44 protein-coding genes and 1 pseudogene (1 of these 45 cut by a window edge) are annotated in these 57451 nt (G+C 66.1%); 16 read left to right on the top strand and 29 right to left on the bottom strand.

Going from position 1 to position 57451, the window contains the following annotated elements; translation table 11 throughout:
• Positions 1-347, top strand: partial view of a heme-binding protein gene (locus ACYCAX_RS20745; protein ID WP_294981503.1) — the 3' portion only. It extends 52 nt beyond the left edge of the window; the window shows 347 of its 399 coding nt (coding positions 53-399); its start codon lies beyond the left edge, outside the window; it ends in the stop codon at positions 345-347.
• A 229-nt stretch (positions 348-576) separates the two neighbouring features.
• Positions 577-2265, top strand: a complete 1689-nt coding sequence (locus tag ACYCAX_RS20740) for a lactate permease LctP family transporter (RefSeq protein ID WP_294981507.1) — start codon at positions 577-579, stop codon at positions 2263-2265.
• Between the two features lie 113 nt (positions 2266-2378).
• Here the strand turns inward: ACYCAX_RS20740 and arfB are convergent, their stop codons facing one another.
• Positions 2379-2792 (bottom strand): alternative ribosome rescue aminoacyl-tRNA hydrolase ArfB, encoded by a 414-nt coding sequence (gene arfB / locus ACYCAX_RS20735; protein ID WP_015476420.1) that lies wholly within the window; start codon positions 2790-2792, stop codon positions 2379-2381.
• Between the two features lie 370 nt (positions 2793-3162).
• Here arfB and ACYCAX_RS20730 point away from each other — a divergent pair, with 370 nt between their 5' ends.
• On the top strand, positions 3163-3957 hold the full coding sequence (locus tag ACYCAX_RS20730) for a nucleoside-binding protein (RefSeq protein WP_294981012.1): 795 nt from the start codon (positions 3163-3165) through the stop codon (positions 3955-3957).
• Positions 3958-4125: 168 nt separating this feature from the next.
• On the opposite strand, the gene ACYCAX_RS20725 is transcribed toward ACYCAX_RS20730, so the two are convergent.
• The 4 genes from ACYCAX_RS20725 to hppD all read right to left on the bottom strand — a co-directional run bounded on the left by ACYCAX_RS20725 (position 4126) and on the right by hppD (position 7888).
• Positions 4126-4503, bottom strand: a complete 378-nt coding sequence (locus tag ACYCAX_RS20725; protein WP_460248737.1) for an MliC family protein — start codon at positions 4501-4503, stop codon at positions 4126-4128.
• Positions 4504-4595: 92 nt separating this feature from the next.
• Complete coding sequence (locus tag ACYCAX_RS20720) at positions 4596-6011, bottom strand: amino acid permease (protein ID WP_460248736.1); 1416 nt, start codon at positions 6009-6011, stop codon at positions 4596-4598.
• A gap of 100 nt (positions 6012-6111) precedes the next feature.
• The gene (gene maiA / locus ACYCAX_RS20715) at positions 6112-6753 is read right to left on the bottom strand and encodes a maleylacetoacetate isomerase (RefSeq protein WP_460248735.1); all 642 of its coding nucleotides are present in this window, start codon (positions 6751-6753) and stop codon (positions 6112-6114) included.
• 52 nt (positions 6754-6805) lie between these two features.
• Positions 6806-7888, bottom strand: a complete 1083-nt coding sequence (gene hppD, locus ACYCAX_RS20710) for a 4-hydroxyphenylpyruvate dioxygenase (protein WP_294980999.1) — start codon at positions 7886-7888, stop codon at positions 6806-6808.
• Positions 7889-8189: 301 nt separating this feature from the next.
• Between hppD and ACYCAX_RS20705 the strand changes: the two genes are divergently transcribed.
• From ACYCAX_RS20705 to ACYCAX_RS20695, 3 genes are all read left to right on the top strand, one after another.
• Positions 8190-8957: an AraC family transcriptional regulator gene (locus ACYCAX_RS20705; RefSeq protein WP_294980997.1), complete on the top strand. Its 768-nt coding sequence runs from the start codon at positions 8190-8192 to the stop codon at positions 8955-8957.
• Positions 8958-9827: 870 nt separating this feature from the next.
• A complete protein-coding gene (locus tag ACYCAX_RS20700; protein ID WP_015476413.1) occupies positions 9828-9989 on the top strand; it encodes a DUF1427 family protein in 162 nt (53 codons plus the stop codon).
• Between the two features lie 34 nt (positions 9990-10023).
• Positions 10024-10980, top strand: coding sequence for a quinone oxidoreductase family protein (locus tag ACYCAX_RS20695; protein WP_460248734.1), 957 nt, complete (start codon positions 10024-10026; stop codon positions 10978-10980).
• Positions 10981-11008: 28 nt separating this feature from the next.
• On the opposite strand, the gene ACYCAX_RS20690 is transcribed toward ACYCAX_RS20695, so the two are convergent.
• Together ACYCAX_RS20690 and ACYCAX_RS20685 are read right to left on the bottom strand one after the other, a co-directional pair.
• On the bottom strand, positions 11009-11800 hold the full coding sequence (locus ACYCAX_RS20690; protein WP_294978663.1) for a TenA family transcriptional regulator: 792 nt from the start codon (positions 11798-11800) through the stop codon (positions 11009-11011).
• A 76-nt stretch (positions 11801-11876) separates the two neighbouring features.
• Complete coding sequence (locus ACYCAX_RS20685; protein ID WP_015476410.1) at positions 11877-14270, bottom strand: EAL domain-containing protein; 2394 nt, start codon at positions 14268-14270, stop codon at positions 11877-11879.
• A 394-nt stretch (positions 14271-14664) separates the two neighbouring features.
• Here ACYCAX_RS20685 and ACYCAX_RS20680 point away from each other — a divergent pair, with 394 nt between their 5' ends.
• Together ACYCAX_RS20680 and ACYCAX_RS20675 are read left to right on the top strand one after the other, a co-directional pair.
• Complete coding sequence (locus tag ACYCAX_RS20680; RefSeq protein WP_294978659.1) at positions 14665-15768, top strand: helix-turn-helix transcriptional regulator; 1104 nt, start codon at positions 14665-14667, stop codon at positions 15766-15768.
• A gap of 119 nt (positions 15769-15887) precedes the next feature.
• Positions 15888-16766: a class I SAM-dependent methyltransferase gene (locus tag ACYCAX_RS20675; protein ID WP_460248733.1), complete on the top strand. Its 879-nt coding sequence runs from the start codon at positions 15888-15890 to the stop codon at positions 16764-16766.
• Here the strand turns inward: ACYCAX_RS20675 and ACYCAX_RS20670 are convergent, their stop codons facing one another.
• The 5 genes and pseudogenes from ACYCAX_RS20670 to ACYCAX_RS20650 all read right to left on the bottom strand — a co-directional run bounded on the left by ACYCAX_RS20670 (position 16767) and on the right by ACYCAX_RS20650 (position 21199).
• Positions 16767-18560: an ABC transporter ATP-binding protein gene (locus ACYCAX_RS20670; RefSeq protein WP_460248732.1), complete on the bottom strand. Its 1794-nt coding sequence runs from the start codon at positions 18558-18560 to the stop codon at positions 16767-16769.
• Entirely contained in the window at positions 18553-19188 is a 636-nt protein-coding gene (locus ACYCAX_RS20665) for a DsbA family protein (protein ID WP_460248731.1), read from the bottom strand. The genes ACYCAX_RS20670 and ACYCAX_RS20665 overlap by 8 nt, the downstream gene beginning before the upstream one ends.
• A gap of 3 nt (positions 19189-19191) precedes the next feature.
• Positions 19192-20127 (bottom strand): oxygen-dependent tRNA uridine(34) hydroxylase TrhO, encoded by a 936-nt coding sequence (trhO, locus tag ACYCAX_RS20660; RefSeq protein WP_460248730.1) that lies wholly within the window; start codon positions 20125-20127, stop codon positions 19192-19194.
• A 161-nt stretch (positions 20128-20288) separates the two neighbouring features.
• Positions 20289-20597, bottom strand: coding sequence for a BolA family protein (locus ACYCAX_RS20655; protein ID WP_294978650.1), 309 nt, complete (start codon positions 20595-20597; stop codon positions 20289-20291).
• A gap of 46 nt (positions 20598-20643) precedes the next feature.
• Positions 20644-21199, bottom strand: a pseudogene (locus tag ACYCAX_RS20650) (DUF2059 domain-containing protein).
• A gap of 121 nt (positions 21200-21320) precedes the next feature.
• Here ACYCAX_RS20650 and ACYCAX_RS20645 point away from each other — a divergent pair.
• From ACYCAX_RS20645 to ACYCAX_RS20635, 3 genes are all read left to right on the top strand, one after another.
• Complete coding sequence (locus ACYCAX_RS20645) at positions 21321-22334, top strand: DUF2804 domain-containing protein (protein WP_460248729.1); 1014 nt, start codon at positions 21321-21323, stop codon at positions 22332-22334.
• 90 nt (positions 22335-22424) lie between these two features.
• Positions 22425-23819: a class II fumarate hydratase gene (locus ACYCAX_RS20640; RefSeq protein ID WP_294978644.1), complete on the top strand. Its 1395-nt coding sequence runs from the start codon at positions 22425-22427 to the stop codon at positions 23817-23819.
• Entirely contained in the window at positions 23812-24435 is a 624-nt protein-coding gene (locus ACYCAX_RS20635) for an NAD(P)H-dependent oxidoreductase (protein ID WP_015476400.1), read from the top strand. The genes ACYCAX_RS20640 and ACYCAX_RS20635 overlap by 8 nt, the downstream gene beginning before the upstream one ends.
• 226 nt (positions 24436-24661) lie before the next feature.
• Here the strand turns inward: ACYCAX_RS20635 and ACYCAX_RS20630 are convergent, their stop codons facing one another.
• The 12 genes from ACYCAX_RS20630 to ACYCAX_RS20575 form a co-directional block, all read right to left on the bottom strand.
• Positions 24662-27220: a TonB-dependent receptor gene (locus ACYCAX_RS20630; protein ID WP_460248728.1), complete on the bottom strand. Its 2559-nt coding sequence runs from the start codon at positions 27218-27220 to the stop codon at positions 24662-24664.
• A 237-nt stretch (positions 27221-27457) separates the two neighbouring features.
• On the bottom strand, positions 27458-28408 hold the full coding sequence (locus ACYCAX_RS20625; RefSeq protein WP_460248727.1) for a FecR family protein: 951 nt from the start codon (positions 28406-28408) through the stop codon (positions 27458-27460).
• Positions 28405-28932, bottom strand: a complete 528-nt coding sequence (locus tag ACYCAX_RS20620) for an RNA polymerase sigma factor (protein WP_015476397.1) — start codon at positions 28930-28932, stop codon at positions 28405-28407. The genes ACYCAX_RS20625 and ACYCAX_RS20620 overlap by 4 nt, the downstream gene beginning before the upstream one ends.
• Before the next feature lie 187 nt (positions 28933-29119).
• On the bottom strand, positions 29120-30079 hold the full coding sequence (locus tag ACYCAX_RS20615; RefSeq protein WP_015476396.1) for a DMT family transporter: 960 nt from the start codon (positions 30077-30079) through the stop codon (positions 29120-29122).
• A gap of 113 nt (positions 30080-30192) precedes the next feature.
• A complete protein-coding gene (locus tag ACYCAX_RS20610) occupies positions 30193-30612 on the bottom strand; it encodes an MAPEG family protein (protein WP_460248726.1) in 420 nt (139 codons plus the stop codon).
• A 330-nt stretch (positions 30613-30942) separates the two neighbouring features.
• On the bottom strand, positions 30943-31158 hold the full coding sequence (locus ACYCAX_RS20605; RefSeq protein ID WP_015476394.1) for a TOBE domain-containing protein: 216 nt from the start codon (positions 31156-31158) through the stop codon (positions 30943-30945).
• Between the two features lie 39 nt (positions 31159-31197).
• Positions 31198-32010, bottom strand: a complete 813-nt coding sequence (gene ssuB, locus ACYCAX_RS20600; protein WP_015476393.1) for an aliphatic sulfonates ABC transporter ATP-binding protein — start codon at positions 32008-32010, stop codon at positions 31198-31200.
• Positions 32007-32801 carry an aliphatic sulfonate ABC transporter permease SsuC gene (gene ssuC / locus ACYCAX_RS20595; protein WP_460248725.1) on the bottom strand — a complete coding sequence of 265 codons (795 nt, stop codon included), beginning with the start codon at positions 32799-32801 and terminating at the stop codon, positions 32007-32009. The genes ssuB and ssuC overlap by 4 nt, the downstream gene beginning before the upstream one ends.
• A gap of 129 nt (positions 32802-32930) precedes the next feature.
• Positions 32931-34076 carry an FMNH2-dependent alkanesulfonate monooxygenase gene (gene ssuD, locus ACYCAX_RS20590; protein ID WP_294980814.1) on the bottom strand — a complete coding sequence of 382 codons (1146 nt, stop codon included), beginning with the start codon at positions 34074-34076 and terminating at the stop codon, positions 32931-32933.
• A 155-nt stretch (positions 34077-34231) separates the two neighbouring features.
• On the bottom strand, positions 34232-35188 hold the full coding sequence (locus ACYCAX_RS20585; RefSeq protein ID WP_015476390.1) for a sulfonate ABC transporter substrate-binding protein: 957 nt from the start codon (positions 35186-35188) through the stop codon (positions 34232-34234).
• A 135-nt stretch (positions 35189-35323) separates the two neighbouring features.
• A complete protein-coding gene (gene ssuE, locus ACYCAX_RS20580) occupies positions 35324-35917 on the bottom strand; it encodes an NADPH-dependent FMN reductase (RefSeq protein WP_460248724.1) in 594 nt (197 codons plus the stop codon).
• Positions 35918-36404: 487 nt separating this feature from the next.
• Positions 36405-37043 (bottom strand): peroxiredoxin, encoded by a 639-nt coding sequence (locus ACYCAX_RS20575; protein WP_015476388.1) that lies wholly within the window; start codon positions 37041-37043, stop codon positions 36405-36407.
• A gap of 280 nt (positions 37044-37323) precedes the next feature.
• Here ACYCAX_RS20575 and ACYCAX_RS20570 point away from each other — a divergent pair, with 280 nt between their 5' ends.
• Positions 37324-37533: a DUF6316 family protein gene (locus tag ACYCAX_RS20570; protein ID WP_015476387.1), complete on the top strand. Its 210-nt coding sequence runs from the start codon at positions 37324-37326 to the stop codon at positions 37531-37533.
• 244 nt (positions 37534-37777) lie between these two features.
• Here the strand turns inward: ACYCAX_RS20570 and ACYCAX_RS20565 are convergent, their stop codons facing one another.
• Positions 37778-38962 carry a thiolase family protein gene (locus ACYCAX_RS20565; protein WP_460248723.1) on the bottom strand — a complete coding sequence of 395 codons (1185 nt, stop codon included), beginning with the start codon at positions 38960-38962 and terminating at the stop codon, positions 37778-37780.
• Positions 38963-39142: 180 nt separating this feature from the next.
• Positions 39143-48283, bottom strand: a complete 9141-nt coding sequence (locus tag ACYCAX_RS20560) for a retention module-containing protein (protein ID WP_460248722.1) — start codon at positions 48281-48283, stop codon at positions 39143-39145.
• 548 nt (positions 48284-48831) lie between these two features.
• On the opposite strand from ACYCAX_RS20560, the gene ACYCAX_RS20555 reads away from it, so the two are divergent.
• The 3 genes from ACYCAX_RS20555 to ACYCAX_RS20545 all read left to right on the top strand — a co-directional run bounded on the left by ACYCAX_RS20555 (position 48832) and on the right by ACYCAX_RS20545 (position 53821).
• Positions 48832-50121 (top strand): TolC family outer membrane protein, encoded by a 1290-nt coding sequence (locus ACYCAX_RS20555; RefSeq protein WP_442961253.1) that lies wholly within the window; start codon positions 48832-48834, stop codon positions 50119-50121.
• Between the two features lie 179 nt (positions 50122-50300).
• Positions 50301-52463 carry a type I secretion system permease/ATPase gene (locus ACYCAX_RS20550; protein ID WP_460248761.1) on the top strand — a complete coding sequence of 721 codons (2163 nt, stop codon included), beginning with the start codon at positions 50301-50303 and terminating at the stop codon, positions 52461-52463.
• A 5-nt stretch (positions 52464-52468) separates the two neighbouring features.
• Positions 52469-53821: an HlyD family type I secretion periplasmic adaptor subunit gene (locus ACYCAX_RS20545; protein WP_015476382.1), complete on the top strand. Its 1353-nt coding sequence runs from the start codon at positions 52469-52471 to the stop codon at positions 53819-53821.
• 104 nt (positions 53822-53925) lie between these two features.
• On the opposite strand, the gene soxR is transcribed toward ACYCAX_RS20545, so the two are convergent.
• Positions 53926-54387 carry a redox-sensitive transcriptional activator SoxR gene (gene soxR / locus ACYCAX_RS20540; RefSeq protein WP_460248721.1) on the bottom strand — a complete coding sequence of 154 codons (462 nt, stop codon included), beginning with the start codon at positions 54385-54387 and terminating at the stop codon, positions 53926-53928.
• A gap of 73 nt (positions 54388-54460) precedes the next feature.
• On the opposite strand from soxR, the gene ACYCAX_RS20535 reads away from it, so the two are divergent.
• Positions 54461-54817, top strand: coding sequence for an antibiotic biosynthesis monooxygenase (locus ACYCAX_RS20535; RefSeq protein WP_294971649.1), 357 nt, complete (start codon positions 54461-54463; stop codon positions 54815-54817).
• 110 nt (positions 54818-54927) lie between these two features.
• Here ACYCAX_RS20535 and ACYCAX_RS20530 read toward each other — a convergent pair whose 3' ends face one another.
• Together ACYCAX_RS20530 and ACYCAX_RS20525 are read right to left on the bottom strand one after the other, a co-directional pair.
• Positions 54928-55371: an acetyltransferase gene (locus tag ACYCAX_RS20530; protein ID WP_460248720.1), complete on the bottom strand. Its 444-nt coding sequence runs from the start codon at positions 55369-55371 to the stop codon at positions 54928-54930.
• A 178-nt stretch (positions 55372-55549) separates the two neighbouring features.
• Positions 55550-57160, bottom strand: a complete 1611-nt coding sequence (locus tag ACYCAX_RS20525) for an ABC-F family ATP-binding cassette domain-containing protein (protein WP_460248719.1) — start codon at positions 57158-57160, stop codon at positions 55550-55552.
• Positions 57161-57451: the final 291 nt, after the last annotated feature.

The following is a 57451-nucleotide window of genomic DNA, read 5'->3' as shown; positions in this document are numbered from 1 at the left end:
CCGCCCGCGCCGAAGCGCAGCGCAACCACTGGGCGGTGTCCATCGTGGTGGTCGACGACGGCGGCCACCCGCTGGCCCTGGAGCGCCTCGACGGCTGTGCCCCGGCCAGCGCCTACATCGCCACGGAGAAGGCCCGTAGCGCGGCACTGGGACGGCGCGAAACCAAGGGCTACGAGGACATGGTCAATGGCGGCCGTACCGCCTTCGTCACCGCGCCACTGATCACCTCGCTCGAAGGCGGTGTGCCGGTGGTGCTGGACGGCCAGGTGATCGGCGCGGTGGGCGTTTCCGGAGTGAAGGCCGGCGAGGATGCGCAGGTCGCCAACGCCGGAGTGGCCGCGCTTTGAAAGCGCTCACGCGGCCCTGGCGACAGACAGCCACCGGCCGGGTGGAGGTCGCCGCCGGTCACAAGCGAGCCGGCGACGACACCCCGAAATGCTTGCCAGAATCAGCTTTCAAAAGCCCCGCTACGCGCCGCGTTGCGGGGCTTTTTCAATACCTGCCGGCGCGTGCGCCACCTGAAAGAGTTATCCACCGCTGACGCTTTGCCACCGACAACAACAAGGGACAAACCCCATGCAAACCTGGCAGCAGCTCTATACCCCGCTCGGCAGCCTCGGCCTCTCGGCCCTGGCGGCCCTCGTGCCGATCATCTTCTTCTTCCTCGCCCTGGCAGTGTTCCGCCTCAAGGGCCACGTCGCCGGCGCCATCACCCTGGTGCTATCGCTGCTGATCGCCATCACCGTCTACCACATGCCGGTGGACAAGGCGCTGGCCTCGGCGGTCTACGGCTTCTTCTACGGGCTCTGGCCGATCGCCTGGATCATCGTGGCGGCGGTGTTCCTCTACAAGCTGACGGTCAAAAGCGGGCAGTTCGAGATCATCCGCAGCTCGGTGCTGTCGATCACCGTCGACCAGCGCCTGCAGGTGGTGCTGATCGGCTTCTCCTTCGGCGCCTTCCTCGAGGGCGCGGCGGGCTTCGGTGCGCCGGTGGCGATCACCGCGGCGCTGCTGGTCGGGCTGGGCTTCAACCCGTTGTACGCGGCCGGCCTGTGCCTGATCGCCAACACGGCGCCGGTGGCCTTCGGCGCGCTGGGCATCCCGATCATCGTCGCCGGGCAGGTGTCGGGCGTGGATGCCTTCAAGATCGGCGCCATGGCCGGGCGGCAACTACCGATCCTGTCGGTGATCGTGCCCTTCTGGCTGGTGGCGATGATGGACGGCTGGCGCGGCATCCGCGAGACCTGGCCGGCGCTGCTGGTGGCCGGCGGCACCTTCGCCATCAGCCAGTTCCTCACTTCCAACTTCATCGGCCCGGAACTGCCGGACATCACTTCGGCGCTGCTGAGCATGGTCTGCCTGACCCTGTTCCTGCGCGTATGGCAGCCGGCGAACGTGCGTGAGACGGAGTTCTCCAGCATCAACGCCGACGGCACGGCGACGCTGGGCGGCCTCGGTAGCGGCGGCCAGCGCCAGGAGTCGCAGTACAGCTTCGGACAGATATTCAAGGCCTGGTCGCCCTTCCTGATTCTCACCGTACTGGTGACCATCTGGACCATGAAGCCGTTCAAGGCGATGTTCCTGCCCGGCGGCGCGCTGGAGAGCTGGGTGGCGGTGATCGCCGTGCCCTACCTCGACCAGTTGGTGCTCAAGGCCGCGCCCATCGTCGCCAACCCGACGCCCATTCCGGCGATCTACAAGTTCGACCTGGTGTCGGCCAGCGGCACGGCGATCTTCCTCGCGGCGCTGATCTCCATGACCATCCTGCGCATCGGCGCAAAGAGCGGCGCAGCGACTTTCGGCGAGACGCTGAAGGAGCTCAAGTGGCCGGTGCTGACCATCGGCATGGTGCTGGCCTTCGCCTTCGTCACCAACTACTCGGGGATGTCCACCACCCTGGCGCTGGTGCTGGCGGGAACCGGCGCGGCCTTCCCGTTCTTCTCGCCCTTCCTCGGTTGGCTGGGGGTTTTCCTGACGGGGTCGGACACCTCGTCCAACGCCCTGTTCGGCTCACTGCAGGCGACCACCGCGCACCAGCTCGGGGTCAGCGACACCTTGCTGGTGGCGGCCAACACCACCGGCGGGGTGACCGGCAAGATGATCTCGCCGCAGTCCATCGCCGTGGCTTGCGCGGCCACCGGAATGGTCGGGCGCGAGTCGGACCTGTTCCGCTTCACGGTCAAGCACAGCCTGATCTTCGCCGCCTTCATCGGGTTGATCACGCTGGCGCAGGCCTATGTGTTCACGGGGATGCTGGTGCACTGACGTCATTCGTACCTGGCGTCAGGATTCACTGTAGGAGTGAGCTTGCTCGCGAACCGACTCCGCTGCGGGTGCTGGTTCGCGAGCAAGCTCGCTCCTACAAAAACAGCAGCCCCTCAGTAATCGACCTTCCCCCGCCCCGCCTTGATCGCCCCGCGCTTGCTCTTGCCCTCCAGCCGGCGCGTCTTCGAACCCAGCGTCGGCTTGGTCGGGCGGCGCTTCTTCTCCACCTTCGCCACACTGCGGATCAGCTCCGCCAGGCGGTTCAACGCGTCCTCGCGGTTCTGCTCCTGGGTGCGGAACTGCTGGGCCTTGATCACCACCACGCCGTCGCCGGTGATGCGCTGGTCGCTCAGCGTGAGCAGGCGCTCCTTGTAGAACGCCGGCAACGACGAGGCCTGGATGTCGAAGCGCAGGTGCACGGCGCTGGACACCTTGTTGACGTTCTGTCCGCCGGCACCCTGGGCGCGGATGGCGTTCAGCTCGATCTCGGCATCGGGGATCTGCACGGTGTTGGAAATCTGCAGCATGGGAAGGATTCAACGAAGAAATAATGGGCAGGATACCGCGCACCGCCGCACCTGTCCCGAAGCCATCTAGTTCGCCACGCAGCCCCCGTTTCTGACTTTCGCGTCAATTTTTGTATACGAACTTGTGTACAAATTTTTCTTGCAATGTCAGCAATTCACCATTAGAACCCAGCCTGTCACCGACCGCAGTTCACCCTGCGGGACGCCGGCCCCGAAGCCACAAAAAATAAGAACAACACAGAGGTGCAGCATGGTTTCTTCCGCGATGACGGCCCTTGGCGCCGCCCGCCCCCAACCCCGTTCCAGTCGCCGCCTGAGCACCGGCCGCCGGATCGCCCTCGGCACCGCGCTGGTGCTCGCCCCGCTGGGCATGGCGCAGGCCGACGATGACCGTTTCTTCGAGTGGACCAGCAACACCCTCGGGTTCCGCTACGGCAAGGGCTTCACCAACCCGAACAACCCGCACGACATCAGCAAGCGCATCTTCAGCTTCAGCCACGCGGACGGTTACCGCTACGGCAGCAACTTCTTCCACCTCGACGTGCTGCAGTCCGACAGCGACGACCCGCGCAAGGGCACCGACCACGGCAGCAGCGAGGTCTACGGGGTATTCCGCAGCCAGCTGTACGCCTCGCGGGTGTTCGACCTGCCGCAGGGCAAGGGCCTGGTGAAGGACCACGCCTTCACCTTCGGCTTCGACGCCAGCCGCAACAACAACCTCGGCTCGGCGAAGAAACGCGCGCTGGTGTTCGGCCCCACGGTGAAGTTCAACAGCCCCGGCGTACTCGATCTCTCGCTGTTCTACTACCGCGAGAAGAACCACTCCGGCATCCCCAACGCGAAGCACCCGGACCACACCTTCGACGCCACCTACATGCTCAACCTGACCTGGCTGCGGCCGTTCCAGCTGGGCGACCACGGGGCGAAGTTCCAGGGCTTCCTGAACTACACCGGGGAGAAGGGCGAGGACTACAACGACAACGACACCGCGCCGGAGACCCTGATCCGCACCTCGCTGATGTTCGCCACCCTGCCGGGCACCAAGCGCCAGCCGAACCTGTGGCTGGGCGTGGGCTACGAGTACTGGCACAACAAGTTCGGCGTGGATGGCGGACGCGGCACCCGCACCTCGACACCGACGGTGAACCTGGAGTTCACCTTCTAGCATCGCGGTTCGCGAGCAAGCTCGCTCCTACAGGCCGCCGTCCGCGCGGGTTTGCTCTTCGTAGGAGCGAGCTTGCTCGCGAACCTGCCCGGCACCGATCCCACCGACCGAACGCCCATGAAAAAGCCCGACATCTGCCGGGCTTTCTTTCGTGTGCCGCGCAGAGAATCAGCGCTCCTTGCAGGCCACACCATCAGCGGGTTCACCGCCTTTCCAGTCCTTGTACAGGGTGGCGTCTTCACCCTTGGTCCACCAGATGTACTGGCCGGCGGCGTACTTGGCGCCGGAGGCGGAGATGACGTTGGCGAAGACCAGGCTGGAAGCGTCGGTCACCGGCACCACGGCCAGGCTGTTGTCGCCCTTGTTCAGGTACTGCACGCTGATCTTGCGGCCGTCCTCGCACTTGTACGAGACGCTGCGCGAATCCAGCTTGGCATCGCCGGGCAGGGCCAGCGCGTCGACCTGGGGCGCTTTCTTCTCTTCGCCGCCGCAGGCGACGAGAATGACCGGCACGACCGCCACGAGCAGCCAAAGTGCTTTTTTCATGAGTTTCCCTCTGACGAAAAATGGCCCGGTCACTCTAGGAAAGGTCGGGCCGCACGGTCAATCGCGGGCGGCCCGTCTCAAAGTCGGGTCGCTCAGTCCGCCAACGCCGTCCGCACCTCGCCACGCACCGCGCCCTGGCGCTTGAGGCGATAGCAGCCGTACATCACCAGCAGCCACACCGGAATCGCATAGACCGACACCTGGATGCCCGGGGTGAGCAGCATGACGCCGAGGATGAACACCACGAAGCCCAGGCACAGCCAGTTGGCCGCCGGATACGCCACGGCGCGGAAGGCGGTGCGCTTGCCCTCGGCATCCATGCGCGCGCGGAACTTCAGGTGCGCCAGGCTGATCATCGCCCAGTTGATCACCAGCGCGGCGACCACCAGGGACATCAGCAGCTCCAGCGCGCGTGCCGGGACCAGGTAGTTCACCAGCACGGCAAGGAAGGTCACCGCCGCCGAGACCATCAGCGAACGCACCGGCACGCCACGGCTGTCCACCCTGGCCAGCGCGCGCGGGGCATCGCCCTGCTCCGCCAGGCCCACCAGCATGCGGCCGTTGCAGTAGGTGCCGCTGTTGTAGACCGAGAGCGCGGCGGTGAGCACCACGAAGTTGAGGACATGGGCCGCGGTGCCGCTGCCGATCATCGAGAAGATCTGCACGAAGGGACTGCCGCTGTAGGAGTCGCCGGAGGCATTAAGCGTCTGCAGCAGGCTGTCCCACGGCGTCAGCGAGAGCAGCACGGCCAGCGCGCCGATGTAGAAGATCAGGATGCGGTAGATCACCTGGTTGATCGCCTTGGGAATCACCTGCTTCGGCTGGTCGGCCTCGGCGGCGGTGAAGCCGAGCATTTCCAGGCCGCCGAAGGAGAACATGATGATCGCCATGGCCATCACCAGCCCGCTGATGCCATTGGGGAAGAAGCCGCCGTGGGCCCACAGGTTGCTCACCGCCGCCTGTTCGCCGCCGGTGCCGCTGGCCAGCAGGTAGCAACCCAGGGCGATCATGCCGACGATGGCGGCGACCTTGATGATGGCGAACCAGAACTCCGCCTCGCCGAAGGCCTTCACGTTGAACAGGTTGATGGCGTTGACCACCACGAAGAACAGCGCGGCGGTGGCCCAGGTCGGCACCTCCGGCCACCAGTAGTGGATGTACTTGCCCACCGCGGTGAGTTCCGACATGCCCACCAGGATGTACAGCACCCAGCAGTTCCAACCCGAGAGGAAGCCGGCGAAACCGCCCCAGTACTTGTGCGCGAAGTGGCTGAAGGAGCCGGCGACGGGCTCCTCGACGATCATCTCGCCGAGCTGGCGCATGATCAGGAAGGCGATGAAACCGGCGATGGCGTAGCCGAGGATCATCGACGGGCCGGCGGACTTGAGCACCCCGGCCGAGCCGAGGAACAGCCCGGTACCGATGGCGCCGCCGAGGGCGATCAGCTGGATATGGCGATTCTTCAGGCCGCGCTGGAGCTGGCCTGCGTGTTGAGTTTCACGCGTCATGCGTCACCTGTTGTTTTTATCTGTGACGGGAATCGGCCGCCCGGCTCGTGGCCAGACGGTGCGGGCAAGGCAAGGCTAAAGAGCGGTAGAACGGTGGGACTTACTGGGCGTCTGGCTGCACCTCCGGAGCGGCCTGCTGGAAGGCGTCGAGTGATTCGCAGCGCGCAGCGATGGCGAGCAGGCGCGGGCAGGCGGAGAGGTCGCAGTCAAAGCGGCGGGCGTTGTACAACTGGGGAATCAGGCAGGCTTCGAAATAGCCGGGGCGCTCGTCCAGGGACAGCGGGCCGCTCCAGTGGGCGACGCCCTCTTCCACCGCGTGCAGGCCGGTTTCGACCCAATGGCGGATCCAGGCGTTCTTCGCCTCGTCCGCCACAGCCAGCGGGCCGCTGAGGTACTGCAGCACGCGCAGGTTGTTCAGCGGATGGATGTCGCAGGCGATGTGCAGGGACAGCGCGCGGACCTGCGCACGTTGCAGCGCGTCGCGCGGCAGCAGGCCGGATTGCGGATGGGTTTCGTCGAGGTATTCGAGGATGGCCAGGGACTGGGCGATGCGCGCGTCGCCGTCCACCAGCAGCGGCACCAGCTCCTGCGGGTTGAGCGACTTGTAGTCGGCGGCGTGCTGCTGGCCGCCGTCCTTCACCAGGTGCACCGGGACCTGGCGGTAGGCCAGGCCCTTGAGCCCGAGGGCGATGCGCACGCGGTAGGCAGCGCTGGAGCGCCAGTAGGAATACAGGGTGAGCATGGCGGTTCTCCGCGGGCGGCCACGCTACCCGCGCGGCCGCCCGGCAAGCGCGTTACTGGTCGGAGATCACGCCACGGCGAATCTGGTCTTCCTCGATGGATTCGAACAGGGCCTTGAAGTTGCCCTCGCCGAAGCCCTGATTGCCCTTGCGCTGGATGATCTCGAAGAAGATCGGGCCGATCACCGTGTTGGTGAAGATCTGCAGCAGGATGCCGTCATCGCCCGGCGCGCCGTCGATGAGGATGTTCAGCTCGCGCAGTTGCTCCAGCGGCTCACCGTGACCGGCGACGCGGGTGTCGACCTTGGCGTAGTAGGTGTCCGGGGTGCTCATGAAATCCACGCCGTTGGCGCGCAGCTGGCGCACGGTAGCGTAGATGTCCTCGGTGGTCAGGGCGATGTGCTGGATGCCTTCGCCGTGGTACTCGCGGATGAATTCCTCGATCTGCGACTTGTCGTCCGCCGACTCGTTGATCGGGATGCGGATCTTGCCGCAGGGCGCGGTCATCGCGCGGGACAGCAGGCCGGTGAGCTTGCCTTCGATGTCGAAGTAGCGGATCTCGCGGAAGTTGGCGATGCGCTCGTAGAAGCCGGACCAGACGTCCATCTGGCCACGCTTGACGTTGTGGGTCAGGTGGTCGATGCACAGCAGGCCGACGGCGTTGTCGCGGGCGGTGCGTCCTTCGATGAACTCGAAGTCGACGTCATAGATGCTCTTGTCGCCATAACGGTCGACGAGATACAGCAGCGAACCGCCGATGCCTTCGACGCAGGGGATGTTCAGCTCGCCGAAGTTGGCGTGACTGCCCACCAGTTTCGCGCCCTGGGATTCGACATACGCGGCGGCCTGCGCTGCGTTCTTCACCCGGAAGGCCATGGCGCAGGCGCTCGGGCCGTGTTTTTTGGCGAACTCGTGGACATGGCCGGTGGGGCTGCCGTTGAGCACGATGTTGATGTCGTTCTGCTGGAACAGGAAGACTTCCTTGGAACGGTGCTTGGCGGTCTCGGTGAAACCCATACCGGTGAACAACTGGCGCAGTTGCTCGATGCCCCGGGCGTCGGGGGCGGTGAATTCGACGAACTCGAAGCCGTCGGTGCCGATGGGGTTGTGTTGTTCGATCTTGGTCACGGCGTTCATCCGGCCTCCTCGTTGTCGTTATCGGCTGGATCGGCGCGGGGCCGTCCAGGCGTCTGGAATACCTTCATCTCAACCGTCCGCGCCGCCGTGGACAAGCCACTCCGACACGCCGCCACCCGGCCTCGCGGGGGCGGCATGGCAAGAAAACCTTACGCCCGCCAAAGCCCCCTGCGGCGAGCCGTCGCACCGTAAAGATTTCATTACAAGGTGGTGCGCCAGCGTGCCACCGCGAGCAGCCCGGCTCGCCAGCGGGCGCGGTCAGCGGCTACCATTCGGTGCATCTCCACCGCCGAATCCGTTCATGGCCCACGCCGCTCCTCCCGACTTCGACGCCACCACCGCGTCGCTCCGCGCCCTGGCCCGCAGCTACCCGCGCGGCCTGCACATCGAGTCGCACTCCCATGACTGGGGGCAGGTGCTCTATGCGATGTCCGGGGTGATGTGGGTGGAGACCCCGCAGGAAGCCCTGCTGGTGCCCCCCAACCGCGCCGTCTGGCTGCCGCCGCAGGTGCCCCACGGCATCCGCGTGGTCAGCGAGTTGCAGATGCGCAATATCTACCTGCGCCCCGGCACCGCCGACTCGCTGGGCGAGCGGGTACAGGCCTTCGAGGTCGGCGGCCTGCTGCGCGAGCTGATCGTGCATCTGGTCGAGCATGAGCGCGCACCGGACACCGACTATTACCAGGCGCTGTCGCACCTGGCCGTGCTGGAGCTGCAGCGTGCCCGCAGCCTGCTGCTGCGCGTGCCGCTGCCGGACGAGTCGGACCGCCGCCTGCTGAATCTCTGCCATGCGGTGATGGCCGAGCCCTCCCAGGAAATCCCCTTCGAGCAGCACGCCGCCGACGCCGGCGCCAGTGTGCGCACGCTCGCCCGCCTGTTCCAGCGCAGCCTGGGCATGGGCTTCGCCCAGTGGCGCCGGCAGGTGCAGTTGGCCACTGCCGTGGCGCAGCTCAACGAGGGCGTGCCGGTGGGCCAGATCGCCCACGCCCTGGGCTACCAGCCGGGCGGTTTCAGCGAGATGTTCAGGCGGGAGTTGGGGATGGCGCCGTCGGAGTATTGCGGGAAGTAATCGCCTCACAGGATCGCAGCAGGTTGCTGCTGCCTATGCGTTATCCGCCGTCTCGTTGGGCCCCAAAAGGAACCAAAAGGGCTCGTCCCGACATCCGGCCCCGGCTTCGCCGGGGTTCCCTCCTTCCGGTATCGCTCCGAGGGTCGGCGTACAAGGGCCGTCCCTGGCCCTTTACGCCTCTCGCGGCATCCATGCCGCTCGCCCCTCTGCGCAATACCTCCACTCGGCCTCCTGACGGGACTCTGTGCGCGCCTGCAACTTTGGCTGTTTCATGCTGGATGGTTCTTCGTAGGAGCGCGCTTGCTCGCGAACCGCCCAGCGCTGATGCAGCCGGGACATTTGTTCGCGAGCAAGCTCGCTCCTACAAAAATCGGTTTCCAGAGAAACCTCCGCACACGCCGGAGCGCCCCTTCAGGAGGCCGAGTGGAATCGGAGTTTAAGGGGTTGAGCGGCATGGATGCCGCGAGAGCCGCGATGGGCCAGGGATGGCCCTTCGCGGCGTGCCCCTGAAACTTCGATGGAGCGAGGGAAGTCCCGCGAAGCGGGACCCGGATGATGGGGCAAAGACCTTTGGTTACTTTCTGTCGTTTGAGAAAGTAACTCGCCCGAGGGGGCGAAACAGAAGACATCCGAGCACGCCGAAGCAGCGCAGGAACACCGGGCAAGACGGCGGATAATGCTACGCGTTATTCGCCCTACAAGAGCATCGCGGACGGAGTCCGCTCCTACGGGAGCCAGTGAGCCAACCCCGTCCAATCCCCCACCACACATCTGTCCGATATTCCGAAGCCGATGACCGGCGCCAGCCGGTCCCCCGCCCTAGACTTCACTCATCCCCCTTCAACCGCCGAGCCTCGCGCGGAGGACACCATGAGCTACCTGATCTCCCTGGCCATCGGCCTCGCCGTCGGCCTGGCCTACCACTTCCTCGATTTCCGTTCGCCGGCCCCACCGCTGGTGGCGCTGGTCGGCCTGCTGGGCATGCAGATCGGCGAGAACGCCCTGCCGCTGCTCAACCGCTGGCTGCACTGATTCGACCTTCCACTCACTGCCACGGACCCGTGCCATGAAAGCCCTGCAATTCGACCGTACCGGCGACCTCGCCGCCCTGAGTTTCACCGAACTGCCCGACCCGGTGCCCGCCGCCGGCGAGGTCCTGGTGGAAATCCATGCCGCCGGCCTGAACCCCAGTGACGTGAAGAACGTCCTCGGCCGCTTCCCCTACACCACCCTGCCGCGCGTGCCGGGCCGCGATTTCGCCGGGACCGTGGTGAAAGGCCCGGCCGAGCTGCTCGGCAAGTCCGTCTGGGGCACCGGCAAGGGGCTGGGCTTCACCCGCAACGGCAGCCATGCGCAACTGATGAGCGTGCCGGCCGGCGGCGTGGCGCCGATGCCCGAGTGCATGAGCTTCGCCCAGGCCGCCAGTTGCGGCGTGCCCTACACCACCGCCTGGGACGCGCTGGAGCGCAGCCAGGTGTGTGCAGGCACCCGTCTGCTGGTGATCGGTTCGGGCGCCGTCGGCGCCGCCGCCATCGCCCTGGCCAAGGCCCGTGGCGCCGAGGTGCTGGTCGCGGTGCGCCGCACCGGGTCGCAGGCGGAACTGCAGGCGCAAGGTGTCCGGAGCATCCTGCTGGGTTCCGCCGAAACGCTGCCCGCGCAGGTGGAAGAGCACTTCCCCGGCGGCGCCGAGGTGATCTTCGACACCACCGGCTTCTGGCTGCCGGCAGCCATCACCGCCTTGGCCACCTTCGGCCGCATCGCCATCATCGCCGCGCCGGTGGACGGCCATGTGCACCTGCCGGCCCTGGCGCTGTACCGACGCGGCGGCTCGGTGGTGGGGGTGAATTCACTGCTGTACGACACAGTCGCCTGCGCCGCGATGCTGCGCGAGTTCGGCCAATGGTTCGACGATGGCAGGCTGCCGCTGCCGACCGGTCTGCGCGAAGTGCCGCTGAGCGAGGGGGTGCAGCGTTATCACGAGGTCAATGAGGGGAGCAGCGAGAAGATCATTCTCGTGCCCTGAGGCTGGGCGGGGCCAGGAGGTTCGCCTCTCAGCCCGCCGCCTGCTGCATCGGCCGTCGCTGCGAGCCGCCTTGCGCCTGCTCCAGCGCCATGCAGTGGTCGAGGAACATGCGCATGTAGCCATAGCTCTTGCAGATCGCCTCGCGCAGCGCCAGGCAGCGCGACACCGCGAGTTGCGGGCCGCAGAGGGTGCAGATGATCTCCAGCGCCTCCCACGGATGATCGTCGTCGTAGCGGGCGTGCATCTTCAGCCAGCGCATGCCGTCCTTGCGGCTGCCCGCCGGCAGAGTGCGTTCGTAGGCGTCGGTGGAGCAGACCAGCGCCGACCACTCGCCGGTGGCGCCCTCGATGGCGTAGTTGGTGGCCGCCATCGCCAGCGCCAGCTCGTCGCTGGCGCTGGTGTGCCAGCACCAGTGGCTGAGGGCATGCAGCTCGGCCGGCACCAGTTGGACCTTGAGTTCGCCCAGGGTCACGCCGTAGGTTTCGGCCCAGCGCAGCCAGTAATCGGCGTGGTTGAGCTCGACGCGGATGTTGCGCATCAGCCAGCGCCGCGCCATGTCCTCGCCGGGGCTGCGGCCGAAGCGGGTCTTGAGCAGGTTCTGCGACATGTACAGGGGGAACTGTTCCACCACCGGCCAGCCGCCGATGAGGAAGGCGCGCAGGGTCTGGCGGCTGAGCTGGCCGTCACGCATGCGCGCGTAGAGCGGATGGCCGACCACCGCCAGGCGGCTGCTCTCGCAGTCCTGCACCAGGCGCTGGGCCCAGAGGGGGTAACTGGAAAGCTCCTTGAGCGGCCCACTGCGAACAAAGGTTTCGTTCATCCAAGGCTCCGTTGCCGATCGATCCATGCAAGCACCGGTAAGACTGGCCTCAGGTTAGTCCTCTGCGCGCCTGGCGTCACCGTCCGGAGGTTGTGTTCGACCCAACGGTCGCCATTTCCGTCTCGCGCAGGAAGCTCCGGTTGAAAGGTTGCGGCCGAGCCAGGCCATATCCCTGAGCGTAATCGACGCCAATTTCCCGCAACACTTCGAGGATTTCCAGCGACTCGACGAACTCGGCCACCGTGCGCTTGCCCATGACGTGGCCGATCTGGTTGATCACCTGGACCATCGCCCGGTCGATGGGGTCGTCGAGCATGTCCTTGATGAAGCTGCCGTCGATCTTCAGGTAGTCCACCGGCAGGTGCTTGAGGTAGACGAAGGAGGACATGCCGGCGCAGAAGTCATCGAGGGAGAAGCGGTAGCCCAGGGCCTTGAGCTCCTGGATGAAGCGCGTGGCGTTGACCAGGTTGGCGATCGCGCTGGTTTCGGTGACCTCGAAGCAGATGCTCGCCGGGGCGATGCCGTAGCGCGGCTGCAGGTCGCGCAGGAAGTCGAGGAAGGTGTCGTCGCCGACGGTTGCCCCGGACAGGTTGATCGCGCAGGTCTGGATCGGCTCGTAGTCCCCCTCCGCCGCACGGGCGGCCAGGGTCTTGAAGGCGCTCTCGACCACCCAGCGGTCGATGTCCGGCATCAGGCCATAGCGCTCCGCGGCGGGGATGAAGTTGATCGGTGCCACCAGCCGGCCGCACTCGTCGTTCAGGCGCAGCAGCAGCTCGACGTGGGCGCCCTCCTGCGCGCGCGGATCGACCGGGAAGATCGGTTGCGCGTAGAGGCAGAAGCGCTCCTCGTCCAGCGCCAGGCGTATGCGCTGGACCCACGCCATCTCGCCGACGCGGGTCGACAGCTCGGTATCGTCGGGACGGAACACCTGGGCCCGGTTGCGGCCCTTTTCCTTGGCCATGTAGCAGGCCATGTCGGCGCAGCGCAGCGCCTCTTCCACCGACACCAGCAGCGACGACACGTGCACCACGCCGATGCTGACGGTGATGTTGAACGGCCGGGCTTCCCAGATGAAGTGCAGGCCCTGGACGGTCAGGCGGATACGCTCGCCGATCTGCTCCGCCATTTCCGGCGGACAGTTCTCCAGCAGGATGCCGAACTCGTCGCCCCCCAGCCGCGCCAGGGTGTCGCCGTCGCGCAGGCACTGCTGCAGCACCGAGCAGACCTGGCGCAACAGCTCGTCGCCGGCGGCATGGCCGCAGGTGTCGTTGACCAGCTTGAACTGGTCCAGGTCCAGGTACATCAGCGCATGGCGGTCATCCATGTGCGCGGAGCGTTCCAGCGCCTGCTTGAGGCGAAACTCGAACTCGCGGCGGTTGGTCAGGCCGGTCAGGGCATCGTGGGTCGCCTGCCACGACAGACTCGCCATGTACTGGCGCTCGCGGGTCATGTCATGCATCACCAGCACCACGCCAACCACGCGACCGTCGGCATGGATCGGCGTGCCCACCAGCGTCACCGCCACGCTGGTGCCGTCCAGCCGCTGGATCAGCTTGCTCGACTCGCTGCCGCCATCCACCTCGCCCCGCAGGATCTGCCCCACCAGCGGCAAGCCCTCTTCCTGGTCGCTCTCGTCGAACACCCGCAGCAGCGAGCGCAGCGGCAGGCCGACGGCCATCGCGCTGTCCCAGCCGATCAGGCGTTCGGCGGCGGGGTTGAAATAGGCGATGCACTCCTGGGAATCGAGGGTGACCACGCCGTCGCCGATCGCCGCCAGGGTGGTCTGCGCACGCTCCTTCTCGGTGTCCAGGGCACTTTCGAAGGCTCGTTGCTGGCGCACCAGCTTGCGGGTCCGCCAGACCGCCAGGATGATCAAGGCCAGCCCCACCAGGCAATTGACCACCAGCAGCATCCACATCAGCATCCGCGAGCCCTTGCCCAGGGCGGCGGAGAAGGCCATAGCGGCGGGCGTCACACCGTCGTTGATGCCCTGGATACGGCTGCTCCAGTAGCTCAGGTCGCCCGGGCTGACGGTGCCGGCCTGGATCCGTGCATGCATTTCGTCGGCCACTTGCAGGAGCTGGTCGAGGTAGGCGTCCCCGACGATCCAGCGCTTCACCGCCTCATCGAAGAAGCTGTATTCGTGGAAGTAGCGGTACAGCCAGATCAGGCTTCCGACGTCGTCCGGGTGGTTGCCACCGTCCAGCGCGCCACGCCGCGCCCGCTCGATATCGGGCGGCACCTGATCGAGGGCCGTGCGGAAGGTACGGTCGCCCAGCGGAATGGCGATGGCCGCCTGGTAGCGGCGGTAATCTTCCGTATCGCGGGTCTGGCCGTAGCGCTGCAGGTAATGGATGGCGTCCTTCTGCCCCTTCGACCAGAGACTTTCGCCGCCCACGTAGGCCCGTACGCCGGAAAGAATGTACAGACTGCCCGCGCCGATCAGCGCCTGCAGCAGTACCACCGCCATGAACGGCCATACCAACCGCAGCAGCCGGGTTCTTCGACGGATTGGCAAAAGTCCCAAGGCATCCATAACGCGCTTCGACTTCCTTTCTTCTTATCCCTGGCAAGCCACACCGGGCGGCTCGGGTTCGCGCCGCCGTAGGGACTTTCTGTCTGACTACCTTTTACTCATAGCCGATCACGGAAAATCCTCAAACCGCATGGCCGGGCGCCTGGTCGCCTGACGAAGCGTCGACCCGGCCAAACACTGGTAGCACGGTGCCTTTATCCACCATTCGTCGGAAGCCCCGCATCCGACCGACGGGCAGTGGTGGCGCGCCTTTGCGCTGCCTTGCGCGACACAAGGCCATGTGCCATACCTCAGCCAATCGTGCAATCTGCAAGGCCGGAGAAATCCCATGCCGTCTCGGGACATGGAAGCGCTGTACGACCAACTGGTGGGGCTTTCCTATGAATGCGTACTCGACGAGGGCGCCTGGCTGCCCTTGCTCTCCGGCCTGATCGATGCCACCGGCCGCCAGCAGGGCGCCCTGCTGTTCTGGGACCAGACCCGGGACGACGCCCTGGCCAGCGAGATCAACCTGTGCGACCCCAGCGCCATTGATCTCTATAACCGCGACTACTGCAATATCGATCCGTCCAAGGGCTTCATGCTCCACCGCCCCGTGGGCAACTGGTACCACGACCTGGCGGAGTACGGCCCGGAGCGGATCTGCCGCGATCCCTATTACCAGGAGTTCCAGCGCCCCAACGGGATGCAGAACATCTCCTGCCTGAAGATCAACGAGCAGACCAGCGCCGGCATCTACCTGTCGGTGCTGACCAGCGTCGGCGCGCGCGACCCCACCCCCGCCGAACAGGCCCTGCTGAGCCGCCTGAGCCAGCATCTGGTCCGCGCGGCGCAGATGTTCGAACGGGTCGGCGACATGCGCCAGGAGCTGGCCAAGCGCGACCTGCTGCTCGACCTGCACCCCACGCCGCTCTGGCTGCTGGATGGCGATACCCGGGTGCTCTACGCCAACCAGGCCGCCCAGCAGCGGCTCAGGCAGCACAAGCCGACGTTTCATGAAATCTTCGGCCGCCTGCAATGCCGCCAGCACAACGCCCGCCTGCAATCGCTGGTGCGCCACGCCGCACCACGCCAGGGCAAGGGACAGGCGGGCTGGCTGCCACTGAGCGACGGCAGCGGACTGGAGCTGCTGGTCACCCCCGTGCCGGCCGAGGCCGGCTTCAACCAGAGCTTCCAACGCCCGCTGGCCCTGCTCGCCCTGCTCGATCCGCAACGCCAGGGCAGCCTGCTCGGCGAACTCTTCGGCCTCACCCCGGCCGAGCGGCGCCTGGGCGACCTGCTGGTCCGTGGCCTGACGCCGGAACAGTGCGCCGAACACCTGGGTACCTCGATCAATACCATCCGCAGCCAACTGCGCGCACTGTTCCGCAAGACCCAGACCAGCCGCCAGGCCGAACTGGTCAGCCTGCTGGTGCGCCTAGGGCAACGCTGATCCGGCGAGCGGCGTCATTCATTCAGATGATGGCCAAGGGCTTCGCCCGCCCTACCGTGGTAACTGGACTACCGGCCCGAAGGGGTCGGCCACGCAATCGGACCCCCGGGTGGACAGCAATGGACAATCTGACCCAGCAGAATCCGGAATCGCTCAGGCAAGCCATCGAAGAACTCGAACAGCAACTGCACCGCATCAAGGACAGCAACTCCGAGCTGCTGGCATTGGCCACCGGCCACGCAAGCCTCGAGGAACGCCCCCGTGTGCTGCCCTTCCCCCGCCGGCGAGAGCGGCCAATGGGCGAAGGCGCCGGCAATGCCGTGCTGATGGATTACCTCTACGGCATCGACAGCACCCTGCTGCCCGACGGCCCCACCGACGAGCTGTTCCGCTACGCCTGCTCCGCGCCCGCCTCGCGCGCCCTGCGCTCGCGCCGCCAGTTGCTGGCCCGGGAGATCGACCGCACCTGCGAACAGCTCGGCGGCCAGGCACGCATCCTCTGCGTGGGCTGCGGCCACCTGCGCGAGGCGGATCTTTCGCGGGCCCTGCGCGACGGGTACTTCCGCGAGTTCATCGCCCTCGACGCGCAACTCCAGCCGCTGCAGACCGTGGAGTCCTGCTACGCCTTGCAGGGCATACGGGCCGTGCAGTGCAGCCTCGACGAACTGTTCTATGGGCGAACCGACCTGTGCTATTTCGACTTGATCTACTGCGCCGGGCTCTATGAAGTCCTCGGCGACCAGGACGCCCGCGATCTCACCCGCAACCTGTTCGCCCGCCTGTTGCCGGGCGGACGCCTGTTGCTGAGCAATTTCCTGCCGGGAATACCGGACATCGCCTACCTGGAAGGGCTCCTGGACTGGAAACCGAACTACCGCAGCGACGCCGAACTGCTCGACCTGCTGCTGGGCATTGCCTACAACGACATCGGCCAGGCGCGGATCTTCCATGACCTGGGCAATTGCGTGACCTTCCTCGACGTCACGCGCTACGGCTGATCAGCTCTGCTGCAGATGCCCGTACAGGCGGGCATAGAGCCCGCCTTCGGCGATCAACTGCTGGTGGTCGCCGTCCTCGGCGATGCGCCCGCCATCGAACACCAGCACCCGGTCGGCCTGCTTAACCGCCGACAGGCGGTGGGCAATGATCAGCGTGGTGCGCCCTTCGAGGAAGCGGCCCAGAGCCTGGTGCAAGGCATACTCGGTGGCAGCGTCCAGCGCCGAGGTCGCCTCGTCGAGGATCACCACCTTGGGTTCGGCCAGCACCATCCGGGCAATCGCCAGACGCTGCCGCTGGCCGCCGGAGAGGCGTACGCCGGAGCGGCCGACCACGCTGTCCAGCCCCTGCGGCAGCGCGAGAATGGTGTCCGCCAGTTGCGCCACTTCCAGCGCGCGCCAGCAGGCCTCGTCACTGCGCTCGCGGCCCAGGGTCAGGTTGGCGCGCACGCTGTCGTTGAACAGCGCCGGATGCTGCAACACCACTGCCACATGCTCGCGCACGCACTCCAGGCCGATCTCCTCCAGCGCCACACCGCCGTAGCGGATGCTGCCGGATTGCGGCTGGTAGAGGCCGAGCAGCAACTGTACCAGGGTGCTCTTGCCGCCGCCGCTGGCGCCGACGATGGCGACCTTCTCGCCGGGGGCGATGTCCAGGTCCATGCCATCGAGCACGCGTTCGTCGCGGTAGGCGAAACTCAGGTCGCGCACCTGGATACCAACCGTGCCGTGACCGACGAAGGGATCGCGGCGCGGCGGATACTGCGGCTCGTCGGCACGGGCCAGCAGCTCGTTGATCCGGGCCAGCGCGCCACCGGCGGCGTAGAAGGAGTATTGCAGGCTGAGCAGTTGTTCGACCGGGCCGATCATGAACCAGAGGTAGCTGAACACGGCGAGCATCTGGCCGATGGACAGGTCGGAGAACAGCACGGTAAGCATGGCCGCGGCGCGGAACAGGTCGATGCCGAACTGGAACAGCAGGCCGCTGGCGCGCCCGGCGGCGTCGCTCTTCCACTGCGAGGCGACGGCGTAGTCGCGCACTTCGCGAGCGCGCACGCCGAGACGTCCGAGGAAGAAGCCCTGGCGATTGCCGGCGCGCACTTCCTGGATGGCCTCCAGGGTTTCGGTCAGCGCCTGGGTGAAGCGCGAGGTGCTGTCGTTCTCCAGCTTCTTCAGGTGCTTCACGCGCTTGCCCAGTTGCACCGTGGCGAAGATCACCAGCGGGTTGAACAGCAGGATCAGCAGCGCCAGCTTCCAGTGCATCCAGATCAGGATGCCAGCGGTACCGCAAAGGGTCAGCAGCGCCACCAGGAAGCGGCTCAAGGTGTCGCCGACGAACTTGTCGAGGGTATCGAGATCGGTCACCAGATGCGCGCTGACCGACCCGCCGCCGAGGGTTTCGTATTCGCCCAGGGAGATGCGCTTTAGCCGTTCGATCAGGCGCAGGCGAATGCGGTACACCACGTCCTTGGACAACCGCGCGAACAGCTTGGCCTGGAGGACGTTGAACACCAGCGCGCAACTGCGCAGCACCAGGGTCACCAGCAGCATCAGGCCGATGTAGCCGACCGGCTTGTGCCAGCCGTCGGGCAGCCAGTGGTTCATCACCTGCAGGGCAGCGTCGCCCTTGCCCAGCAGCACTTCATCGACCAGCAGCGGCAGCAGCAGCGGGATCGGCACACTGCAGGCGGTGGCCAGCACGGCGACCAGGTTGGCGAGGATCAGGGCCTTGCGGTGACGGAAAGCGAGCCGGCGAATCTCCGCCCAGCTCAGGCGGTCAGCGGACAGCTCAGGCATGCCGCCCGCGCTCCAGCCAGCGCTCCAGCAGCGGGGCGAGTTCGCCCAGCGACTGGTAGCCGTTGGTCAGCAGGGCCAACTGGCCGTCGCGCTCGGCCAGCAGTGTGGGAAAGCCGGCGATGCCCAGGTCGCGGGCCCAGGAAAAGTCGGCCAGGGTCGCCAGATGGTTGTCCTGGCTGTCGAAGGCTTCGGCGAACTCGATGCGCGGCAGGCCGACCTGTTCGGCCAGATCGGTGAGCACCGCGGCCTGGGTGACGTCGCGGCCTTTGGCGTAGAACGCCCGCTGGATTTCGCCGACCAGCGCCCAGGCGCAGTCCTCGTCCAGGCGGCGCGCGGTGACCACCGCGCGGCAGGCCGGCTCGGTGTCGTAGACGAAGCCGTCGGGCAAGGCGTTTTCGAAGCGGAACGGCTGGCCGGTGGCTTCATGCACCGCGTGCCAGTGTTCGAGGATGTAGCGCCTGGTGGTCGGCTCCAGCGCGGCGCCCTGCCCCGTGCGCAGTCCGCCCATCACCAGCGCCAGCGGCACGCCCGCGGCGCGCGCCTGCTCCACCAACTGCCTGGCCACCGGGGCGAAACCCCAGCACCAGGAGCACATCGGGTCCATCACGTAGAGCAGGCGGCTGGTCATGGATCAGTTCTCCGCGCGGGGGTCACGGCCAATGGGGTGCGGCAGGTTGCGCTGGCGCGCCAGCTCGATCTGCTTCTGCCGCTCGCGGGCGCTGGCTCGGGTCTTCTCCGACAGCGAGTCCCAGCAGTGCGGGCAACTGATGCCCAGCGCGTAGTGCTCCGAGGCGCGATCGAGGACCGAGATCGGGTTGCGGCAGGCATGGCACTGATCGTAGTCGCCTTCGGTCAGGTCATGGCGCACGGTCACGCGGTTGTCGAACACGAAGCAGTCGCCGCGCCAGAGGGTCTGCGCCTCGGGTACTTCCTCCAGGTACTTGAGGATGCCGCCCTTGAGGTGGAAGACCTCTTCGAAACCTTCGCTGAGCATGTAGCTCGACGCCTTCTCGCAGCGGATGCCGCCGGTGCAGAACATCGCGACCTTCTTGTGTTTCGCCGGGTCGTAATGCTCGCGGATGTAGTCGGGGAACTCGCGGAACGACTTGGTCTTCGGGTCGATGGCGCCCTCGAAGGTACCGATGGCCACTTCGTAGTCGTTGCGGGTGTCGATCAGCAGCACCTCCGGGTCGGAGATCAGCGCGTTCCAGTCCCGGGGTTCGACGTAGGTGCCAACCTTGGCGTTCGGGTCCACGCCCGGCACGCCGAGGGTGACGATTTCCTTCTTCAGCTTGACCTTGGTGCGGTAGAAGGGTTGCTCCTCGCAGTAGGACTCCTTGTGGTCGACATCGGCCAGGCGCGGGTCGTTGCGCAGCCAGGCCAGCAGGCCGTCGATGCCGGCGCGGGTGCCGGAAACGGTGCCGTTGATGCCTTCCTCGGCGAGTAGCAGGGTGCCCTTCACGCCGTTGTCCAGCAGGGTCTGCAGCAAGGGCTCGCGCAGGGCGACGTAGTCGGGCAGGGAGACGAACTTGTACAACGCCGCGACGACGATTCTTTCGGTGGTCATGCATCACTCCAGTGGTCGCCCGCGTAAAGGGCGGACCGGGTTCTTTGGCTCGACAGCTGAATCAGAAGCTGAAAATGACAGCGCCGGCCAAAGGCCGGCGCTGGGTGTCCCATTCTACACGGAGCGGGGCCAGGCCCGCACGCGCTTGGTCAGCTCGCCGATCAATGCTGATCGTGCTTGCTGCCGCCACGGCAGGTCGGCGAATCCGGTGCTTGTCCCTGCTGCGCCCACTCCTCGGGGGTGTAGGTGTGCATCGCCAGGGCGTGGAACTGGCTCATCAGATCGCCGAGCGCGCCGTAGACCTTCTGATGCCGCTTCACCGCGTTCAGCCCGGCGAACGCCGGGCTGACGATCACGGCCTTGTAGTGCGTTTCCTGCCCGCGGCTGTGCATGTGGCTCTCGTCGAACACCTCCAGGTGCTGCGGTTCGAGGGCGCCCAGGGCGGTCTGGATACGGTCACGCATGCTCATGTCGGGTCTCGCTGTAAATCAGGCGGTTCATGAAAAGCCGTAAAAGTCAGGGCTTCTTGGCCGGAGCCGGGGCTTTCACACCCAGTTCCTTGTCCATGTCGGCCATCAGCTTGTTCACCGGCTCGACTGCGGTCTGCAGCTTGGCCTGGGTCAGTTGGGCGGATTCGGCGGTCAGGCGCGGCATCTTGTCCAGCATCTTGCGGCCCACCGGCGAGGCATAGAAATCGTTGATCTGCTTGAGCTCGGACTCGCTGAAGTTGCTGGTGTAGAGCTTGACCAGTTCAGGCTTGAGCTTGTCCCAGCCGACCGCGCGATCGAGTTCGGCATTGGCCTTGGCCTGATAGCGCTCCAGTACGGCCTTCTTGCTGTCGGGCGCCTTGGCCTCGGCGAAACGCTGGGCGAGCATCTGCTGGACCTGTGCATAGACCGGCACGGTGAGCTTGTCGGCGTGAACCTGCTTGAGGAACTTCTCCGCCTCGGTGTTGGCGTCGGCCAGGGCAAGAGAGCTGAAACCCACCAGTAGAGCTGCGGTGCAGAGGGTACGAAGAACGGTCATGGGGCGGTCCTTGAGTCTGAAGGTGTGTCCGGGTGGGACCCGCCATTCTGCGCCTAAGTTCGGAAAGTGCTCAAGAGACCGCCGAACAGCAGGGAGGTAACCCATTTCTCTTGTCGACGTATCGGCAAACCGGCATGCTGCGTCGCGTTGCCACATGGATGTGTCCAATGAACACCTTCACTCACATGCCGCCCTACGCGAACTCACCGCCCTTGTGCGACCCCCAGGGCCGCCTGAACGCCAGCGCCGTCGGCTGGTCCAGCCGGCCGCAGGTCCTCTGCCACCTGCCGGGCAATCCGGGCCGCCGCAAACGCTGGAACCACTGGTGCATCAACGCGCCGGGGTGGATGCTCTCGCTGACCGTCGCCGACCTCGACTACCTGGGCTACGGCGCCCTCTACTTCCTCGACCTGGAATCCGGCCGCTCGGTGCACCGCACCCGGATCACCGCGCTGGGCCGGGGCTGCGAACTGCCCGAGGTGCCCAACCAGAGCCACAGCTTCCAGCATGGCGACCTGAGCCTGAACTTCGTCGAACAGCCCGGCCAATTGCGCATCACCGCCTGCGCCCCCGACCTCGGCGGCCAGCCGCTGGACCTGGCGCTGGAAGTCCAGCGTCCCGCGCACCTGGAGTCGGTCAACCTGGTCGTGCCCATGAGCGGCCACTGCTTCCACGCCTGCAGCCGGCAGATGGGCCTGCCGGTGCGCGGCAGCCTGCAGCTCGGCCGCAGTGTCTACCAGTGCAGCGCCGGCGAAAGCTTCGCCGCCCTGGACTTCGGCCGGGGCGTGTGGCCCTTCCGCACCCACTGGACGCGCGCCGCCTTCGCCGCGCCCGGCGGCATCGCCGGCAACTTCGGCAGCGGCTGGACGGACCACACCCCGCTCAAGGAAAACGCCCTGTGGTTCGGCGGCGAACTGCAACGCCTGGAACACGACGTCGAGATCCACCAGACGCCCCACGATCCCCTGGCACCGTGGCGCCTGCTCAGCCCCTGCAAGCGGGTCGACCTGACCTTCACGCCGCGCAAGCTGCACCGCGCCTGCCCTCGCCTGGGGCCGCTGTTCGCCGAGACCAGCCAGTGGTTCGGCCACTTCGACGGCTCCCTGCGCAGCCTCGACGGCGAGCACGTCCCGGTACGCGAAGCATTGGGCTGGGTCGGCGCCACCCGGGCGCGCTGGTGAACGGGCTCTATCAGGGCAATTGATCCGACGCGGAACCCGGAGCGCTGACAACGGCCTAAACTGCCCGAGTCATTCCAGGAGGAACGCATCATGAGCCGCACCGAAACCGACAGCCTTGGCCCCATCGAAGTCCCCGACGATGCCTATTGGGGGGCGCAGACCCAGCGTTCGCTGGAAAACTTCGCCATTGGCGGGCAGCGCATGCCGCTGGCCGTGGTGCATGCCCTGGCGCTGGTCAAGAAGGCCGCGGCCCGCGTGAATGCCCAATTGGGCGAACTGCCGGAAAACATCACCAGCCTGATCGAAGAAGCCGCCGACGAAGTCCTCGCCGGCGAGCACGATGATCAGTTCCCGCTGGTGGTCTGGCAGACCGGCAGCGGCACCCAGAGCAACATGAACGTCAACGAGGTGATCGCCGGTCGCGCCAACGAGATCGCCGGCAAAGGTCGCGGCGGCAAGTCGCCGGTGCACCCCAACGACCACGTCAACCGCGCACAGAGCTCCAACGACAGCTTCCCCACCGCCATGCACCTCGCCGCCGCGCGCGCCGTGCATGACGACCTGCTGCCGGCCATCGCCGAGCTCAGCGGCGGCCTTGCCCAGCAGGCCGCCCGCCACGCCAGCCTGGTGAAGACCGGCCGCACCCACCTGATGGACGCCACGCCGGTCACCTTCGGCCAGGAGCTTTCCGCCTTCGTCGCCCAGCTGGACTATGCCGAGCGCGCCATTCGCGCCGCGCTGCCGGCGGTCTACGAGCTGGCCCAGGGCGGTACCGCCGTCGGTACCGGGCTGAACGCGCCGAAGGAGTTCGCCGACGCCATCGCCGCCGAACTGGCCGACCTTTCCGGTCTGCCCTTCGTCTCCGCGCCGAACAAGTTCGCCGCATTGGCCGGGCACGAGCCGCTGGTGATTCTCTCCGGCGCCACGAAGGCCCTGGCCACCGCCCTGATGAAGATCGCCAACGACCTGCGCCTGCTCGGCTCCGGCCCGCGCGCAGGCTTCGCCGAAGTGAAGCTGCCGGCCAACGAGCCCGGCTCCTCGATCATGCCCGGCAAGGTCAACCCGACCCAGTGCGAGGCCCTGTCGATGCTCGCCTGCCAGGTATTCGGCAACGACGCGACCATCACCTTCGCCGCCAGCCAGGGTCACCTGCAGTTGAACGTGTTCAAGCCGGTGCTCATCCACAACCTGCTCGAATCGGTGCGCCTGCTCGCCGACGGCTGCCGCAACTTCAACAGCCACTGCGTGGCCGGCATGGAGCCGGATGCGGCAAAGATGCGCGAGCACCTGGAGCGCGGCCTGATGCTGGTCACCGCGCTGAACCCGCACATCGGCTACGACAAGGCCGCCGAGATCGCCAAGAAGGCCTACGCCGAGGGCAAGACCCTGCGCGAAGCGGCGCTGGAGCTGGGCTACCTGAGCGACGCCGAGTTCGATCAGTGGGTGCGCCCGGAAACCATGCTGGAGGCGGGACAGAATGGTTGATGCGGCCAAGCATGGCGCCACCCCCATCGAAGGCGACGGCAAGCGCGTGCTGCTGGTGCTCGGCTCGCCCAAGCCCGGCGGCTTCTGCCACGCGCTGGCGGAGGCCTACGCCCAGGGCGCGCGCAACAAGGGCCACGTGGTGCACAGCCTGAAGCTCGGCGAGCTGAACTTCGACCCCGTGCTGCGTGGCGGTTACGAACAGAGCCAGAGCCTCGAGGCGGACGTGCTGGAGGCGCAGCGGCAGATTCACTGGGCGCAGCACCTGGCGTTCATCTACCCGGTCTGGTGGGGCGGCTTGCCGGCGCTGCTGCAGGGTTTCTTCGACCGCGTGCTGCAACCGGGCTTCGCCTTCCGCTACCGCTCGGCCGAATCCCGCGAGTTCGAGCCGCTGCTCAGCGGGCGCAGCGCCGACCTGCTGGTCAGCCACGACCAGACCCACTGGCACTACCGCCTGCGCCAGGGCGCTCCGGCGCACCGCCAGATGACCCGCTGCATCCTCGCGCCCTGCGGTATCGAGTTCCATCACCTGGAGGAGTTCAGCCCGATCCGCGGCTCCAGCGAGGAACAGCGCCAGACCTGGCTGCGCCGCGCGGAGCAGTTGGGTACGCAAGCCTGATGCGCTGGCCTTCGGCCTGGCGCTGGCGCTGATCCCCTGATCAGCATCCCGCTCGACAATACCTCGCTGAACCCGGCGCGCAACCTGGGCGAGGCGATCTTCGCCGACCCGCTGTTCATGAAGCAGTTGTGGCTGTTGCGGGTCGCCCCGCCGGTGAGCAGGGTGATCGGCGCGCTGACGGCCTTGCGCAAACGGGCGCGCCGGGGCGCCCGTTTGCGCTCATCGTTCAGAAGTACTGGGTGATGCTGAGCTTGGCGTTGCGGCCCTGGCTGTAGACACTGTCGCCGGACAGCGCTGGCTGGTAGCTGCGGTTGAACAGGTTGTCGACGGTGAAGTTCAGCTCGGTGTCTTCCAGCCCGAGACGGCGCGGCTTCCAACTGGCGAACAGGCGCTGGGTATCGTAGCTGTCGTTGGCCTGCTGGTCCCAGTAGCGGTCGCCGAGCAGGGTGCCCATGCCGCCGGAATACTTGTCGCTGGGCAGGCGGTCGGTCTTGCGCACGAACTCGCCCTGCCAGCCGATCTGGGCGTCCCACGCCGGGATCTTGCTGCCCAGGGTCGCGACCCACTTGGCCGGCGGCACGTCGCGCGCCCACACGTTCGGGCCCCACGGGTTGCTGTAGGCGCCATCGTGCTTGCCGCTCACCCAGGAGTAGGACAGCCCGCCGAACAGCCAGGGGCTGTCGTAGAAGCTCTCGATCTCGAAGCCCTGGTAGGTGACGCCCGGCAGGTTGCGGTAGTTGCCCAGCGGCATGTACTGGCGGCAACTACCGGAGACCGTGCCGTTGCTGGCCGACTGTTCCGCGCAGGCCACGCTGCGGGTGCGGAAGATTTCGTCCTTGACCTTGTTCTGGAACAGCGTGGTGCGAACCTGCAGGTTGTCGCCATTGATGAACAGGTCCGGCAGGTTGACCACGCTGCCGAAGCGCAGTGCGTGGATGCGCTCCGGATCGAGGTCGCGACTGGTGCCGGTGATGCTGCCCAGGCCCTGCACTTCGTACTGCTCGTCCAGCACCGGTGCGCGCCAGGTTCGGGTGTAGTCGGCGAACAGGGCCAGACGCTCGGTGGCGGTCCAGAACAGCGACAGGCGCGGCGACCAGCCGGTGTAGGTCTGCGCCCGGTAGTCATGGCCAAGCACCTGGTTGTCGTAGATCGGCGCGAGGTTGTGGTCGCCGTTGTTGCGTACTCGGTCGAAGCGCAGCGACGGGGTCACGGTCAGCCTGCCCCAGGTCAGCGCGTCCTGCACGTAGGCGCTCCGGGTATCCTGGCGGCCACTGGGCATGAAGGCCGGCTGGAAGGTGCCGTAGTTGTATTTCGGCTTGTCGTAGGTCTTGCCGGGGATGTACATCAGGCTGTCGCGGTCGTGCCGGTGCAACTGGGTGCCGACGGTGACGGCGTGCTGCAGCGGACCGGTATCGAACAGGCTGGTGTTGCGCAGCTCGAAGACCTTGTCCTGGTATTCGGTGCGGGTCCTCTGGCCGCCAGTGGCGATCTGCACGAAGGCGCCCTTCTCACGCTCGTCGGTCTGATCCACGTCGGATTCCGAGTAGCTCACTATCAGGTCGACCAGCGGGTTGTCGACGGGGTGGAAGTTGTACTTGGCGGACCAGGTCGTGTCGGTGGTGTCGCGCTGGGCGAGGAAGCGCTTGAGCGCGCCTTCGTAGCCGTACTTGTCGATGTTGGTCTGGCTCGGCGGCGTCGGGTAGCTGGCCGAGGAGAACGGCGTCCAGCGGCTGGTCTCGGAGCGGCTGTAGGACAGGCCGAGGTCGTGGTTCTCATTGGGGTGCAGGTTGAGCTTGAACAGCCCGGCGTCGAGGTCCTGGGCGCTATTGGGCAGGCGCTTGGGGTTGACCGGGTACTGGCCGTTCGGATCGGGGATATGCCCGGCGAGCTTGATGTCGCGGCCGTCGCGGGCGTTGAGGTAGACCAGTGCGTCGACCTTGTGGTCGTCGCTGCGGCCGTAGAGCGCGCCGCTGTAGATCTTCTGCTGGTCGTTGGAGTGGTAGCCGTACTTGAGCATAGCGCCGACGTTCTGGTCATCCCGCAGCAGGTCCGGCGCATCCTTGGTCTCCATGTGCACGGTGCCGCCGAAACCACCGTTGCCGTTGAACACCGAATGCGGGCCCTTCTCCACCTCGATGCGCTTGATCAGTTCCGGCTCGATGAACACGGTGCCTTGCTGGTAGCGCTCGAAGCCGCTCTTGGGCGCGCCGTCGAGGGTGAACGGCACGTCTTCGGCGTCGCCGAACCCCCAGATGTTGACGGTCTGCCCGCCCGGCTTGGGCGAGCCGCCCATGCTCACGCCGGGTAGCGTATCGAGCAGGCTGGGAATGTTGTCGGCCTGGATACGCTCGATGTCCTTGCGGGTCAGGGTCGAGCGGCCGACGCTGGCGGCATCCACCGACTGCCCGGTACCGACGATGGTCTGCGAGTCCAGTTCGATGGCGTTGTCGTTGAAGCTGTCCACCTTGCCGCGGCGACGTACCACGAAGCCGTCGCCGACCTCCACCAGTTCCAGCGAGGAGCCCGAGAGCAGCCGTTCGAGTGCCGCGCGCACGCTGTAGAGCCCTCTCAGTGCCGGAGCCTGCTGACCCTCCAACTGAGCGGCGTCGTACAGCACCTGCACGCCGGCCTGATGCGACAGGCTGCCGATGGAAGCGCTCAGCGATTGCGCCGGCAGGTCGATCTGCCAGTCGGCGGCGCGGCCGTACTCGGCCACCATCAGGCTGCCGAGCAGAACGGCGCAGCCCAGCGGGCGGGCGAACGGGAAGTTGAAACGAGACTGCATGAAGACCCTCCCCAGGGACGAAAAGCACTGCGTGTTTCGCAGCGAACGACGGGGAAGACCCTCATTCGAGAAAAATCCTCACCTGCAAATAAAAATATTTCTCAAAAAAAGATTCACAGCTGTGCCGTTCGAGCTCTTTGTAGGAGTGGACTCCGTCCGCGATGCGCAACCGGCCAGCTCAGAGCTGCCGGGAGTCTGCCCCTACGCAATGGGCCAGCACCCGCAGGAACGGGAAAGTCAGCGCGGCAGGATGACCGCGCTGCCGTCGGCCTTGCGTTGCACGCGCACGTCCAGCAGTACCGGCAGGGCGGAGAGGAAGTCGTCCGGGCGGGCCAGGCGCACGTTGCCGGAGACGGGTTTCTGCGCGAGGCGCTCGTCACCCAGGCGAATGGGAGCGGCACGGTATTGCGACAGTTCGTCCACCAGCGTACCGAGCGGCTGGTTACGGAAGGCGAGCATGCCGTCGCGCCATGCTGCGATGGAGGCGATAGGCACACGGTCCACCCGTGCCACCCCTACCCCGCTCGGCAACCGGGCGCGGTCGCCCGCAGTCAGCATCTGCTCACCCGGCGCATCGCGCTGCGCCTGCAACGCCACCTTGCCGTGGCGCACGGCGACGGTCAGCACGCCGCTCTCGCAACGTACGTCGAAGCCGGTACCGAGTACGCGCACCCGGCTGTCACCGACGGTCACGCGGAAGGGTCGGTCGGCATCCTGAGCCACTTCGAAATAGGCTTCTCCACGCAGCAGCTGCACATCTCGGAAGCTATCGGAGAAGTCCAGCCGCAGCGCCGAATCCGCCGCCAGGAACACCCGCGTGCCATCGACCAGCGTCACCTCGCGCTGCTCGCCCGGCACGGTGGATTGCACCTGCTGCGGATCGGCCAGCCGCCCGCCGCTGAAATCGTTGGCCAGCAGCAATGCCGCGCAGAACACGCTGGCGGCGGCGAATCCGCGCCAGGGCAGACTGGAACGGCGTCGCGGAGCGATGGTGGGCCGGTGCACCTGGTCGAGATCACTCCACAGCTGCTCGATTTCGCGGTAGGCCGATTCATGTGCAGGGTCTTCCGCCAGCCAGTCAGCGAAGGCCTGGCGCTCGCGGGCGTCACAGGCATCCGAACGCATGTGGCTGAACCACTTGGCGGCCAGCTCGTCGATCACCCGCTGGCGTTCCTGTCGCGGCGTCATGCCTCGCCCTCCCCTTGTACGTGCCGCTTGCAATGCAGCAAGGCACTGGCGACATGCTTCTCCACCATGCTCAGGGAAATCCCCATTCGTCGGGCCACCTCGGGCTGCGAGAGGCCCTCGAACTTGTGCAGGACGAACGCCTCGCGGCGACGCGGCGGCAATGAGTCCAGCGCTTCGGAAAGCCGGCGCAGGTAGCGCTGCCGCTCGAGCTGAACCACCGGTTCGCCTCCTTCGGCAGCCGGACGCAGGTCTGCCTCGCCGCCCAGCTCCGGTTCGCCGACCTCCGCGGCCTTGTGCTGGCGACGCCAGTGATCGCGCAGGAGATTGCGCGCGACCTGGAAGAGAAACGCGCGCGGCTGTTCGACGTCATGCCGCGAAGATGACTTCAGCCATTGGGCGAAGGCATCCTGGGCCAGGTCGGCGGCATCGGCCGAGCCGTTCAGTTGACGGCGCAGGAAGCGCAGGAGTTCGCCGTGGAACGAACGATAGACCTGCGACACCGAGCGCGAGAAACGCTCATCCATCGACGCACGCTCCCCGCCATAGCCACCCGCTTACCCTGCACACCACCACATCGCCCCCTGGATCGATGCGTCGGCGCATCGGCAAATCTCCAATCACACAAATGATAATACATATCATTTGCCAAAAATGAAGCTGATTCGCCAGACAGTAAAAGGCCGCCCCGACGGCGGCCCTTTCACAGTGGCTTCAGACATCCGCCAGGCGCTGGCGGCGGGCCCGGTAACTGCGCAGCAGCGAAGGCGCCAGGGCGGTCAACGCCGAGCCGCCCACCACCAGCAACGCGCCGACGTAGGCCAGGCCGTTGAGGTTTTCCGGGTGCACGTAGTCGGGCCACCACGAAGCGGCCAGTGCCACCGAGGCAAAGGTCACCAGCGGCGTGATGGCCAGCGTGGCGCTGACGCGGGAGGCCTCCCAGTGCGCCAGCGCCTCGGCAAAGGCGCCATAGGCGACCAGGGTGTTCAGGCAACAGGCCAGCAGCAGCCAGCCCTGCAACGGGCTCAGTTGCAACGCCTCCAGCGGATACGCCCAGGGCGTGAGCAGCGCGGCGCAGCCGAGGTAGATCACCATCATCACCTGCACCGACGTCCACTGCGTCAGCAACTGCTTCTGCGCCAGGCCGTAGGCGGTCCAGACGAACGCGGCGAACACCACGATCAGCACGCCGGTGGTGTAGTCGCCCAGCGAGCCGAACAGTTCCGCCAGGCGCTGGTTGAAGAACAGCCCGAAGCCGGTCAGCAGCACCGCCAGCCCGAGGCCCTGGCCGACGCTGAAGCTCTCCTTGAACACCAGCAGACTGCCCAGCAGCAGGAGGATCGGTGCGATCTGGATCACCAGTTGCGTGGTCCCCGGCGTGAGCATGCGCAGGCCGATCAGGTAGAACACGTAGTTGCCGGTCAGTCCGAGAATGGCCGCCAGCACCAGCCCCGCACCGCGCCGGCCGATGGGGCGAAATGCCGGCAACTGGCGGGTCAGCGTCAGGTAGACGAGCAGCACGCCACCGGAGACCACCAGGCGAAACCAGGTCACGGTGACCGGGTCCATGACCTTCAGGACTTCCTTGAGCTTGATCGGCAGGATGCCCCAGAGCACGGCGGTGATCAGGGCAAGAAACAGGCCGAATTGCCAGCGGCCGGATGAAACGTGCATGGGAGCCTCGACGGATGTACGGTTCGCCATGCTAAGTCATGGCGGTATCACGCCATAGGAACAGTTGCGCCACGCAACTGTTCCGGTCGTCCGGCGGCAGGTGCGAGTCGCCCCTAGACCAGGCTGGCCAGGCGCAGCAGCCACCAGATCAGGATCAGCAACTGGACGAAGAAGGCGGCGAAACGAAGCCACACCGCCAGCGCCGAGGTGCTGATCAGGTGCACCGCCGACTGCGCGATGCGCGCGGCCAGCAGGATCGGGGCCAGGGGATCGGTCAGCAGGGTCTGGCCGGTGGCCATCGCGTAGAGCAGCACTGCGGCGAACAGCGGCACATTCTCCACGCAGTTGGCGTGGGCCCGCACCAGGCGCTGGCCGAAGGCGCCGGGGGTATTGCTGCCATCGGCAGCGAAGGCGTTGACCTTCATGCGGCCGGACATCACCAGCAGCCCGCGCTGGTTGACCAGCAGCAGGATCAGCAGCACGCTCCAGGCGACCAGGCCGAGCAGGGCGAAGGCAGAGGGACTCAGGGACATGCGGGACTCCTTTCTCTTGTTGGTTTGAGCCGGAGTCTAAGGCAAGTAGAGTAATTGCTCTAGTCGTATGAAGGTGGGGTATTGGTAGGAGCGGACTCCGTCCGCGATGTGCCACCAGCCAGCTCGGAGCTGCCGGAAATCGATCGCGGACGGAGTCCGCTCCTACACACGCCGAGTGTGGAGTAGCCGCCCCCATTGTAGGAGCGAGCTTGCTCGCGAACAGAGTTCCAGGCCATTCGGTGCCGGGCGGTTCGCGAGCAAGCTCGCTCCTACGCAAAGCAAGAACGGGCAGCCCGTCTCAGGACTGCCCGCTCTCTTCCAGCGCCGCACTCACAGCTTGGCGATGGACACCTCGGTGGATTTCACGAAGGCGATCACCTCGCTGCCGATGGTGAGTTCCAGTTCGCGTACGGAACGGGTGGTGATCACCGAGGTGACGATGCCGGCGGCGGTCTGCACGTCGATTTCCGACAGCACATCGCCTTCGACGATTTCCTTGATGGTGCCTTTGAACTGGTTGCGGACGTTGATGGCTTTGATGGTCATGGCGTAGCTCCTTGGGAGAATAGGGATTTCACTGTGGGTTCAAAGCGCCCAGCGCAATTGCGTGGGCAGTGGGGATACGGGTTCCGGCTCGGGCGGCTGGGCCGGCAGCGACAGCACGCGCTCGAGCACTTCGGCTTCCAGTGCGGCCAGGCGCGCCGAGCCACGGGCGCGGGGCCGGTGCAGGTCGACGTCGAGATCCAGGCCGATCTCGCCGTCCTCGATGAGGATCACCCGGTCGGCGATGGCCACCGCCTCGCTGACGTCGTGGGTCACCAGCAGCACGGTGAATCCATGTTGCTGCCAGAGGCGTTCGATCAACTGCTGCATCTCGATACGGGTCAGGGCATCCAGCGCACCGAGCGGTTCGTCGAGCAGCAGCAGGCGCGGCCGGTGGATCAGGGCGCGAGCCAGGGCCACGCGCTGTTTCTGTCCACCGGACAAACCCGCCGGCCACTCGTTGGCGCGGTCGGCCAGGCCGACTGCCTCCAGCGCTTCCAGCGCCTGGCCGCGCCAGTCGCCGTCGAGGCCCAGGCCAACGTTGTCGATCACCCGCTTCCACGGCAGCAGGCGCGAGTCCTGGAACATCAGGCGCGTGCCCTCGCGGGCGCTTTCCAGCGGCGCCGAGCCAGCCAGCAGCCGGCCTTCGCTGGCGTCGTCGAGCCCGGCCAGCAGGCGCAGCAGGGTGCTCTTGCCGCAGCCGCTGCGGCCGACGATGGCGACGAACTGGCCGGCGGGAATGCGCAGGTCGATGCCTTTGAGCACCTCGCGCTCGCCGAAGCGCTTGGCCACGCCCTCCACCGCCAGGGGGATGCCCGGCTTGAGCTGTTGCGGCAAGGGATTCAGGGCATTCATGCGGCACCTGCCTTGGCCTGGTAGGCCGGGTGCCAGCGCAGCCAGATGCGTTCCAGGCCACGGGCGGCAAGGTCGGCGAGCTTGCCGAGCACGGCGTAGAGCAGGATCGCCAGTACCACCACGTCGGTTTGCAGGAACTCCCGGGCATTCATCGCCAGGTAGCCGATGCCGGCGTTGGCGGAGATGGTCTCGGCGACGATCAGGGTCAGCCACATGAAGCCCAGGGCGAAGCGCACGCCGACCAGGATCGACGGCAGCGCGCCGGGCAGGATCACCTGGCGGAACAGGCCGAAGCCGGACAGGCCGTAGCTGCGCGCCATTTCCAGCAGGCCCGGGTCGATGTTGCGGATGCCGTGGTAGGTGTTCAGGTAGATGGGGAACAGGGTGCCGAGGGCGACCAGGAAGATCTTCGCCGACTCGTCGATGCCGAACCACAGGATCACCAGCGGGATCAGCGCCAGGTGCGGCACGTTGCGGATCATCTGCACCGAGCTGTCGAGGAAGCGCTCGCCCCACTTCGACAGGCCGGTGACCAGACCCAGGGCGAGACCGATGACACCGCCGATGACGAAGCCGACGGCGGCACGCCAGGTGCTGATCGCCAGGTGTTGCCAGAGCTCGCCGCTGACCACCAGGTGGTAGCCGGCTGCGGCCACCGCGCTGGGCGCGGGCAGGATGCGGCTGGACAGCCAGCCGAACTCCACCGCCAACTGCCAGATGAGCACGAGGCCCACCGGCAGGGCCCAGGGCGCAAGGCGCTGGGCGAATGTATTCACATGTTTGTTTACCATTGCTCGATTCCTTCGCAGGAGCAACTGTCTTCGTTCCGCTGCGAGGTCTGTTCGCGAGCAAGCTCGCTCCTACAAGGCAAGGCCGCCCCCCGTAGGAGCGAGCTTGCTCGCGAACCCCGCTCCTACATGTCAGCTCGCCGCCGCCTTGGGCAGGATGTCGTTGGCCACCATTTCGCCGAACGGGCTGACGTAGCCGCGCGCCTGCGGTTGCTGTGGACGGGCGAGGTCCAGGTGCGGGAAGAGCAGTTCGGCGACCCGGTAGGATTCTTCCAGGTGCGGGTAGCCGGAGAAGACGAAGGTATCGATACCCAGCTCCGCGTATTCCTTCACACGGGCCGCCACGGTCGGGCCATCGCCCACCAGCGCGGTGCCGGCGCCGCCACGCACCAGGCCGACACCGGCCCAGAGGTTGGGGCTGACTTCCAGGTTGTCCCTGTTGCCGCCGTGCAGCGCGGCCATGCGTTGCTGGCCGACGGAGTCGAAGCGCGCCAGCGAAGCCTGGGCGCGGGCGATGGTGTCGTCGTCCAGATGGGAGATCAGGCGGTCGGCGGCCTGCCAGGCTTCCTCGTTGGTCTCGCGGACGATCACATGCAGGCGGATACCGAAGCGCACGCTGCGGCCCTGTTTCGCGGCCTTCTCGCGGACCTGGGCGATCTTCTCGGCGACGGCGGCCGGCGGCTCGCCCCAGGTCAGGTACAGCTCGACCTGCTCGGCGGCGAGGTCCTGGGCGGCATCGGAAGAGCCACCGAAATACAGCGGCGGACGCGGCTGCTGGATCGGCGGATAGAGCAGCTTGGCGCCCTTCACCTGCAGGTGCTTGCCGTCGTAGTCGACTGTCTCGCCTTCCAGCACGCGGCGCCAGATGCGGGTGAACTCCACCGAGGCTTCGTAGCGCTCAGCGTGGCTCAGGTGCAGGCCGTCACCGGCCAGCTCGTCCGGATCACCGCCAGTCACCAGGTTGAACAGCGCGCGCCCGCCGGAGAGCCGGTCGAGGGTCGCGGCCTGGCGGGCGGCCACGGTCGGGGAAATGATGCCCGGGCGCAGCGCGACCAGGAACTTCAGGCGCTGGGTCACCGGGATCAGCGAGGCGGCGACCAGCCAGGAGTCCTCGCAGGAGCGGCCGGTGGGGATCAGCACGCCGCCGAAGCCGAGGCGGTCGGCGGCCTGGGCGACCTGCTGCAGGTAGCCGTGGTCCACGGCACGGGCGCCTTCGGCGGTGCCCAGGTAGTGGCCGTCGCCGTGGGTGGGAAGGAACCAGAAGATGTTGAGACTCATCGCAATAACTCCAGATAAGCGCGCCGGCGCGGCGTGGCCGCGCGATGATGGGATTGGTGTGTGTGTTGCTCTTCGTAGGAGCGAGCTTGCTCGCGAACGGATTCCCCGGTGGCTCTGGAGCCGGGCGGGTTCGCGAGCTCGCTCCTACAGGGGGATCACTGGGCGGTGGCGACCTTGGCCGGAGCCGTCCACACCACATCCTTGATGCTCAGCGCCTTGGGGATCAGCTTCAGTTGGGTGAAGGTGTCGGCGATTTTCTGTTGCGCGGCGGTGACTTGCGGGGTGATCGGCTGGGCGCCGTAGCCCTGGCGTTTCACCGCAGTCAGGGTGATGTCCGCCGGCAGGCCGAGCAGCGGCGCGACCTGGTCGGTCACCTGCTGCGGGTTCTGCTGCGACCACTCGCCCACCGAGCGCACTTCGTCGATCAGGGTGGTGAGCACCTGCGGGTGCTGGTTCGCGTAGGGACGGGTGGCGAGGTAGAACTGGTGGTTGTCCACCAGGCCGGAGCCATCGACCAGAGTGCGCGCGGAGAGCTGCTGCTCGGCGGCGGCCTGGTACGGATCCCAGATCACCCAGGCATCCACGCTGCCGCGCTCGAAGGCGGCGCGGGCGTCGGCCGGCGGCAGGTAGACGGGCTGGATATCGGTGTATTTCAGGCCGGCCTTCTCCAGGGCGCGCACCAGCAGGTAGTGCACGTTGGAGCCCTTGTTCAGGGCGACCTTCTTGCCCTTGAGTTCGGCGACGGACTGGATCGGCGAATCCTTGGGCAGCAGGATCGCTTCGCTGGTCGGCGCCGGCGGTTCGTGGGCGACGTAGACCAGATCGGCGCCAGCGGCCTGGGCGAACACCGGCGGGGTTTCGCCGGTGACGCCGAAGTCGATGCTGCCGACGTTCAGGCCCTCCAGCAGCTGCGGGCCGCCGGGGAACTCGGTCCATTGCACCTTGACGCCCTGCTCGGCCAGGCGCTTTTCCAGCGTGCCGCGGGCCTTGAGCAGCACCAGGGTGCCGTATTTCTGGTAGCCGATACGCAGAGGTTCATCTGCCTGGGCGTTGTAGGACAGGGCTGCGATCAGCAGGGCCGCCAGTCCACTACGCAACGTGAGGGTCCGCATGGGGGGTGCTCCTTCGTCGAGTGTGCTTGCCGGACCTGCGCTCCCGTTATCGGGACGGTGAGGGCCTTGGTTTTTTTGACGCGGTGGGCGCCTGCCGGGTTGGGGCTTGGCGTTCGCCTGCGTTGGTGTTGTCGGTCAGATGCTCCAGCGGGCGTTGATCAGCCGTTCGTTGAGCAGATTCGGATCGATGGGCTTCGGGCGGCGCGCCAGGGCGCCGTGGAACTGTTCCAGGGAGTCCAGCAGGCGATGCAGCAAGGCCGGGGCGAGACGCGCCGGGGCGCTGCCGTCCGGGTACTGCACCTGGTTGTCCTCGGCAAACACGCCGTACAGGGTCTCCTGGGCCTTGAGCGCGGCCAGAACCGGCTTGAGCGCGTAATCCACCGCCAGCATGTGGGCGGTGCTGCCGCCGGTGGCCAGGGGCAGCACCACCTTGTGCGCCAGCGCCCGCTCCGGCAGCAGGTCCAGCAGGACCTTCAGCGCGCCGGCGATGGACGCCTTGTACACCGGCGTTGCGATCACCAGGCCATCGGCGCGGGACACCTGCTCGATCAGCTCGACCACGCGCGGGCTGTCGAAGCGCGCATGCAGCAGGTCCTCGGCCGGGAAGTCGCGCACCGCGTAGGAACGTACTTCCGTGCCACGCTCATGCAGCCAGTGCCGCGCGATGTCCAGCAGGACAGCGGAACGGGAACGCTGGCTGGGGCTGCCGGCAAGGGTGACCACATACATTTGCACAATTCCTTATAACTATCTTGGCGATATAATCATCGATACGCCAACTAATATGCATATAACTTAACAGCCCGCCACATATTCCAATAAATGTTATTTATTCATTTAGTTAGACAATTTAGTTTTATCTGTAGGAGCGAACCTGCTCACGAATGCTGGCTGGCAGCCCCGGCATCAGGCGGTTCGCGAGCAAGCTCGCTCCTACAAGGGCCCCTCTTCCGCAACGGGAGAGGGCGGGATGAGGGGCTGATGCAGTTCGGTCAATGCAACGCTGCCGGGTGGAATGGCCCAGGGCCGTTCCCCTTGGCGTGCGGACTGACATCTTCTCCCCGTTTGGCGGGCCAGCCAGGGCAGATGACGTACGAGCGGAAGAAAAAAGCGCGGCGTGGCCCGCGCGAGAACGATAAAAAAGTGGGCCGGCGGACCGGCCCTATTGCCCAGCTCGAGGTTCAACGCATGGAGGGGTCGGCGACGCGCCGACGCATCACTTGTTGGGTTGCGGGGTCAGGCGCAGGTAGGGCCTGACGGCGCGGTAGCCTTTGGGGAAGCGCTGCTTGATCTCATCCTCGTCCTTGAGCGAGGGCACGATCACCACCTCGTCGCCGTCCTGCCAGTTCCCCGGCGTGGCCACCTTGTGGTTGTCGGTCAACTGCAGCGAGTCGATCACCCGCAGGATCTCGTTGAAGTTGCGCCCGGTGCTCGCCGGGTAGGTGATGGTCAGGCGCACCTTCTTGTTCGGGTCGATGACGAACAGCGAGCGCACGGTCAGGGTGTCGTTGGCGTTCGGGTGGATCAGGTCGTACAGCTCCGACACTTTGCGATCCGCGTCGGCGATGATCGGGAAATTGACCACGGTGTTCTGGGTTTCGTTGATGTCATCGATCCACTTCACGTGGGAGTCCACCGGGTCGACCGAGAGGGCGATCACCTTGACGCCACGTTCGGCGAACTGGTCTTTCAGCTTGGCGGTCAGGCCAAGCTCGGTGGTGCACACCGGGGTGAAGTCGGCAGGGTGGGAGAACAGCACGCCCCAGCTGCCGCCCAGCCATTCATGGAAACGGATGCGGCCTTCACTGGATTCCTGTTCGAAGTCGGGGGCGATATCGCCAAGTCGCAAGCTCATGGGTCTCTCCTTGTTCGTGTTGAGGTCAACTATGCACAAGGTCTTTTTTCATTAAAAAGAATATATTTTGATTTTCTTATAACCAAAAATCATTCTTACGACCCTGTCCGGGCGGTATTCGCCGCCGGCACTTCAGCATAGTCAACGCCGTTCGAATCCTCCCCCGCCGGCCTGTTGCCCCCCTGGAGCGAAACCCTGCCGTTCGTCGAAAGCCCGGTGGCGCCTGGGCCCGCCGCATACACTCCTAGGTAATTGATCCTTATGTACGGGAGGTCACTTCATGGTTGGCCAACGGTCCGGCGATATCCAATCGGCAACCCACTACCGCAGCGACCGGATCAGTTCGGTCAATGGCCAGTATTTCTTCTCCACCCGGGAAGGGACGCTGGAGGGACCGTACTTCACCCGCTTCGATGCCGAACGCGAGGTGGCGAAGTACATCGCCCGCATGAAGCTGGCGTCTGGCCTGTACGCCCGCCTGGCGCGCTGAACGGTCGAACGCAACGGAGACTCCCGGGATCTTTGTCTTGGGGAAGCGCCGTTAGCGAGCCTGCGCGCGCCTGCCCGGCGCAAAGGGTTGTCCGACGATGCCAGGCGCCCGGCCAGCGGATGGCCGGCAGCGCAGAGTCCCACACCCGGAATGAAAAAGCCCCCGGCACTCGTGCCGGGGGCTTTTTCGTCGCGACGGCCCGCTTGCGTGGAGCGAGCCGGTGGAACGCGGTATCGGAGGGGGTTCAGCGCACCGCTTCGAACAGTCCCGTGGCGCCCATGCCACCGCCCACGCACATGGTGACGATGCCGTAGCGCAGGTTGCGGCGCTGCAGTTCGCGCACCAGGTGGCCGACCTGGCGCGAGCCGGTCATGCCGAAGGGGTGGCCGATGGAGATGGAGCCGCCATTGACGTTGTACTTCTCGTTGTCGATGCCCAGGCGGTCGCGGGCGTAGAGGCACTGGGAGGCGAAGGCTTCGTTGAGCTCCCAGAGGTCGATGTCGGCGACCGAGAGGCCCTTGGCCTTGAGCAGCTTGGGCACCGAGAACACCGGGCCGATGCCCATCTCGTCCGGTTCGCAGCCGGCGACGGTGAAGCCACGGAAGAAGGCCCTGGGTTTCAGGCCCAGCTCCAGGGCCTTTTCCAGGCTCATCACCAGGGTCATGGAGGCGCCGTCGGAGAGTTGCGAGGCGTTGCCGGCGGTGACCGAGCCGTCCTCGGCGAACACCGGCTTGAGGGCCTTCAGACCTTCGAGGGTGGTATCCGGGCGGTTGCAGTCATCACGGTCGACCACGCCGTCGAGCACCTTCTTCTCGCCGGTGGCCTTGTCTTCTACCAGGTACTTCACGCTCATCGGCACGATTTCATCGTTGAACAGGCCCTCGGCCTGGGCGCGGGCGGTGCGCTGCTGGCTCTGCAGCGAGTACAGGTCCTGCTGCTCGCGGGTGACGTTGTAGCGGCGGGCGACGATCTCGGCGGTCTGGCCCATCGGGTAGTAGATGCCGGGGAACTCGGCCTCCAGGCGCGGGTTCACGAAGTTGTCGCGGTTCTGCTTGCCCGCCGTCATGGTGATCGACTCGACGCCGCCGGCCACCAGGATGTCGCTGCAACCGGAGGCGATCTGGTTGGCGGCGATGGCGATGGCCTGCAGGCCGGAGGAGCAGTAACGGTTGAGGGTCATGCCGGCGACCTGGATGCCCAGCTTCGACAGCACCGCGGCGTTGCGACCGATGTTGTGGCCCTGGGCGCCTTCGTTGGAGCCGGCGCCGACCACGCAGTCGTCCACCAGCAGCGGGTCGAGGTTGTTGCGCGCCAGCAGCGCGTCGATGCAATGGGCGACCATGTCGTCCGGACGGGTCATGTTGAATTTGCCACGGAAGGACTTGGCCAGGCCGGTACGGACGCTGTCGACGATCACCACTTCACGCATGGGAAACCTCATTGCTTGTTGTTCGATGGAGAGGAAGGTGTGCCCCGAGCATAGGCGGCAGTGAGGACGCAGGGCGACGATCATTCACCAGCCGTATAGCCCTGCCCCCAGCCTCGTTGGGCGGGGCACGAACGAAACCGCCGCCCGGAGGCGGCGGTTTCGAGGGTGGGACAACGGCGATCAGACGGTGTCGGTCTTGATCACATGGTCGCCCAGCAGGCCGTTGAGCACCTGGTGGGTGTCCCCCGCCGAGAGCACGCCGTTGCCGACATGGCCCGCGTACTTGGCGGAGAGATCGACGTTGGCCAGGTCGATGGTCTGGGTGGCGGAACCGCCACTGGTTGGGCTGACGCCGATGCTGGTGGTGCCGGATGTGACCGAGAAGCTCAGGTACTGCGAGAGCGAGTCGGCGGTGGGCAGCGCGCCCTGCAGCAGGTCGGCCAGGTTCAGCGTGTCGCCCTCGGCGATGCTGAAGTCCTTGATCACGTCGTGGCCGGTATCGCCGGATTTCCAGATGAACTCGTCCGCGCCGGTACCGCCATACAGGATGTCGTCGCCCGGCCCTCCGATCAGCTTGTCGTTGCCGCCCTGGCCGAACATCAGGTCGTTGCCGGCGCCGCCTTCGAGGATGTCATTGCCGCCGCGGGTGTCACCGGCGACGTTGAACTGATCCGCGTGCTGGACGATGTAGTTGCTCAACTGCGCCACTGTCGGCGCGCTGCCATTGGTGGCCGTCAGGTAGTCCACCAGTGCCTGGAAGCCCTGGCCGTTGTGGGTTCCTGCGGCATGTCCGGCCCAGGACAACTGGTCGGTGTTGATCACATCGCCGAACAGGATGTCGTTGCCGGCCCCACCAACTAGATGGTCGTTGCCCACGGTGACCGGCGTGCTGGTGCTGAAGCCTTCCTGCAACGCCGCCTGCAGCTGTTCGGCGGTGTTGATGACCTGCGGCTGGCCCACCGAGTTGGTGATGTTCTGGCCATCCACGTTGATCGTGCCGCTGCCGGTGGTATCGGTGTTGTCGAAGAACTTCAGGTAGTTGCTGTTGATACCGTTGCCGATACCGATGGCGTTGACGTCCACCGCGTTGGCGCCGGTGAGCGCGCCAGCGCCGTGGAGCATGTCGTGGCCAGAGCTCAGCGCGACGCTGATGTCATTGAAGTTGGTGGTGTCGCCACTGCCGTTGTAGCCGTTCCACACCGTGGGGTTACCGTCGGTGAGGAAGAACGCGAGGTTGACGTAGCCGTGAGCGGCGTCGGCGTGATTGACGCTGACCTGGGTGTTGAACCAGGCCGAGGCCTTCTGCATGGCATCGTCGTAGTTGGTCGCACCGTTGGCGCTGAGGGAGTTGATCGCGGCGATCAGCAGCGTCACGTTGGCCGTGGTCAGGCCATTGAAGCTGACGCTCTTGGCGCTGTCGGCGAAGGACACCAGGTTGACGTTGATGACCCCGTCATGCCCCTTGATGGTGTTGACCAGGTTGATCAGCGCGTTCTTCGCCAGGGCCATGCGTGACATGCCGCTGCCCGACGGGTCGACCATGCTGCCGGAGGTGTCGACGATCAGCGAGATGTTGTAGTTCTTGCCCGGCTGGGTATAGACCGACACGCCACCCGGATCGCCGATCAGCACGTCGCTGCCGCCACCGCCGCTGATGGTCCCGGATTTGTCCACGTCCTGCGGGTTGGGCAGGGTGTGCTGGGTGCTGGAGCCATCGTTGTCGCTGCTGTTGCTGCCCACCACCAGCAGGGGCTGGGGCGTACTCAGGTCCAGGCAGAGGTTGAGCGAAGTGCTGTCGCCATCGCCGTCGGTGATGCCCAGGTGGAAGTCCAGGTCCACGTCATCGGGCAGGACCGATTGGCCGGCGGAGACGCTGACCACGCGGTAGTCACCGCTGTTGCTGCTCAGCACGACGGTATTGAAGCCGCCCTCGGAGAGCTGGAAGGCCGAACCACTGGTGAAGTGGCCATCGGTCAGCAGGTTGAAGGAGATCGAGCTGTTCTCGCCATAGCCGGCCGGCGGCGAGAAGGTGCCGGTCGCCAGTACCACACCGCCTTCGCCAAGCACTTTCCAGCTCAGCACATCGCTGGTGGAGAGTTTCTGCACATCGAAGCTGGCGTCGTAGATCTTCTCGCTGAAGGCGATGTTGAGATTCTCACCGGGGGTGATGAGGTTGTTGCCGCCCACGCCCATGCCGTTGTCGGACGGGTTCACATTGCCGTTGGGGCTGGTGAAGACCACCGACAGGCCATCGGACGTCAGGGTGATCGAAGGCCGCGGACCGCCGGCGGAGACCTGGGTCAGGTCGTATTCCACCGTGGAGATCGGCCGCGAATTGAGCACCTCGAAGCTGTAGGTACCATCGGCGTCGACCTTGAGGACGAAGAAGGCCTCGTTGGAACCGTCATAGGCGGTCAGCTGCGAGCCGCCACCGGGCAGTTGGGTGACCACGTAGGTCAGGCCGTCCGGCGCGGTGTTGCCGCTCAGGTCGAATGCACCGAGCCCGTCGCCGCCGAAGCTGACGTCGAGCGTGCCGTTGAGCACGAAGCCCTGCACGTCGGAGACGTCCTGACACGGCGGCTCGCTGTGCACCACCGGCAGGTCGTCCTGCACGTTGATCACCAGCGAACCGCTGCCCAGGCTGACCGGATCGCCGTCTCCATCGGTGGCCTTGATCAGTCCACCGAGGTTGAGCGAAAGCTGCTCCGCGTCACTGCCATTGTGCAGCGGATGGTCCAGCGGACCAGAGAGCTTGAACTCGTAGTTGCCCGCCGCATCCAGCGACAGGGTGAAGATGGTCTGGGTACCGGCCGTAGCAGTCAGCAGGTTGCCGACCACGCTATAGGCAAGCGCCAAGCCTCCGGAGGTCAGGTGCTGCGAGGTCAGCGAGGAGTAGTCGCCGGTCAGCGAGAAGGCACCGGGGCCGTCCGCGCCGAAGTTCACCAGGCCGGAGAGCGAGCCCTTGGCCACAGTGGTATCGCCGGCGCCGTCGGGGTTGCCGTGGGGCAATGCATCCTCCATCACTTGGCCGGTCACGCTGCCATTGGCGACAAGCACCGGGCCGTCGTCGTTGAACACCAGCTTGCCGCCCAGATCAATGCTGGCCGATTTCTGGTCGCCGTCGCCATCAGTGATGGTCGCCACCAGGGATATCTTGTCGCCCAGCAGGCTGACCGAGTCGTTGGGGGTGGTGGTGTCAACGTGCTTGAGCGCCAGTTGCTGGTCGAGCTTCAGCTCGCCGGTGGTGGCATTCAGCGTCACGCTGAAGGCGGTCGCGCCATTGATGTCGCCGACCCGGCCTTCGACCTGGGTGGCGCTGACCCGCACCAGCACGATGTCGGTGCCGTCGGTGGTCTGCACGCCGCTGAGGTCGCCGGTGGTGGCGGTCAGGCTGTAGCTCACGCTGCCGCCGTCGGCGCCGGTGGTGGCGCTGAAGGCGCCGCTGAAGTTGGCGGTGGCGTCGGTGGCCAGCGCCGTTTCATCCACCGTCAGCGTCGGCGCTTTGCCGACATCGGCGCTGATGCTCGGGGCATCGTCGTGGAATACCAGTTTGCTGCCCAGGTCGATGGAGGCGCTCTGGCTGTCACCGTCCTTGTCGGTGATGGTGCCGGTCAGGCTGATCTTGCCGCTGGCGATGCTCAGCGTTTCATCGTCGTTGCTGCTGTCAGGATGGATGAACGCCATGCGCTGATCGAGGGTCAGCGCCCCCCCATCGAGACGAACCACGAAGGCGATGGCGCCGCTGCCTTCGACCTTGCCGACCACGCCATTGCCGTCGTTGAACAGCAGGATGCGCGCGCCGCTGGCGGTTTCGCGCAGGCCGCTGTCGGTACCGTCCACGGTGGTGACCTTATAGGTGATCGAGCCGGCCCCGTCAGCGCCGAAGTCCGCGGTGAACAGGTTGGCCACCAGGGGCGCTTCGACGCGCGCGTCGCTGGCGAGGTTGGACTCGTCCACTTCCAGGCGGATATCGGCGTCGGTGCACGGCTCGATGTGCGGGCCGTCGTCGAGGAAGGTCAGCTTGCTGCCCAGGTCCACGCTGGCCGACTCGTGGTCGCCGTCGCCATCGGTGATGGTCGCGGTGAGGGCGATCTTGCCGGTACCGATACCCAGCGGATCATTGGCATCGGTGGTCACCGGATGCACCAGCGCGCGTTGCTGATCGAGGGTGATTGCGCCGTTGTTGACGGTCACGCTGAACGCCACCTGACCGCTGCCGTCCACGCGGCCTTCGACGCCGTTGGCGGTGTTGAAGAGGAAGATCTTGTTACCGGTAGCAGTGTCCTTCAGGCCGCTGTCGGTGCCGTCGGTGGTGGTGATCTTGTAGGTGATCGCGCCGGCACCGTCATTGCCGAAGTGGCTGGTGAACAGCGCCGCGACGTCGTTCGCCGAAGCCTTGTCGTCGACCGCCAGTTTCGTCTCATCCACCGTCAGGCGGATATCCGCGTCGGTGCACGGTTCGATGTGCGGGCCATCGTCGTAGAACACCATCTTGCTACCCAGGTCGACCTGGGCCGAGGCCTTGTCGCCGTCGCCATCGACGATCGTGGCGGTGAGGGTGATCTTGCCGCTGTCCAGGCGCAACGGATCATCGGAGTCGCTGGTGTCGGGGTGCTTGAGCGCCAGGCGCTGGTCGAGCATGAGCGCGCCGTTGTCCTCGCTGACCACGAAGGCGACCGCACCACTGCCCTGTACGCGGCCTTCCACGGTGCCGTTGACGTTGTAAAGCAGAATGGCATCGCCCTGAGTGGTCTTCAGGCCACTGTCAGTTCCATCCACAGTGCTGACCTTGTAGGTGATGCCACCAGCGCCGTCGGCGCCGAAGTGCGACTCGAACAGCCGCGAAACCAGGCTGGACTCGACGCGTGCGTCGTTGTCGAGGTTGGACTCGTCCACTTCCAGGCTGATGTCGTAGATGCTCGACGGGGCGATGCTGGGGCCATCGTCGAGGAAGGTCAGGCTGCTGCCCAGATCGATATGGGCGCTGGCGCTATCGCCATCCTTGTCGGTAATGGTGGCGGTGAGGGTGACCTGGCCGCTCAAGCTCAGTGCATCATCGGCATCGCTGGTATCCGGATGCACCATCGCGCGCAGCTGTTCCAGGGTGACCTTGCCGTCGCCATCCACGGATACGCGGAAGGCCACGGTATCGGTGCCCTGCAGGCGGCCTTCGATGCCGTTGGCAGTGTTGTACAGATAGACCTTCTGCCCGGTCTCGGTGTCCTTGAACCCGCTGTCGCTATTGTCGGCCCCGGCCAGTTTGTAGGTAATGGAACCGGCGCCATCGGCACCGAAGTGGGTGGTGAACAGGTCGGCCACCGAAGCGCTGCTGGTGTCGGGCACGCCGAGGTGGGTCTCGTCCACGGTCAGCTTGATGTCCGCATCGTTGCAGGGCTCGATGCTCGGGCCATCGTCGAGGAAGGTCAGCTTGCCGCTCAGGTCGATGTGGGCCTGGGCGCTGTCGCCGTCCTTGTCGGTGATGGTCGCGGTGAGGGTCACACTGCCCGTGGCGAGGCTGACGCCTTCGTTATTGTCGCCAGGAGTCGGGTGCACGACAGCGCGCACCTGGTCGAGGGTGATCTTGCCATCCTGCCCCAGGGTCACGCGGAAGGCGACGGTGCCGTCTTCCCCACCCACGCGACCTTCCACACCGTTGGCGGTGTTGAACAGGAATATCTTGCTGCCGGTCGCCGTGTCCTTCAGGCCGCTGTCGGTGTTGTCGTTGGTCTCGACCTTGTAGGTGATCGCGCCCGCGCCGTCGTTGCCGAAGTGCGCGGTGAACAGGTCGGACACCGTGGCGGAACTGGTGGCATCGACGTTCAGGTGGGTCTCATCCACCGTCAGCTTGATGTCCACGTCCTCGCACGGCGCGATGCTCGGACCGTCGTCGAGGAAGGTCAGCTTGCTGCCCAGGTCGATTTTCGCCGAGGAGCTGTCGCCGTCCTTGTCGGTGATGGTGGCGGTCAGGGTCAGGGTGTTCGCATCGAGGCTGACCCCTTCGTTGTTGTCACCCGGAGTCGGATGCACGACGGCGCGCACCTGGTCGAGGGTGATCTTGCCGTCCTGGCCCAGGGTCACGCGGAAGGCGACCGCGCCGTTCTCGCCACCGACCCGGCCTTCTACACCGCTGGCGGTGTTGAACAGGAAGATCTGGTCACCGCTGGCCGTGTCCTTCAGGCCGCTATCGGTGTTGTCCTCGGTCTCGATCTTGTAGGTGATCTGCCCCGGACCATCGGCACCGAAGTGCGCGGTGAACAGGTCGGAAACACTGGCAGTGCTGGTGGCATCCAGGTTCAGGGTGGATTCATCCACGCTCAGTTGGAGGTCATGAGCGGTGTTCGGCGTGATGCTCGGACCATCGTCGAGGAAGGTCAGCTTGCCGCCCAGGTCGATCGAGGTGGTCGCGCTGTCGCCGTCCTTGTCGGTGATGATCGCGCTGAGGGCGATCTTGCCGGCCAGGTTCAGCGAATCATTGGGATCACTGGTGTCGGAATGCACCAGCGCGCGCAGTTGCTCCAGGGTGACCTTGCCGTCCGGTCCGAGGGTCACGCGGAAGGCAGTTTCGCCGCTGGTTTCCAGGCGCCCTTCCACTCCATTGGCGGTGTTGAAGAGGATTACCCGCTGGCCACTGGCGGTATCGGTCAGGCCGCTGTCAGTGTTGTTGGCGGCTTCGATCTTGTAGGTGATCGACCCTTCGCCATCGGCGCCGAACTGGCCGTTGAACAGCTCGGCCACCGAGCCAGTGCTGGTCGCCGGTTGGCCCAGGGTGGTTTCGTCCACGCTCAGGTGCAGGTCGCCGCCTTCGATGGGCGCGATGCGCGGGCCGTCGTCGAGGAAGGTCAGCTTGCTGCCCAGGTCGAGCCCGGCGCTCTGATGGTCGCCATCGGCGTCGGTCACGGTAGCGGTCAGGCTGATCTTGCCGGCACCCAGGCTCAGCGGATCATTGGAGTCGGTGTTGTCGGGGTGCACCAGCGCACGGACCTGGTCCAGGGTGATCTTGCCGTCCTGCCCGAGGGTCACGCGGAAGGCGACTTCGCCATTCACGCCCCCCACGCGGCCTTCAACGCCGCTGGCGGTGTTGAACAGGAAGATCTGGCTGCCAGTGGCGGTGTCTTTCAGGCCGCTGTCGGTGTTGTCCTGGGTCTCGACCTTGTAGGTGACCGAGCCGGCACCGTCAGCGCCGAACTGGGCGTTGAACAGATCGGCCACCGAACCGGTGCTGGTGGCGTTCTGACCGAGGTCGGACTCGTCCACCGTCAGGTGCAGGCCTTCGGTGCTACCCACGGAAATGCTCGGGCCGTCGTCGAGGAAGGTCAGCTTGCTGCCCAGGTCGAGCCCGGCGCTCTGATGGTCGCCATCGGCGTCGGTCACGGTGGCGGTCAGGCTGATCTTGCCGGCACCGATGCTGAGCGGGTCGTTGGAGTCGGTGTTGTCCGGGTGTACCAGGGCACGGACCTGGTCGAGGGTGATCTTGCCGTCCTGCCCGAGGGTCACACGGAACGCAACTTCACCGTTCACGCCGCCCACGCGGCCTTCCACGCCGCTGGCGGTGTTGAACAGGAAGATCTGGCTGCCGGTGGCGGTGTCTTTCAGGCCGCTGTCGGTGTTGTCCTGGGTCTCGACCTTGTAGGTGATCGAGCCGGCGCCGTCCGCGCCGAACTGCGCATTGAACAGGTCGCCTGCCGCCACGCTGCTGGTGGCGTCGGTCCCCAGGGCGGACTCGTCCACCGTCAGGTGCAGGCCTTCGGTGTTGCCCACGGCAATGCTCGGACCGTCGTCGGTGAAGCTGACACGACCGCCGAGGTCCAGCGAGCTGCTGGAGGAAACGCTGTCGCTATCACGGTCGGTTACCGTCAGGTTGCCCTGCAGTTGCACCAGGCCGGAATCGAGCACGGCATTCTGGCTGGCGTAGTTGCCGTCGCTGCCCGGTAGCCCGTGGTCCACGGCGCTGAACTGGGTCAGGGTGACCACACCGGTATCGCCGTTCACCGACAGGCTGAAGATGGTGTTCTCGCCGGTGATGCCAGCGGCGCTGGCGGAGGTGGAAGCGACGATGGCGCCGCCCACGCTGTACAGGTAGATGGTCGCGCCGCCACTGGTCAGGCCCGAGTCGCTGCCGTTGCCGCTCACCAGGTTCAGGTTGTAGCTGAGCTGGGTGGTGCCGGCACCGTCGCCGCCATAGTTGGCCGTCACCTGGAAGGCCGAGCTGTAATCAGCGGTGGAGGTGTCGAAGGCAGCACCAGCGGTGTTGGCGTCATGGGTCTGCAGCAGGACGTCCACGCCAATGTCGGCGGACAGGCTGGCCTGCGGCGCATCGTCAACGATGCCCACGGTCAGCGTGCCGTTGGCCGGGGTGCCGTTGCCGTCGGTGATGGTGTAGGGGATATCGAAGTTCAGGGTGTCTTCGGAACCCTTGACCGGGTGATCCACCGGCTGCAGCAGGGTGACCTCGAAGGCACCGGTGTTGATATCGGTGAGGGTCACGGTGAAGACCGGCGTGCCATTGGCGCTGCCGGTAAGCACATGACCATCGGGGCTGACGCTATAGGTGATGGCGACGCCACCGGAGGTCAGGCTGGGCAGCCCTGCGGTGCCCCAGGAGAAGCTGCCAACGCCATCTGGCCCGAAGCTGTAGCCCAGGGTGCCGGAGTGGGTCGCCCCCTCCCCCACACCATCGGGAATACCACCGGGCAGGCCGGCCTCGAACACATTGGCGCCACCAGGGCCACTGGGGCCGGCGCTCGGCACGCCATCTGGCGGGACCACGGGCGGTTCGGCCTCGAGGCGTACATCCGGGGTGCCGTCGAACTCACGCAGGGGCAAGGGCCCGGACCCGATGGGCCCGGTCGGGAAGCCGATGGTCGGGTCGATATGCCCGCCCACTTCGGTCAGCAGCACGAAGGAGTGTCCGCCGCCGGGCTTGCCGCTGGAGGCGCTGCCGGCGCTCGGGCCGGCGGCCGTGGCTTCGGCCGCCTGGGTCGGGTCCACGCCGGCGGCGATCGCGGCTTGCAGGGCCTTCACATCCGTGACGTCCTGCTGGCTCGGCGCTACCGGCTGCTGGGCAACGGATTGCTGGTCGCCACCGTCCGACTGGTGAGCGGCAGCCTGCAGTTGCGCGGTCATCGGCAGAGAGCTGTCGCGCCCGAGCACGATTTCGCCTCCGCCGGCGACCCGCAGCGCCACCGAGCCATTGGCGCCAGTGACCAGCTGTTCGCCAACGAACACCTTGTCTCCCTGGCCCAAAGGACGACGCGATCCATCGGCGGCTACCGCAAACACTTCGCCGACCACTTTACTGACGACACCCATCAACGTAGCCATGAGTCCTTCCTCCGCTCCACTGCCAACACCGGTTCCACCGGCACGCAGGTATCCGAAACAGGCCAAGGCACGCATGTATTCGGATGTTGCGAAGAAAGTTGCGAAGGGTGCGAAAAGGACTGGTAGCGCTTCAGCATCAAAAAGCCAGCGACAATTTTTTGTCATTCTGACGACGCTTTTTCTTGTCCTTCTGCCGTAGTCCCCGCCCTAACTGCTACAAACCGTACCTGGCTTCGTTTGCAAGCGCCGTCACCGCCCATACCCAGGAAATACCGGGGCTTGCTGGCATAAACAATGTGCTGCTTTTCAGATGTGTCATAAGACTTTTTCCGAATAACTCATGTGAGAAATTCTTCTGAGCTTTCCAAAAAGTTGTTCTTAGCTGTGATGTTACAGGCGTGAAACGCTTGATAAGAGAAAAAAGCCAATAAATTGGCGACTAAAGAGCATCGAAGTAAGAGAACACCAGGAGCAAAGCCATGCGCAGTCGTAACGCGGCACTATGGAGCGGTGTATTTATGGCAGTGTCTTGCGCTCATGGGCAGGCCATGACGCTGACCGAAGCTATACAAAGTACGCTGCAATACCACCCGGAGATCAGTCAGAGCGTGAACAGCCGCCTGACCGCGGACGAGGAACTCAAGTTTGCCAGGGGCGGCTATCTGCCAACGGTCGATCTGCTGCTCGGCTACGGCCGAGAAAACACCGACAGCCCATCCACCCGCGCCATCGGCGACCACAACGACGAAACCATGAACCGCGGCGATGCCGAAATCCGCCTGCGGCAAATGCTGTTCGACGGTTTCGGCACCCCCAACGAAGTCAAGCGCAACGAAGCCAACGTCAACTCCAAGGCATTTCGGATCCTCGGCACCTCCGAGACCGCAGCCCTGCGCACCGTCGAGGTCTACCTCGAAGTGCTCAAGCGCCGCGAAATGGTGACCCTGGCGAAGAACAACCTGCAGGCTCACGAACGCATCGGCGACCAGATCCGCCTGCGCAGCGAGCGCGGCGTGGGCAGTACCGCCGACAACGACCAGGCCATCGCCCGTCTGGCCCTGGCGCAGAACAACCTCTACACCGAAGAGGTGAACCTGGCGGACGCCGAGGCCAACTTCTACAGCGCCACCGGCAAGATGCCGGACCAGTTGGAGTCGCCCTCCACCGTCAAGGCGGAGATGCCCGCGGACCTGCTGTCGGCGCGCCAGACGATGGTCAGCGAAAACCCGCTGCTCAAATCCGCCCAGGCCGACGTCAATGCCGCGGAGAGCCAGTACGAGGCCGCCAAGGCGCCCTTCTATCCACGCTTCGACCTGGAGTTGGCCAAGGCCGCCAACAACAACGTCGACGGTGACGAAGGCCACTACAACTACTGGGAAGCCCAGGTGGTGATGCGCTACAACCTGTTCAACGGGATGCGCGACAAAGCCCACCTGAACGCCACCACCCACCAGATCGACGAGTCCAAGGACATCCGCAACAACGCCCTGCGCCTGCTCAACGAGAACCTCTCGCTGGCCTGGGACGCGATGGAAAACGCGCGCAAGCAGACCCAGCCCGCCCGCGAGTACGCCGACTACACCCGCAAGGTGCGCGAGGCGTATCAGCAGCAGTTCACCCTGGGCCAGCGCACCCTGCTCGACCTGCTCGACAGCGAGAACGAACTGTTCACCGCCAACCGCCGCTACACCGACGTGCGCTACACCGAGGAGTTCTCGATGTACCGCGTGCTCTCCAGCATGGGCGCGCTGCTCAAGTCGCAGCGGGTGGTCGTTCCGCACGAGTCGGTTGCACTCTCGGATGTGAAGAACGAGGCACGCCTGCCTGATCTGAAATAAGAAAGTCGCTCGCGACCGTCCTCCGTGCCCCGTGCCATCCGGCAACGGGGCGGCGGCCGTGCAGCGATACGACAGGGCACGGAGCCGTCGTGCGGCGACATGCCGGCGCACCTCGCGGGTGTCGGCCGGCGCGCAGCGACGTCAGGCGGCGACGCGGCCCGGGAGGAAGTAGCGTGACCATGATCATCCAGGAGCGCAGCACATCCGCGCCCGGCGACCCACGCCTGAGCCATGACGATCCCCTGCTCGACGGCCTGCTGATTCTCTGCCGCCTGCACGGCTGCGCGGTCAGCCGCAACAGCCTGTCCGCCGGCCTGCCGCTGCACGACCAGTGCCTGTCCGCCAGCCTGCTGCCCCGCGCGGCGGCCCGCGCCGGGTTGCAGGGCCGCCTGCTGCGCCGCGAGCTGAAAAGCATCTCCAACCTCAACCTGCCGGTGCTGCTGCTGCTCAACGACGGGCGCAGCGCGGTGCTGCGCCAATGGCGCGACGACGGCCAGGCGCTGATCCTGCCGTGCGAAACCGAAGGCGGCGAGCAGTGCGTCAACGCCGACGAGCTGGCCGCCCAGTACAGCGGCCAGGCCTTGTTCGCCCGCCCGCGCCACGAACTGGAAGCCGCGCGCAAGCCGCTGGTGCCGCGGGTCGAAGCCTGGTTCCGCGACACCTTGAGTCTGTCGCGCTGGCTCTATACCGACGCGCTGGTGGCCAGCCTGCTGATCAACCTGCTCGGCATGCTGGTGCCGCTGTTCGTCATGCAGACCTACGACCGCGTGGTGCCCAACCAGGCGCTCTCGACCCTCTGGGTGCTGGCCGTCGGCCTGCTGCTGGGCACGATGTTCGAGCTGCTGCTGCGGGTACTGCGCTCCAACCTGCTGGACATGGCCGGCAAGAAGACCGACGTGGTGCTTTCGGCGACCCTGTTCGAACGCATCACCGGCATGTCGATGGTGGCCAAGCCCGAGACGGTCGGCGGCTTTGCCCAGAGCATCCACGACTTCCAGGGACTGCGCGAATTTCTCACCGCCCTGACCCTGACCAGCCTGATCGACCTGCCCTTCTCCCTGCTGATGATCCTGGTCATCGGCCTGCTCGGCGGCTGGCTGATCGCGATCCCGCTGCTGGCCTTCCCGATCACCATCGTCTTCGCCCTGATCATCCAGAGCCGCCTGCGCGACACGGTACAGAAGAGCCTGACCCTGGGCGCCGAGCGCCAGGCGCTGCTGATCGAAACCCTCGGCGGCCTGGAAACCCTCAAGGCCTGCGGCGCCGAGAGCGAGCGCCAGTACCGCTGGGAAACCACCCACGGCGCCCTGGCGCGGCTGGACAACCACGCCCGCTTCCTCTCCGCGCTGGCCACCAACGGCACCCTGTTCCTCCAGCAGTTCGCCGGCATGGCGATGATCTGTGCCGGGGTCTACAGCATCCTCGACGGCAATCTCAGCGTCGGCGCGCTGGTCGCCAGCTACATGCTCAACAGCCGCGTGCTCGCCCCTCTGGGACAGATCGCCGGGCTGATCACCCGCTACCAGCAGGCGCGCCTGACCATGACCAGCACCGACGCGCTGATGGCCCTGCCGCAGGAGCGCCAGCCGCGCCAGCGCCCGCTGGAGCGCACGCAACTGCACGGCGCCCTGGAAGTCCGCCAGCTCAGCTTCAGCTACCAGGGCCAGAGCACCCCGGCGCTGAACCACATCGGCCTGCGCCTGGCTCCCGGCGAGAAGGTCGGCATCATCGGCAAGAGCGGCTCCGGCAAGAGCACCTTCGGCCGCCTGCTGATGGGCTTCTACCATCCCGACGAAGGACAGATCCTGCTCGACGGCCTGGACCTGCGGCAGATCGACGTCGCCGACCTGCGCCAGCAGATCGGCTACGTCGCCCATGACCTGCCGCTGCTGGCCGGCAGCCTGCGCGACAACCTGACCCTCGGCGCCCGCTACATCAGCGACGCGCGGATGCTGGAAGTCGCCGAACTGACCGGCGTCAGCGAGCTGGCCCGGCAGCACCCGCTGGGCTTCGACCGCCCGGTGGGCGAGCGCGGCCAACTGCTTTCCGGCGGCCAGCGCCAGGCCGTGCTGATGGCCCGCGCGCTGCTGCTCGACCCACCGATCCTGCTGCTCGACGAACCCACCAGCGCGATGGACAACAGCAGCGAGGAGATCCTGCGCAAGCGCCTGCACGAGGCCTGCCGCGACAAGACCCTGCTGCTGGTCACCCACCGCACCTCGATGCTCAGCCTGGTCGACCGCCTGCTGGTGCTCGACAGCGGCCGCATCGTCGCCGACGGCCCGAAAGACGCGGTCATCGAAGCATTGCGCAAGGGCCACGTCGGCCCGGCAGCGGGGTAATCGCCATGCAGTTCTCGCAATCGATCCGCAACTACCTGGGCGGCAGCGGCGCCCGCGACACCGAGTTCATGCCCGAGGTCCAGGGTACCTTGCTGGAAGACTCGCCCAACGCCACCCGCATCACCCTGTGGTCCGCGCTGGCGCTGCTGGTGGTGGCCGTCACCTGGGCCTACTTCGCCGACATCGAGGAAGTCACCAAGGGCGAAGGCAAGGCCATCCCCTCCTCCAAGGTGCAGACCATCCAGAACCTGGAGGGCGGCATCGTCTCGGAGATCTTCGTCCGCGATGGCCAGGTGGTGGAAAAGAACCAGCCGCTGCTGCGCCTGGACGACACCCGCTTCGCCTCCAACAAGGGCGAGACCGAGGCCGATCGCAATTTCCTGGAAGCCCGCGTGGAACGTCTGAGCGCGGAGGTCGATGGCCGCCAACCCGCGTTCGCCGATGAACTGAAGAAGGACGCGCCGCAAGTGGTGGAAGACCAGTTGGCCCTCTACCAGACCCGCCAGCAGCGGCAGAACAGCGAGCTGAGCATCCTCCAGGAACAGCTGCGGCAGAAGACCCAGGAGCTTCAGGAGTTCCGCGCCAAGCAGCAGCAGTACCGCTCGAGCCTGGGCCTGGTGCAGCAGGAGATCAACATGTCCGAACCGCTGGTCAAGAGCGGCGCCGTCTCCCCCGTGGAACTGCTGCGCCTGCGCCGCAGCGCCGTGGAGATCAACGGCGACCTCAACGCCACCAGCCTGGCCATCCCCCGCGCGGAAGCGGCGGTGAATGAAATCCAGCGCAAGGTCGAGGAGTCGAAGCTTGGCTTTCGCAGCGACACGCTGAAGGAACTCAACGAGGCCCGCACCGAGCTCAACAAGCTCACCGCCACCAGCCGCGCCATCGACGACAAGGTCAACCGCACCCTGGTGGTTTCACCCATGCGCGGCATCGTCAAGCAGCTCAAGGTCAACACCATCGGCGGCGTGGTGCAGCCGGGCAGCGACATGGTGGAAATCGTCCCGTTGGAAGACAACCTGCTGGTGGAGGCCCGCGTGCGCCCGCAGGACATCGCCTTCCTCCATCCCGGCCAGCCGGCGACCGTGAAATTCACCGCCTACGACTACACCATCTACGGCGGGCTCAAGGCCAAGCTGGAACTGATCAGCGCCGACACCATCACCGACGACAAGGGCAACAGCTTCTACCTGATCCAGGTGCGCACCGACAAGAACCACCTGGGTACCGACGCCAAGCCGCTGCTGATCATCCCCGGCATGGTGGCGACGGTGGACATCATCACCGGCGAGAAAAGCGTGCTCGACTACATCCTCAAGCCGGTGCTGAAGGCACGCTGGGAGGCGTTGCGGGAGCGCTGAGTTTCATCGCCCCGGCCCCCGCTCGCGTAGCGCGAAGACCCCGCCACCGCACCCGTGCTGCCGAATGAACACCTGTAGGAGCGAGCTTGCTCGCGAACCCTCCATCACTCGTCGCCCCGCCAATGCGCCCCCGGCCCCTCCTCCGCCAGTCGATCCCCCGGATTGCGCAGCGGGCACGCCTCCATCGACAGGCAACCACACCCAATGCAGCCGCCCAGTTGATCGCGCAGCAACAACAGCTTCTCGATCCGCTCGTTCAGATCATTCCGCCAGCGCTCCGACAGCCGCGCCCAGTCCGCCGCCGTCGGACTATGGCCGCTGGGCAGCGAATCCAGCGCCTCGGCGATCTCGCCCAGGGGAATGCCAACCCGCTGCGCAACCTTGATCACCGCCACCCGGCGCAACGTATCGCGCGGATAGCGGCGTTGATTGCCGGCATTGCGGCGGCTGCTGATCAGCCCCTTGGCCTCGTAGAAATGCAGGGCCGACACCGCCACGCCGGCGCGTTGCGCCAGTTCGCCGACACTCAGCTCCCGATGGATCGGGCAGGAAGATGATTTTTTCATGGGCTCTTGACCTCAACTTAAGTTGAGGTTTTACCCTTGTCTGGCATTCGGTTCAAGACAGGAGCCAAGAACCATGACCCAGCCCGGCCCGATCCACGCCCATACCTGCGTGGACAATCCGCACTTCGTCCTGCAGATCGAGATCGACGTCACGCCACAGCAGCGCCCACACATCGCCGCGAAACTGGGTGATTACCTGGAACACCTCCAGCAACTGTTCCACCTGCATCCCGGCTACCTCGCCAGCGAACTGCACGCCGAAGGCGAATCCCAGCGCCTGATCGGCCGCCTGCACTGGCGCCGCCGGGAGGACTGGGAGGCCGCCTGGGATTGCCGCCACGCCGCCAGCGACCTGTTCGCCGACAGCCTGCTGAAGCTCGGTGCGCGGAGCATTCGCTTCGGCAGCGGCGAGACGGAACACAGCGCGTAGACCTGTTGTAGGAGCGAGCTTGCTCGCGAACCCGCTTGACTCCGGGCCTGCCGGAAAATCTGCTCGCGAGCAATAACGAAGGCGTCCCCCTCGCTCCTACGAAGAACCGCTTACGCCTCGTCCGGCAGGCCCATGTGCAGCAACGGGAACGGCCGCCCCTCGCCATCGGTGGGCGAACGACCGGTCTGGACGAAGCCGTAGTGCCGGTAGAACCCCACCGCCTGCGGGTTCTGTTCGTTGACATCGACGCTCAGCGCACCGCGCGCTTCACGCACGAAGTCCAGCAGCGCGCGGCCGATGCCCCGGCCACGCAGCTCCGGGTCGATGAAGAGCATTTCCACATGAGCCTCGTTGAGGCCGATGAAGCCCAACGGACGGTCCTCGGCATCCACCGCCACCCACACCTCGACAGCGGGCAGGTAGAGGTCGCGGACCAGGGGCAACAGGCCGTCGATATCGGACGCCTGGAGAAAGTGATGGGTGGCGCGCACGGCGCCCAGCCAGATGTCGAGCAGCCGCGGATTGTCCGCAGCGATGCGTTGGCGAATGAGCATGAATGCATCCTGATTCAGCGAATCACATAGGGATAGCACGCCACGAAAGGTGGCGGCCGTTGGAGCGTCGGCAGCATGAATGCCCGCTTCGCGATTCAACGCCTGGGCGGAACACGGCAGAGGCAGCCGGAAAGAGAGGGAGGTCGATCCTACCCAACCCTTCCCGGCCGGTAAAGCCTCACTCGACCCGCCAGTGCCAGCCGCCCTCCGCGCACTCCAGCCGTTCCTCCAGCTCCAGCCGGTCAAGAAACGCAGCGTCATGGGACACCACCAGCAGCGCTCCCCGGTATTGCCGCAGCAGGTTTTCCAGCGCCTCGCGGGACGGCAGGTCGAGGTGGTTGTCCGGCTCATCGAGCAACAGCAGTTGAGCCGGATGCTCGGCGTAGAGCTCGCACGCCAGCGCCGCCTTCAAGCGCTCGCCACCGCTGAGCAGACCGCTGGGCAGATCGACCCGCGTCACCGTCAGTCCCAGCTGCGCCAAGCGCGTACGCAGCACGGACGGGGCCGCCGTGCGGTTGCGCGCCTGCAACAGTTCCAGCACCGAGCGCGCGGGCAACAGCGCGGCGAGGTGCTGATCCAGATAAGCGCTGCGTACCTTCACGTCGCACGAGCCAGCGGCAGGGCCGAGCACGCCTGCGATCACCTTGAGCAGAGTCGACTTGCCGCTGCCGTTGCGCCCGGTTACCGCCACGCGGCGCGGGCCGTTCAACTGCCAGTCCAGCGGCGCTACATTGCCGAATGGCAGGCGCAGCGCCTCCAGCAGCAACACACCACGAGACTCGGGCAACTCGCAGGCCGGCGCATTCAGGACTACCGCGCTATCGTCGCGCAACTGCCCGAAAGCCTCCTGAACCTCCCGCGCCAGCTGTTCGCGGCGCTCGCCGTGCTGCGTGGCCAGGCGCGCGATGCTGGTCTGGCTGCGCTCCTTCTGCCGGTCGACCAGGATCTTCGCCTGGTTGGCTTGTTTCGCCTCCTTGCGCCCCTTCGCCTGTCGATGCTCCTGGCGCTCGCGCTGTTCCTGCATGGCGAGCTGCTGGCGATCACGTTCCAGCTTGCGCCGCTGCAATTCGCGCAGGGCGCTGTCCTGTTCCTGCTGGCGCATCTCGCGGTAGAAGGCGTGGCCCCCGGAGTAGCTGCGCAGGCCGGCGGACGACAGCTCGACGATGCGCTGCATGTCGTCCAGCAGCAGGCGGTCATGGCTGATCAGGATCAGCCCGCCGCGCCAGCGTTGCAGGTGCCCGCGCAGGGCTTCGCGGCCGACGCGGTCAAGGTGGTTGCTCGGCTCGTCGAGGATCAGCCAATCCGCCTCGCTGAGCCAGGCACCGAGCAACGCGACCCGCGTGCATTCACCGCCGCTGAGGCGCGCGGCGGGCGTATCCGGCGACAGGTGAGCGAGCCCGCTGGCGGCCAGTTCGGCTTCCAGGCGGGCCCGGATATCCCAATGGCCATCGAGCCGCTCGAAGTCAGCGGGATCGACGCCTCCCGCCTCGATACGAGCCAACGCATCCAGCAGCGGCTGCACGCCGGCCAGGTCGGCCACGCTGCGGAACGCCTGCGGCTCGATGCGCTGCGCCAGGTAGTGCGCCGGGCCGGAGCACAGGCAACGTCCGGCACTGGGCTGCAACTGGCCAGCCATGATCCGCGCCAGCATGGATTTGCCCACGCCATTGCGCCCGACCAGCGCGGTGCGGCGGTCATCGAAGGTTTCGTTGAGGTCGCTCAGCAACGACTCGCCGCTGGGCAATTGAAAGGAGACGCCTTGCAGCGCCAGGGTGAACGGGCTCGTCATGCGCAGTACCAGATTGATGCCGGAAATCCCCCGGGAACGGGCCAGGGAGGGAAAACGGGCCGTGAAACCACGGCGGCATCAATTGCGCATCGGACGAACACCTCGCGAAGGGGAATGAGGGGCGCAGTATAACGAGTCGACCGCAGCAAGCGAATCCGCCGGCCGGCCCGGCACATGCTTTTCGTAGGAGCGAGCTTGCTCGCGAACCCGCCTGACGCCGTCGTTGCCGGTACTCGTTCGCGAGCGAGCTCGCTTGTATGGCGTAGGGTAGGAGCCTGTCGGGGGGGGAGG

This window comes from Pseudomonas sp. MT3 (assembly GCF_054720805.1).
This window is presented reverse-complemented; position numbering and strand designations above follow the sequence as displayed.

Coding starts and splice junctions, on each gene's coding strand:
- ACYCAX_RS20740 (WP_294981507.1), top strand. CDS start 577: ATGCAAACCTGGCAGCAGCTCTATACCCCGCTCGGCAGCCTCGGCCTC.
- arfB (WP_015476420.1), bottom strand. CDS start 2,792: ATGCTGCAGATTTCCAACACCGTGCAGATCCCCGATGCCGAGATCGAG.
- ACYCAX_RS20730 (WP_294981012.1), top strand. CDS start 3,163: ATGGCGCAGGCCGACGATGACCGTTTCTTCGAGTGGACCAGCAACACC.
- ACYCAX_RS20725 (WP_460248737.1), bottom strand. CDS start 4,503: ATGAAAAAAGCACTTTGGCTGCTCGTGGCGGTCGTGCCGGTCATTCTC.
- ACYCAX_RS20720 (WP_460248736.1), bottom strand. CDS start 6,011: ATGACGCGTGAAACTCAACACGCAGGCCAGCTCCAGCGCGGCCTGAAG.
- maiA (WP_460248735.1), bottom strand. CDS start 6,753: ATGCTCACCCTGTATTCCTACTGGCGCTCCAGCGCTGCCTACCGCGTG.
- hppD (WP_294980999.1), bottom strand. CDS start 7,888: ATGAACGCCGTGACCAAGATCGAACAACACAACCCCATCGGCACCGAC.
- ACYCAX_RS20705 (WP_294980997.1), top strand. CDS start 8,190: ATGGCCCACGCCGCTCCTCCCGACTTCGACGCCACCACCGCGTCGCTC.
- ACYCAX_RS20700 (WP_015476413.1), top strand. CDS start 9,828: ATGAGCTACCTGATCTCCCTGGCCATCGGCCTCGCCGTCGGCCTGGCC.
- ACYCAX_RS20695 (WP_460248734.1), top strand. CDS start 10,024: ATGAAAGCCCTGCAATTCGACCGTACCGGCGACCTCGCCGCCCTGAGT.
- ACYCAX_RS20690 (WP_294978663.1), bottom strand. CDS start 11,800: ATGAACGAAACCTTTGTTCGCAGTGGGCCGCTCAAGGAGCTTTCCAGT.
- ACYCAX_RS20685 (WP_015476410.1), bottom strand. CDS start 14,270: ATGGCGGTGGTACTGCTGCAGGCGCTGATCGGCGCGGGCAGTCTGTAC.
- ACYCAX_RS20680 (WP_294978659.1), top strand. CDS start 14,665: ATGCCGTCTCGGGACATGGAAGCGCTGTACGACCAACTGGTGGGGCTT.
- ACYCAX_RS20675 (WP_460248733.1), top strand. CDS start 15,888: ATGGACAATCTGACCCAGCAGAATCCGGAATCGCTCAGGCAAGCCATC.
- ACYCAX_RS20670 (WP_460248732.1), bottom strand. CDS start 18,560: ATGCCTGAGCTGTCCGCTGACCGCCTGAGCTGGGCGGAGATTCGCCGG.
- ACYCAX_RS20665 (WP_460248731.1), bottom strand. CDS start 19,188: ATGACCAGCCGCCTGCTCTACGTGATGGACCCGATGTGCTCCTGGTGC.
- trhO (WP_460248730.1), bottom strand. CDS start 20,127: ATGACCACCGAAAGAATCGTCGTCGCGGCGTTGTACAAGTTCGTCTCC.
- ACYCAX_RS20655 (WP_294978650.1), bottom strand. CDS start 20,597: ATGAGCATGCGTGACCGTATCCAGACCGCCCTGGGCGCCCTCGAACCG.
- ACYCAX_RS20645 (WP_460248729.1), top strand. CDS start 21,321: ATGAACACCTTCACTCACATGCCGCCCTACGCGAACTCACCGCCCTTG.
- ACYCAX_RS20640 (WP_294978644.1), top strand. CDS start 22,425: ATGAGCCGCACCGAAACCGACAGCCTTGGCCCCATCGAAGTCCCCGAC.
- ACYCAX_RS20635 (WP_015476400.1), top strand. CDS start 23,812: ATGGTTGATGCGGCCAAGCATGGCGCCACCCCCATCGAAGGCGACGGC.
- ACYCAX_RS20630 (WP_460248728.1), bottom strand. CDS start 27,220: ATGCAGTCTCGTTTCAACTTCCCGTTCGCCCGCCCGCTGGGCTGCGCC.
- ACYCAX_RS20625 (WP_460248727.1), bottom strand. CDS start 28,408: ATGACGCCGCGACAGGAACGCCAGCGGGTGATCGACGAGCTGGCCGCC.
- ACYCAX_RS20620 (WP_015476397.1), bottom strand. CDS start 28,932: ATGGATGAGCGTTTCTCGCGCTCGGTGTCGCAGGTCTATCGTTCGTTC.
- ACYCAX_RS20615 (WP_015476396.1), bottom strand. CDS start 30,079: ATGCACGTTTCATCCGGCCGCTGGCAATTCGGCCTGTTTCTTGCCCTG.
- ACYCAX_RS20610 (WP_460248726.1), bottom strand. CDS start 30,612: ATGTCCCTGAGTCCCTCTGCCTTCGCCCTGCTCGGCCTGGTCGCCTGG.
- ACYCAX_RS20605 (WP_015476394.1), bottom strand. CDS start 31,158: ATGACCATCAAAGCCATCAACGTCCGCAACCAGTTCAAAGGCACCATC.
- ssuB (WP_015476393.1), bottom strand. CDS start 32,010: ATGAATGCCCTGAATCCCTTGCCGCAACAGCTCAAGCCGGGCATCCCC.
- ssuC (WP_460248725.1), bottom strand. CDS start 32,801: ATGGTAAACAAACATGTGAATACATTCGCCCAGCGCCTTGCGCCCTGG.
- ssuD (WP_294980814.1), bottom strand. CDS start 34,076: ATGAGTCTCAACATCTTCTGGTTCCTTCCCACCCACGGCGACGGCCAC.
- ACYCAX_RS20585 (WP_015476390.1), bottom strand. CDS start 35,188: ATGCGGACCCTCACGTTGCGTAGTGGACTGGCGGCCCTGCTGATCGCA.
- ssuE (WP_460248724.1), bottom strand. CDS start 35,917: ATGTATGTGGTCACCCTTGCCGGCAGCCCCAGCCAGCGTTCCCGTTCC.
- ACYCAX_RS20575 (WP_015476388.1), bottom strand. CDS start 37,043: ATGAGCTTGCGACTTGGCGATATCGCCCCCGACTTCGAACAGGAATCC.
- ACYCAX_RS20570 (WP_015476387.1), top strand. CDS start 37,324: ATGGTTGGCCAACGGTCCGGCGATATCCAATCGGCAACCCACTACCGC.
- ACYCAX_RS20565 (WP_460248723.1), bottom strand. CDS start 38,962: ATGCGTGAAGTGGTGATCGTCGACAGCGTCCGTACCGGCCTGGCCAAG.
- ACYCAX_RS20560 (WP_460248722.1), bottom strand. CDS start 48,283: ATGGCTACGTTGATGGGTGTCGTCAGTAAAGTGGTCGGCGAAGTGTTT.
- ACYCAX_RS20555 (WP_442961253.1), top strand. CDS start 48,832: ATGACGCTGACCGAAGCTATACAAAGTACGCTGCAATACCACCCGGAG.
- ACYCAX_RS20550 (WP_460248761.1), top strand. CDS start 50,301: ATGATCATCCAGGAGCGCAGCACATCCGCGCCCGGCGACCCACGCCTG.
- ACYCAX_RS20545 (WP_015476382.1), top strand. CDS start 52,469: ATGCAGTTCTCGCAATCGATCCGCAACTACCTGGGCGGCAGCGGCGCC.
- soxR (WP_460248721.1), bottom strand. CDS start 54,387: ATGAAAAAATCATCTTCCTGCCCGATCCATCGGGAGCTGAGTGTCGGC.
- ACYCAX_RS20535 (WP_294971649.1), top strand. CDS start 54,461: ATGACCCAGCCCGGCCCGATCCACGCCCATACCTGCGTGGACAATCCG.
- ACYCAX_RS20530 (WP_460248720.1), bottom strand. CDS start 55,371: ATGCTCATTCGCCAACGCATCGCTGCGGACAATCCGCGGCTGCTCGAC.
- ACYCAX_RS20525 (WP_460248719.1), bottom strand. CDS start 57,160: ATGACGAGCCCGTTCACCCTGGCGCTGCAAGGCGTCTCCTTTCAATTG.